Source organism: Streptomyces sp. NPDC056987 (assembly GCF_042673865.1).
Taxonomy (GTDB): domain Bacteria; phylum Actinomycetota; class Actinomycetes; order Streptomycetales; family Streptomycetaceae; genus Streptomyces.
Genome location: NZ_JBHURV010000020.1, coordinates 112,836 through 168,274 on the forward strand (window position 1 = coordinate 112,836; position 55,439 = coordinate 168,274).

The 55,439-nt window shown below is 70.9% G+C and carries 43 protein-coding genes (1 of these 43 only partly in view); 25 read left to right on the forward strand and 18 right to left on the reverse strand.

The features are described from left to right. Window positions 1-1,026: the 3' portion of an acyl-CoA dehydrogenase family protein gene (locus ACFTZC_RS23140; RefSeq protein ID WP_382892586.1), read on the forward strand. The gene continues 984 nt to the left of window position 1, outside the view; 1,026 of the gene's 2,010 nt are visible here — the last part of the coding sequence; its start codon lies beyond the left edge, outside the window; the stop codon is at window positions 1,024-1,026. Window positions 1,027-1,258: 232 nt separating this feature from the next. Here ACFTZC_RS23140 and ACFTZC_RS23145 read toward each other — a convergent pair whose 3' ends face one another. After that, window positions 1,259-2,491, reverse strand: coding sequence for a glycoside hydrolase family 64 protein (locus tag ACFTZC_RS23145; protein WP_382892588.1), 1,233 nt, complete (start codon window positions 2,489-2,491; stop codon window positions 1,259-1,261). Window positions 2,492-2,985: 494 nt separating this feature from the next. On the opposite strand from ACFTZC_RS23145, the gene dxr reads away from it, so the two are divergent. The 6 genes from dxr (at window position 2,986) to ACFTZC_RS23175 (ending at window position 10,679) form a co-directional block, all read left to right on the forward strand. Further along, on the forward strand, window positions 2,986-4,335 hold the full coding sequence (gene dxr, locus ACFTZC_RS23150) for a 1-deoxy-D-xylulose-5-phosphate reductoisomerase (RefSeq protein ID WP_382892591.1): 1,350 nt from the start codon (window positions 2,986-2,988) through the stop codon (window positions 4,333-4,335). Then, entirely contained in the window at window positions 4,332-5,633 is a 1,302-nt protein-coding gene (locus ACFTZC_RS23155; protein WP_382892593.1) for a M50 family metallopeptidase, read from the forward strand. The genes dxr and ACFTZC_RS23155 overlap by 4 nt, the downstream gene beginning before the upstream one ends. A 163-nt stretch (window positions 5,634-5,796) precedes the next feature. Then, window positions 5,797-6,951, forward strand: coding sequence for a flavodoxin-dependent (E)-4-hydroxy-3-methylbut-2-enyl-diphosphate synthase (ispG, locus tag ACFTZC_RS23160; protein ID WP_382892595.1), 1,155 nt, complete (start codon window positions 5,797-5,799; stop codon window positions 6,949-6,951). 523 nt (window positions 6,952-7,474) lie between these two features. After that, window positions 7,475-8,317: a GNAT family N-acetyltransferase gene (locus ACFTZC_RS23165; protein ID WP_365814160.1), complete on the forward strand. Its 843-nt coding sequence runs from the start codon at window positions 7,475-7,477 to the stop codon at window positions 8,315-8,317. Window positions 8,318-8,332: 15 nt separating this feature from the next. Continuing rightward, window positions 8,333-8,914, forward strand: coding sequence for a GNAT family N-acetyltransferase (locus tag ACFTZC_RS23170; protein WP_382892597.1), 582 nt, complete (start codon window positions 8,333-8,335; stop codon window positions 8,912-8,914). A 73-nt stretch (window positions 8,915-8,987) separates the two neighbouring features. Further along, the gene (locus ACFTZC_RS23175; RefSeq protein WP_382892599.1) at window positions 8,988-10,679 is read left to right on the forward strand and encodes a proline--tRNA ligase; all 1,692 of its coding nucleotides are present in this window, start codon (window positions 8,988-8,990) and stop codon (window positions 10,677-10,679) included. A gap of 193 nt (window positions 10,680-10,872) precedes the next feature. Here ACFTZC_RS23175 and ACFTZC_RS23180 read toward each other — a convergent pair whose 3' ends face one another. Genes ACFTZC_RS23180 through ACFTZC_RS23190 form a run of 3 tightly spaced genes read right to left on the reverse strand, consistent with a single transcriptional unit; the run spans window position 10,873 to window position 13,044 of the window. Then, a complete protein-coding gene (locus ACFTZC_RS23180; RefSeq protein ID WP_382892601.1) occupies window positions 10,873-11,775 on the reverse strand; it encodes an aminoglycoside phosphotransferase family protein in 903 nt (300 codons plus the stop codon). Window positions 11,776-11,818: 43 nt separating this feature from the next. Further along, window positions 11,819-12,241: a ferritin-like domain-containing protein gene (locus ACFTZC_RS23185; protein ID WP_382892603.1), complete on the reverse strand. Its 423-nt coding sequence runs from the start codon at window positions 12,239-12,241 to the stop codon at window positions 11,819-11,821. Beyond that, a complete protein-coding gene (locus ACFTZC_RS23190) occupies window positions 12,238-13,044 on the reverse strand; it encodes a hypothetical protein (protein WP_382892605.1) in 807 nt (268 codons plus the stop codon). The genes ACFTZC_RS23185 and ACFTZC_RS23190 overlap by 4 nt, the downstream gene beginning before the upstream one ends. Before the next feature lie 175 nt (window positions 13,045-13,219). Here ACFTZC_RS23190 and rimP point away from each other — a divergent pair, with 175 nt between their 5' ends. The 8 genes from rimP (at window position 13,220) to ACFTZC_RS23230 (ending at window position 21,864) form a co-directional block, all read left to right on the forward strand. After that, a complete protein-coding gene (gene rimP / locus ACFTZC_RS23195) occupies window positions 13,220-13,717 on the forward strand; it encodes a ribosome maturation factor RimP (RefSeq protein WP_382892607.1) in 498 nt (165 codons plus the stop codon). Window positions 13,718-13,719: 2 nt separating this feature from the next. Further along, window positions 13,720-14,901 carry a transcription termination factor NusA gene (gene nusA, locus ACFTZC_RS23200; RefSeq protein ID WP_382892609.1) on the forward strand — a complete coding sequence of 394 codons (1,182 nt, stop codon included), beginning with the start codon at window positions 13,720-13,722 and terminating at the stop codon, window positions 14,899-14,901. A 154-nt stretch (window positions 14,902-15,055) separates the two neighbouring features. Beyond that, window positions 15,056-15,334: a YlxR family protein gene (locus tag ACFTZC_RS23205; protein WP_382892611.1), complete on the forward strand. Its 279-nt coding sequence runs from the start codon at window positions 15,056-15,058 to the stop codon at window positions 15,332-15,334. A 149-nt stretch (window positions 15,335-15,483) separates the two neighbouring features. Continuing rightward, entirely contained in the window at window positions 15,484-18,594 is a 3,111-nt protein-coding gene (gene infB / locus ACFTZC_RS23210; RefSeq protein ID WP_382892613.1) for a translation initiation factor IF-2, read from the forward strand. A gap of 139 nt (window positions 18,595-18,733) precedes the next feature. Further along, complete coding sequence (locus ACFTZC_RS23215; RefSeq protein WP_382892616.1) at window positions 18,734-19,030, forward strand: DUF503 domain-containing protein; 297 nt, start codon at window positions 18,734-18,736, stop codon at window positions 19,028-19,030. A 256-nt stretch (window positions 19,031-19,286) separates the two neighbouring features. Beyond that, window positions 19,287-19,751, forward strand: coding sequence for a 30S ribosome-binding factor RbfA (gene rbfA / locus ACFTZC_RS23220; RefSeq protein WP_382892618.1), 465 nt, complete (start codon window positions 19,287-19,289; stop codon window positions 19,749-19,751). Then, window positions 19,748-20,647: a tRNA pseudouridine(55) synthase TruB gene (truB, locus tag ACFTZC_RS23225; RefSeq protein ID WP_382892620.1), complete on the forward strand. Its 900-nt coding sequence runs from the start codon at window positions 19,748-19,750 to the stop codon at window positions 20,645-20,647. Before rbfA ends, truB begins: the two co-directional genes overlap by 4 nt. 263 nt (window positions 20,648-20,910) lie before the next feature. Beyond that, window positions 20,911-21,864: a bifunctional riboflavin kinase/FAD synthetase gene (locus ACFTZC_RS23230; protein WP_382892622.1), complete on the forward strand. Its 954-nt coding sequence runs from the start codon at window positions 20,911-20,913 to the stop codon at window positions 21,862-21,864. A gap of 80 nt (window positions 21,865-21,944) precedes the next feature. Here the strand turns inward: ACFTZC_RS23230 and ACFTZC_RS23235 are convergent, their stop codons facing one another. The 8 genes from ACFTZC_RS23235 to eccE form a co-directional block, all read right to left on the reverse strand. Continuing rightward, on the reverse strand, window positions 21,945-22,964 hold the full coding sequence (locus tag ACFTZC_RS23235) for an ABC transporter ATP-binding protein (protein WP_382892623.1): 1,020 nt from the start codon (window positions 22,962-22,964) through the stop codon (window positions 21,945-21,947). A gap of 359 nt (window positions 22,965-23,323) precedes the next feature. Beyond that, window positions 23,324-24,364, reverse strand: coding sequence for an ABC transporter ATP-binding protein (locus tag ACFTZC_RS23240; RefSeq protein ID WP_382892625.1), 1,041 nt, complete (start codon window positions 24,362-24,364; stop codon window positions 23,324-23,326). Continuing rightward, window positions 24,361-25,356 (reverse strand): ABC transporter permease, encoded by a 996-nt coding sequence (locus tag ACFTZC_RS23245; protein ID WP_382892627.1) that lies wholly within the window; start codon window positions 25,354-25,356, stop codon window positions 24,361-24,363. The genes ACFTZC_RS23240 and ACFTZC_RS23245 overlap by 4 nt, the downstream gene beginning before the upstream one ends. Beyond that, the gene (locus ACFTZC_RS23250) at window positions 25,353-26,429 is read right to left on the reverse strand and encodes an ABC transporter permease (protein WP_382892629.1); all 1,077 of its coding nucleotides are present in this window, start codon (window positions 26,427-26,429) and stop codon (window positions 25,353-25,355) included. The genes ACFTZC_RS23245 and ACFTZC_RS23250 overlap by 4 nt, the downstream gene beginning before the upstream one ends. A 3-nt stretch (window positions 26,430-26,432) precedes the next feature. Continuing rightward, window positions 26,433-28,352: an ABC transporter substrate-binding protein gene (locus ACFTZC_RS23255; RefSeq protein ID WP_382892632.1), complete on the reverse strand. Its 1,920-nt coding sequence runs from the start codon at window positions 28,350-28,352 to the stop codon at window positions 26,433-26,435. 196 nt (window positions 28,353-28,548) lie between these two features. Continuing rightward, window positions 28,549-32,367, reverse strand: a complete 3,819-nt coding sequence (locus tag ACFTZC_RS23260; RefSeq protein ID WP_382892634.1) for an SCO5717 family growth-regulating ATPase — start codon at window positions 32,365-32,367, stop codon at window positions 28,549-28,551. A gap of 376 nt (window positions 32,368-32,743) precedes the next feature. Continuing rightward, window positions 32,744-33,484, reverse strand: a complete 741-nt coding sequence (locus tag ACFTZC_RS23265; RefSeq protein WP_382892636.1) for a hypothetical protein — start codon at window positions 33,482-33,484, stop codon at window positions 32,744-32,746. 116 nt (window positions 33,485-33,600) lie between these two features. Continuing rightward, window positions 33,601-34,881 (reverse strand): type VII secretion protein EccE, encoded by a 1,281-nt coding sequence (eccE, locus tag ACFTZC_RS23270; RefSeq protein ID WP_382892638.1) that lies wholly within the window; start codon window positions 34,879-34,881, stop codon window positions 33,601-33,603. A gap of 200 nt (window positions 34,882-35,081) precedes the next feature. Here eccE and eccB point away from each other — a divergent pair, with 200 nt between their 5' ends. From eccB to ACFTZC_RS23290, 4 genes are all read left to right on the forward strand, one after another. Then, a complete protein-coding gene (gene eccB / locus ACFTZC_RS23275; protein WP_382892640.1) occupies window positions 35,082-36,623 on the forward strand; it encodes a type VII secretion protein EccB in 1,542 nt (513 codons plus the stop codon). A gap of 26 nt (window positions 36,624-36,649) precedes the next feature. Continuing rightward, window positions 36,650-37,936: a type VII secretion-associated serine protease mycosin gene (gene mycP / locus ACFTZC_RS23280; RefSeq protein ID WP_382892680.1), complete on the forward strand. Its 1,287-nt coding sequence runs from the start codon at window positions 36,650-36,652 to the stop codon at window positions 37,934-37,936. 434 nt (window positions 37,937-38,370) lie between these two features. After that, window positions 38,371-38,718 carry a WXG100 family type VII secretion target gene (locus ACFTZC_RS23285; protein ID WP_382892642.1) on the forward strand — a complete coding sequence of 116 codons (348 nt, stop codon included), beginning with the start codon at window positions 38,371-38,373 and terminating at the stop codon, window positions 38,716-38,718. A gap of 64 nt (window positions 38,719-38,782) precedes the next feature. Further along, window positions 38,783-39,091, forward strand: a complete 309-nt coding sequence (locus ACFTZC_RS23290) for a WXG100 family type VII secretion target (protein WP_365819800.1) — start codon at window positions 38,783-38,785, stop codon at window positions 39,089-39,091. A gap of 107 nt (window positions 39,092-39,198) precedes the next feature. Here the strand turns inward: ACFTZC_RS23290 and ACFTZC_RS23295 are convergent, their stop codons facing one another. The 6 genes from ACFTZC_RS23295 to eccCa all read right to left on the reverse strand — a co-directional run bounded on the left by ACFTZC_RS23295 (window position 39,199) and on the right by eccCa (window position 48,024). Beyond that, a complete protein-coding gene (locus ACFTZC_RS23295; protein WP_329822963.1) occupies window positions 39,199-39,432 on the reverse strand; it encodes a DUF397 domain-containing protein in 234 nt (77 codons plus the stop codon). 115 nt (window positions 39,433-39,547) lie between these two features. Continuing rightward, the gene (locus ACFTZC_RS23300; protein WP_382892645.1) at window positions 39,548-39,877 is read right to left on the reverse strand and encodes a hypothetical protein; all 330 of its coding nucleotides are present in this window, start codon (window positions 39,875-39,877) and stop codon (window positions 39,548-39,550) included. A 295-nt stretch (window positions 39,878-40,172) separates the two neighbouring features. Next, complete coding sequence (locus ACFTZC_RS23305; RefSeq protein ID WP_382892648.1) at window positions 40,173-41,153, reverse strand: hypothetical protein; 981 nt, start codon at window positions 41,151-41,153, stop codon at window positions 40,173-40,175. Between the two features lie 6 nt (window positions 41,154-41,159). Beyond that, on the reverse strand, window positions 41,160-43,427 hold the full coding sequence (locus ACFTZC_RS23310) for a hypothetical protein (RefSeq protein ID WP_382892650.1): 2,268 nt from the start codon (window positions 43,425-43,427) through the stop codon (window positions 41,160-41,162). A 103-nt stretch (window positions 43,428-43,530) separates the two neighbouring features. Next, window positions 43,531-43,956 (reverse strand): hypothetical protein, encoded by a 426-nt coding sequence (locus ACFTZC_RS23315; protein WP_382892653.1) that lies wholly within the window; start codon window positions 43,954-43,956, stop codon window positions 43,531-43,533. Window positions 43,957-44,073: 117 nt separating this feature from the next. Further along, entirely contained in the window at window positions 44,074-48,024 is a 3,951-nt protein-coding gene (eccCa, locus tag ACFTZC_RS23320; protein ID WP_382892655.1) for a type VII secretion protein EccCa, read from the reverse strand. A gap of 163 nt (window positions 48,025-48,187) precedes the next feature. On the opposite strand from eccCa, the gene eccD reads away from it, so the two are divergent. From eccD to ACFTZC_RS23350, 6 genes are all read left to right on the forward strand, one after another. Then, window positions 48,188-49,684: a type VII secretion integral membrane protein EccD gene (gene eccD, locus ACFTZC_RS23325; protein WP_382892656.1), complete on the forward strand. Its 1,497-nt coding sequence runs from the start codon at window positions 48,188-48,190 to the stop codon at window positions 49,682-49,684. Between the two features lie 183 nt (window positions 49,685-49,867). Then, window positions 49,868-50,158, forward strand: a complete 291-nt coding sequence (rpsO, locus tag ACFTZC_RS23330; protein ID WP_319685150.1) for a 30S ribosomal protein S15 — start codon at window positions 49,868-49,870, stop codon at window positions 50,156-50,158. Between the two features lie 365 nt (window positions 50,159-50,523). Continuing rightward, on the forward strand, window positions 50,524-52,749 hold the full coding sequence (locus ACFTZC_RS23335; RefSeq protein WP_382892659.1) for a polyribonucleotide nucleotidyltransferase: 2,226 nt from the start codon (window positions 50,524-50,526) through the stop codon (window positions 52,747-52,749). After that, window positions 52,746-54,122 carry a M16 family metallopeptidase gene (locus ACFTZC_RS23340; protein ID WP_382892662.1) on the forward strand — a complete coding sequence of 459 codons (1,377 nt, stop codon included), beginning with the start codon at window positions 52,746-52,748 and terminating at the stop codon, window positions 54,120-54,122. The genes ACFTZC_RS23335 and ACFTZC_RS23340 overlap by 4 nt, the downstream gene beginning before the upstream one ends. A 49-nt stretch (window positions 54,123-54,171) precedes the next feature. After that, the gene (dapB, locus tag ACFTZC_RS23345; protein ID WP_382892664.1) at window positions 54,172-54,924 is read left to right on the forward strand and encodes a 4-hydroxy-tetrahydrodipicolinate reductase; all 753 of its coding nucleotides are present in this window, start codon (window positions 54,172-54,174) and stop codon (window positions 54,922-54,924) included. A 5-nt stretch (window positions 54,925-54,929) separates the two neighbouring features. After that, window positions 54,930-55,382 carry a hypothetical protein gene (locus ACFTZC_RS23350; RefSeq protein WP_382892666.1) on the forward strand — a complete coding sequence of 151 codons (453 nt, stop codon included), beginning with the start codon at window positions 54,930-54,932 and terminating at the stop codon, window positions 55,380-55,382. Window positions 55,383-55,439 lie beyond the last annotated feature (57 nt).

Below are 55,439 nucleotides of genomic sequence, written 5' to 3' on the forward strand. Positions count from 1 at the left end.
AAATGGTGTCTGAAAATCGCCCGCGAGTGGTCCTCCGCGCGCGAGCAGTGGGGAAAGCCGGTCGCCCGCCACGAGGCCGTGACAGCGAAGATCTCGTTCATCGCCGCCACCACGTTCGCGCTGGAGGCGGTCGTCGACCTCTCCTCCCAGATGGCCGACGAGGACCGCAACGACATCAGGATCGAGGCCGCCCTCGCCAAGCTGTACGGCTCCGAGATGGCCTGGCTGATGGCGGACGAACTGGTTCAGATCCGCGGCGGCCGGGGCTTCGAGACGGCGGACTCGCTGGCGGCCCGTGGCGAACGCGCCGTACCGGCCGAGCAGATGCTCCGCGATCTGCGCATCAACCGGATCTTCGAGGGTTCCACGGAGATCATGCACCTGCTGATCGCCCGTGAGGCCGTCGACGCCCACCTCGCGGTGGCCGGCGACATCATCGATCCCGACAAATCCCTCCAGGACAAGGCCAGGGCGGGGGCGCAGGCGGGGAAGTTCTACGCCCGCTGGCTGCCGAAACTGGTGGCTGGACCGGGGCAACTGCCCGGTTCGTACGCCGCGTTCCACCCGTCCGGGCACCCGGACCTGTCGTCGCACCTGCGCTACGTCGAGCGCACCGCCCGCAAACTCGCCCGTTCCACCTTCTACGCCATGTCGCGCTGGCAGGGGCGCATGGAGACCAAGCAGGGCTTCCTCGGCCGGATTGTGGACATCGGTGCGGAGCTGTTCGCGATGAGCGCCGCGTGTGTACGGGCCGAGATGCTGCGCGCGAACGGTGACCACGGCCGCGAGGCGTACCAACTGGCCGACGTCTTCTGCAAACAGGCCCGGATCCGCGTCGAGGAGCTTTTCACGCGGTTGTGGTCCAACACGGACGACCTGGACCACAGAGTCGTGGACGGCGTCCTGTCGGGTACGTACGCCTGGCTGGAGGAGGGCATCGTCGACCCGAGCGGCGAAGGCCCCTGGATCGCGGACGCGACACCGGGCCCGTCACCACGGGAGAACGTGCACCGCCCGATCCGGTGATCTGCATCGTGATGTCCTTCGCCGTCACGGCGAAGTGTGCCCTGGGGATGACGTACGACGGCCCCGGGCGTACGCAAGACCTTTCCGGCGTTCCACGAGGCGTTCGGCGCGTTCCGGCACGCGTGACGGCCGGGCCGAGCGCGTGTGTCGTGCTCCCTCTGCGGAACGACAGGCCCGCTGTCCCCCGGCCGACGGACCGGGGGACAGCGGGAGGCCGCCCGCGGGACGCCGCCTAGTTGAACGGATCCAGGGTGATGAACGCTTCCTGCGGGTTGCTGTCGGTCACCAGCGACTCGTGGTTGCCGACATCGTCGAAGGCGAAAGCGTACGCCTTTCCGTCCGCCATCTGTGCGTGGATCTTCCGGGCGTAGTGGTTGGTCACCGAGTCCTGATAGAAACCGGCCGCATTGGTGTCGGGCTGGTTGGGGTTGGTCAGAAGGGTGGAGCGGTTGTATCCCGCGCACAGTGTGCGCGAGATCGGTCCGCGTACGGCGTCGTTCGGCGCGTCCAGGAGCTTGTAGCAGCCGAAGACGCTGTCGGCGTCCGGCTTCTGGAAAGAGGTGACGACCGCGCCCGAAGCGTTGGTGAAGTTCATGACGTTCCCCGAGACCCGGCCGAAGTACTTGGTGTTCGGCTGGTCCGTGAACGGAGTCACCGTCAGGGTGGAGGACGCGTACTTGCTCCACACGCGGTTGATGTAGTTGTCCATGACGGATGCTGGCAGTGTGCCCGTGCCGATGCCGTGACCGGGTGCGAGAGCGCGCAGAACGGTGCCGTCGGAGCGCGTCTGGATGAGGTTGGCCCAGCCGCCCGACTGTTCCCTCAGAGAGCTGTAGAAGCCGTTGTAGCCACCCGCCTTCAGGTGGCCGGTGTTCTTCGTCGTACCGTTCGGGAGCTTGACGCCCACGGCGTACGGCGCAGAGAACATGTCCACCTGGGTGCTGTTGATCCAGAGGCCGCTGCCGTTGAGCGTGTACTCGGTCCAGTTGAAGAGGATGTTCCGGTTCGGGTCGGACGGGTTCTGCACGGCGGGCTGTACGAGGCCGCCCGTGGTCAGCTTGAAGACGAGCTTCTGGCCGTACGAGAAGTAGACGCGGCCGGAGAACTGCGGCATCCGGATCGTCAACGACTGCCCGTTGGCCGGCCCGGCGATCGACGCGTCCGGGGCCGGGGTGGGCGGGTTGCCCCCGGCGGGCCAGGGGTGGAACGTACCGTTCGCGTCGGCCCAGCCCTGCCGGCCCGTCGAGAGCTGCGTTCCGATGTTGTAGATGTAGACCTGATCGCCGCGTGCGGAACTGTTCTTGATGGTGAGCGGGATGGTCGCGGGAACCGCGGCTTCGGCCGACGGCGCCTGGTTGTCAGCCGGGGCGGCCGTGGCGGCGGGCGCGGGGCCGGCGGCCGTGAACCCCGTCGCGAAGACCACGGCCGCGGCCAGGCAGGTCAGTACCTTCCGTAGGGCAGGCACGCTCTTCCTCCTAGGAGGTGGATTCCAGTGGGGGGGAACAGAGAGTCTGAGAGCGCTCTCAGGATCGGGCCGCGCGGCAGGCGTGTCAATAAAAGTGGCTCAACGGCCAGGGTCGGACACGGGGTTGACGTGCCGTGGCGCTTCCCCTGCTCGGCGCCGTCGTTCGGCCTCGGTCGGGACGCGCTGTCCGCCCGTACGGCGCCCCACGGGGCGCGGTGGCCCTGTCTCCCAGCCGTACCGCGCGCCGGACGCGCCGTACGCCGCGGCCACGGGGCGGATCGGGAGCTGACGGCACAGACGCGCAGCGACTACGGGGCGGACGCGCAGCGACTACGGCACAGACGCGCAGCGACTACGGGGCGGATATACGGAGACCACGGGGCGTACCCGGACCCTCATGCGGAACGGTCGCGGTGCGCGCGGGACCGGCGCACGGAGACACCCGCGGGGGCGCGCTGTCCTCCCCGCTCTCGGATGAGGCAAGAATGGGGGGCATGAGCGACAGCCCAGCCCCTCTCGCCGATCCGCATATCGTCTTCGATCCGATCGAAGGCCGCCGTGACATCGTCGTCCTCGGCTCCACCGGATCCATCGGCACGCAGGCCATCGACCTGGTCCTGCGCAACCCCGACCGCTTCCGTGTCACCGCCCTCTCCGCCGCGGGCGGCCGCGTGGAGCTCCTCGCCGAGCAGGCGCGGCGGCTGCGGGTCCGTACCGTCGCCGTCGCGCGCGAGAGTGCCGTACCCGCCCTCCGGGAGGCCCTCGGCGCGCGGTACGGGGCGGGCGAACCGCTCCCCGAGATCCTCGCCGGCCCCGACGCCGCGACCGAGCTGGCCGCCTCGGAGTGCCACACCGTACTGAACGGCATCACCGGTTCCATCGGGCTCGCCCCCACGCTCGCCGCGCTGACGGCGGGCCGTACGCTCGCGCTCGCCAACAAGGAGTCGCTGATCGTCGGCGGCCCTCTGGTGAAGGCCGTGGCCAAGCCCGGCCAGATCATCCCCGTCGACTCCGAGCACGCCGCGCTCTTCCAGGCGCTGGCGGCCGGGACCCGCGCCGATGTACGCAAGCTCGTCGTGACGGCCTCCGGCGGGCCGTTCCGGGGCCGTACGAAGTCCGATCTGGCCCGCGTCACCCCCAAGGACGCTCTCGCGCACCCCACCTGGGCCATGGGCCCGGTGATCACGGTCAACTCCGCGACCCTCGTGAACAAGGGCCTCGAAGTGATCGAGGCGCATCTCCTCTACGACATTCCCTTCGAACGCATTGAGGTGGTTGTCCATCCTCAGTCGTATGTTCACTCGATGGTGGAATTCAAGGACGGTTCGACCCTGGCCCAGGCGACCCCGCCCGACATGCGCGGGCCGATCGCCCTCGGTCTCGGCTGGCCGGAGCGGGTGCCCGACGCCGCGCCCGCGTTCGACTGGGCCAAGGCTTCGACCTGGGAGTTCTTCCCGCTCGACGGTGAGGCGTTCCCGTCCGTGGGACTCGCCCGGCACGTCGGAACCCTGGGCGGCACGGCCCCCGCGGTGTTCAATGCCGCGAACGAGGAGTGTGTGGACGCGTTCCTGGCGGGGCGGCTGCCGTTCAACGGCATCATGGAGACGGTCACCGCCGTTGTCGCGGAGGCGGAGCACCACGGGCCCCGTACCCGCGCGGACGGAGCCTCGGGTACCCGCGCGGGCGGATCCTCAGGACCGGGCGGCACGGCGGGAACCTCGCTCACCGTGGCCGACGTCCTCGAAGCCGAGACCTGGGCGCGCGCCCGGGCGCGTGAGACAGCAGCGAAATTCAGTGACGTACGTCAGCCAAGCGAAGAACAGCCAGCGGAGGCTCGCGCATGACGATTCTGTTGACGGTCCTCGGCATCCTTGTGTTTGTCGCGGGGCTGCTCTTCTCCATCGCCCTGCACGAACTCGGCCATCTCTCCACGGCCAAGATCTTCGGTATCCGGGTGCCCCAGTACATGGTCGGGTTCGGTCCGACCATCTGGTCACGGGTGAAGGGCGATACGGAGTACGGGCTCAAGGCCATCCCCATGGGCGGCTACATCCGCATGATCGGGATGTTCCCGCCGGGACCCGACGGGCGCCTGGAGGCGCGCTCCACGTCGCCCTGGCGCGGGATGATAGAGGACGCGCGCTCGGCCGCCTTCGAGGAACTCCAGCCCGGTGACGAGAAGCGGCTCTTCTACACACGCAAGCCGTGGAAGCGCGTCATCGTGATGTTCGCCGGTCCCTTCATGAACCTGGTACTCGCCGCCGTGATCTTCATCAGCGTCGCGATGGGCTTCGGTTTCCAGACACAGACGACGACGGTCGCCGGCGTGCAGAAGTGTGTGATCTCGCAGAGCGACAAGCGGGACGCGTGCGAGAAGGGCGACCCCGTCTCGCCCGCTCAGGCGGCCGGGCTCAAGGAGGGCGACAAGATCGTCGCCTTCAACGACAAGCGCGTCGACGACTGGTCCACGCTCTCCAACCTGATCCGCGGCACCATCGGCCCCGCCACCATCACCGTCCAGCGCGACGGTACGGAGCAGGTCCTGCACGCCACACTCGCCAAGAACATGGTGGCGGCGAAGGATTCGAAGGGCGAGGCGATCCCCGACAAGTACGTGCCCGCGGGCTATCTCGGATTCGCCGCGTCCACCGAGATCATCCCGCTCTCCTTCCCCCAGTCGGTGGACCGGATGGGCGACATGATCGTGAACGGCGTCGACTCGATCATCGCGCTGCCTTCCAAGATCCCCGATCTGTGGAGCGCGGCCTTCGGGGACGGCCCGCGCAAGGACGACTCGCCGGTCGGCGTGGTCGGTGCGGCGCGCATCGGCGGCGAGGTGATGACGCTCGACATTCCGGCGCAGAACCAGATCGCGATGCTGCTCTTCCTGCTCGCCGGGTTCAACCTCTCGCTCTTCCTCTTCAACATGCTGCCCCTGCTGCCCCTCGACGGCGGCCATATCGCGGGTGCGCTCTGGGAGTCCCTGCGGCGCAGGCTGGCGCGGCTGTTCAAGCGCCCCGACCCCGGCCCCTTCGACGTGGCGAAGCTGATGCCGGTCGCCTACGTCGTGGCCGGGATCTTCATCTGCTTCACCCTGCTCGTCCTTGTCGCCGACGTCTTCAACCCCGTTAAAATCAGCTGATATCACCCGTTTCGCGGCGGCCGGACACTGTTTGTGTCCGGCCGCTTATCTTTGGGTGGACTTTTCGTCAGGATGTGCTCGCGCAGTGCACGGTGGCGTAATCTCGGGTGCTGGAGCCCGCCGATCTCGGGACCTTGATCCACACCTTGGGGTTGCTTAGCAGATGACCGCAATTTCTCTCGGAATGCCGTCCGTTCCGACGAAGCTCGCCGATCGAAGGGTCAGCCGTCAGATCCAGGTCGGGTCGGTGGCGGTCGGTGGGGATGCGCCGGTGTCGGTGCAGTCGATGACGACGACGCGTACGTCGGATGTGGGTGCGACGCTGCAGCAGATTGCCGAGTTGACGGCGTCGGGGTGTCAGATCGTGCGGGTGGCGTGTCCGACGCAGGACGATGCGGACGCGTTGGCGGTGATTGCGCGGAAGTCGCAGATTCCGGTGATCGCGGATATTCATTTCCAGCCGAAGTATGTGTTCGCGGCGATTGACGCCGGGTGTGCCGCGGTGCGGGTGAATCCGGGGAACATCAAGCAGTTCGACGACAAGGTGCGGGAGATCGCGCAGGCGGCGAGCGCGGCGGGGACGCCGATCCGTATCGGGGTGAACGCGGGCTCGCTGGATGCGCGGCTGCTGGCGAAGTACGGAAAGGCGACGCCGGAGGCTCTGGTGGAGTCGGCGTTGTGGGAGGCGTCGCTGTTCGAGGAGCACGGGTTCCAGGACATCAAGATCTCGGTGAAGCACAACGACCCGGTGGTCATGGTGAACGCCTACCGGCTGCTCGCGGAGCGGTGTGACTATCCGCTGCATCTCGGGGTGACGGAGGCGGGCCCGGCGTTCCAGGGGACGATCAAGTCGGCCGTCGCGTTCGGTGCGCTGTTGGCTGAAGGCATCGGGGACACGATCCGGGTGTCGTTGTCGGCGCCTCCGGCGGAGGAGGTGAAGGTCGGTATCCAGATCCTGGAGTCGCTGAACCTGCGGCAGCGGCGTCTGGAGATCGTGTCGTGTCCTTCGTGCGGGCGGGCGCAGGTGGATGTGTACAAGCTGGCCGATGAGGTGACGGCGGGGCTGGAGGGCATGGAGGTTCCGCTGCGCGTGGCGGTGATGGGGTGTGTGGTGAACGGTCCGGGCGAGGCGCGTGAGGCCGATCTCGGGGTGGCGTCGGGCAACGGCAAGGGGCAGATCTTCGTGAAGGGCGAGGTCATCAAGACCGTCCCCGAGTCGAAGATCGTGGAGACCCTCATCGACGAAGCCATGAAGATCGCCGAACAGATGGAGAAGGACGGCATCGCCTCGGGCGAGCCCCAGATCTCCGTGAGCTGACCTCCTGAGGTCTTTTGGCTCCTGCGCTTCCAGGATCCTGCTTCTCCCGCCTCCCGCGCCTCGCGCGAGGTCTTCGTACGCGGCCCCGCGGCCACCGCCCCTCCGGGCGCCGGGCGCGGGGCTGCGGCTGTCGCGGGCGACCGTGGTGCGGGGCCGACCATCAGCGGAAAACGCCCCGTACGGCCCGTCCGCGTCCGCCCCGTACGCCGCGGTCACGCCTCTACGGCGCCGTCGCCCCGTACGCCGCGGTCACGTCCCCACCGCGTCGCGCGCCCCGTACGCCGCCAACCGGTCCCGTACACAGCGCCCGCCCGCCCCGTACGGTGCCCGGCTCACGCGGCCTCGTACGGGTGCCGGCGCCGTCGGCCGGCGAACAGGTCCCGCACGGCGCGTTACGGCGTACGGTGCCACCACTGCGGCGGCCGTAGCGGGCCGCTCGGGCCCCGCATCCTCTCGCGGGCGGCGTATCACAGGGCCGCCGGGTACAGTGCGGAGATCGGCATACGTATGGTGAGGCCCCCTCGTGTTGACGCAGACCACCACCCGGGTCCTCGAACCCAGTGAACTCGGCGCCGCGCTCGCCATTCTGGAGAGCGAGCCCGTCGCCAACGCATTCGTCACGGCCCGCGTCCAGGTTGCCGGACTCGACCCCTGGCGCCTCGGCGGCGAGATGTGGGGCTGGTACGCGGACGGCCGGCTCCGTTCGCTCTGCTACGCGGGAGCCAATCTCGTCCCGATCTGCGCCACCCCCGAGGCCGTCCGCGCCTTCGCCGACCGCGCCCGCAGGACCGGCCGCCGCTGCTCCTCCATCGTCGGTCCGGCCGGGCCCACCGCGGCGCTGTGGCGCCTTCTGGAGCCGAACTGGGGACCCGCCCGGGAGGTCCGCGCCCACCAGCCGCTGATGGCCACCGAAGAGCTCCCCGCCGTCGCGCCCGACCCCTTCGTACGCCGCATCCGCAAGGACGAACTCGACGTGATCATGCCCGCCTGCGTGGCCATGTTCACCGAGGAGGTCGGCGTCTCCCCGCTCGCGGGCGACGGCGGACTGCTCTACCAGGCACGCGTCGCCGAACTCGTTGGCTCGGGGCGCTCGTTCGCCCGCATAGAGGACGGCAGAGTCCTCTTCAAGGCCGAGATCGGCGCGGCCACCCCGCAGGCCTGCCAGATCCAGGGAGTCTGGGTCGATCCCGAGTTCCGGGGCCGCGGCCTCTCCGAGTCCGGCATGGCGGCGGTCGTACGGTATGCGCTCGCCGATGTCGCGCCCATAGTGAGCCTCTACGTGAACGACTACAACACCCCCGCAAGAGCCGCCTACCGGCGCGTCGGATTCCACGAAGTGGGTGCCTTCATGAGCGTGCTCTTCTGAAAGTAGGGTTCGGCCATGCCGAGCATCCCCGGGGGCGCCCCCCGTACCCCCGACGTACAGGTAGGACCGGTCGATCTCGCCGCGCGCGTCGACGAGGCGCTCGCCGTGCAGGCCCTCGCCTTCGGTCTCAGCGACGACGAGGTCGGCGTACGGCGCCACATCGTGCTCCGTCACGTGCTGCACCGCGGCTGCCGCGCGCTCGGCGCCACCACCGCCACGGGGCGGCTCGTAGGCTTCGTGTACGGCATGCCCAACGACCGTGCCCACTGGTGGTCCACGATCGTCGAACCATATCTGCGCGCCAACGGCTCCGACGGCTGGCTCGACGACTCCTTCGTGATCACCGAGCTCCATGTGCACCCCGAGTTCCAGGCCCGCGGTATCGGCCGCACCCTGATCACCGCGATCACGGACGACGCCGCTCAGCCGCGGTCCATCCTGTCCGCCATCGACATCGAGAGCCCCGCCCGCAGGCTGTACCGCGCCCTCGGGTACGAGGACCTCGCCCGCCAGGTGCACTTCCCGAGCGCGCCCCGGCCGTACGCCGTGATGGGCGCCCCGCTCCCACTGCGCCGTACGGCGCGGCGCGGATACTGATTTCCGCCTGCTGGCGGACCCCGGCTAACCTCCTGGCAACACCCGAGAGAAGCAGAACGCAGGAGTGCTCCCCATGTCCCAGGTCCAGCGCATGTCCCGGTTGATGGTCAAGACATTGCGCGACGACCCGGCGGACGCCGAGACCCTCAGCCACAAGCTGCTCGTCCGCGCCGGTTACGTCCGCCGTACGTCCGCCGGTATCTGGAGCTGGCTGCCGCTCGGCAAGAAGGTCCTCGACAACATCTCGCGCGTCGTCCGCGAGGAGATGGACGCCATCGGCGCGCAGGAGGTGCTGCTGCCCGCGCTGCTGCCCAAGGAGCCGTACGAGGCGAGCGGGCGGTGGGAGGAGTACGGGGACCTCCTGTTCCGTCTCAAGGACCGCAAGGGCGCGGACTACCTGCTGGGCCCTACGCACGAGGAGATCTTCACCCAGGTCGTCAAGGACCAGTGCACGTCCTACAAGGACCTGCCGGTGATGCTCTACCAGATCCAGACGAAGTACCGGGACGAGGCGCGTCCGCGCTCCGGCGTACTGCGCGGGCGTGAGTTCCAGATGAAGGACTCGTACTCCTTCGACACCACGGACGAGGGACTGGCCGAGTCGTACGCGCTGCACCGCGCCGCGTACCAGAAGATCTTCGCCAGGATCGGCCTCGACTACCGCATCGTCTCTGCGGTCTCCGGCGCGATGGGCGGCTCGGCGTCCGAGGAGTTCCTGGCCCCCGCCGCGGCGGGCGAGGACACCTTCGTCGACTGCCCCGCCTGCGACTACGCCGCCAACACGGAAGCCGTCACCTTCAGCGCCCCGGCGCTGGAGCCCGTCGAGCACGGCCCCGTCGAGGAACTGGACACCCCCGACACCCCGACCATCGAGACGCTTGCCGCGCACCTCGGCGTACCGGCCTCCGCGACCCTGAAGAACCTGCTGGTCAAGATCGACGGCGAGATCACCCTGGTCGGCGTACCCGGCGACCGCGAGGTGGATCTCGGCAAGCTCGGCGAGCACCTCGCGCCCGCCGTCGTCGAGCTGGTGACGGCCGAGGACTTCGTGGACCGGCCGGAGCTGGTACGCGGCTACGTCGGCCCCCAGGGCCTCAAGATCCGCTACATCGCCGACCCGCGCGTCGCGGCCGGCACGGCGTGGGTCACCGGCGCCAACAAGTCCGACACCCACGCGCGCAACGTCGTCGCGGGCCGCGACTTCGAGGTCGACCAGTACCTCGACGTGGTCGTCGTCGAGGAGGGCGACCCCTGCCCCGCCTGCGGTTCGGGCCTCAAGCTGGACCGCGCGATCGAAATCGGCCACATCTTCCAGCTCGGCCGCAAGTACGCCGACACCTTCCAGCTCGACGTGCTGGGGCAGCAGGGCAAGCCGGTGCGCGTGACCATGGGCTCGTACGGCGTCGGTGTCTCGCGCGCCGTGGCGGCCCTGGCCGAGCAGAGCGCCGACGAGCAGGGCCTGTGCTGGCCGAAGGAGATCGCCCCGGCCGACGTCCACGTCGTCGCGGCGGGTAAGGCGCTCCAGACGGAGCTGGCGTTGGACGTCTCCGAGCAGCTTGCGGCGGCCGGGCTGCGCGTGCTGGTGGACGAGCGCCCCGGGGTCTCCCCGGGGGTGAAGTTCACCGACGCCGAGCTGATCGGTGTTCCGCACATCCTGGTGGCGGGCCGCCGCTCCGCGGAGGGCGTCGTGGAGCTGAAGGACCGCCGTACGGGGGAGCGCGAGGAACTGACGGTCGCGGAGGCGATCACCCGCCTGACGGCCTGATGGCCCTACCGCTCGGTGGCCGATCGCTGACTGCCGGGCCGCAGCACTGCGCGCCGTACGGGGCGCGTCTCCGCCCCGTACGGCGCGCAGTGCGGTACGTACGGGGCGGAAACGCGAGTGCAGCGCCTACGGAGCAGCAGCGCCGCGCCGTACGGTGCGCCCCGCCCGCGCGGCGTACGGGGCGCCGTGGGCCTCAGAGCCAGCCCGCGAACTCCAGCAGCGATTCGGCGCTCTGGCGGTGGCCCGACTCCAGCGCGCGCGTGCCCGACTCCACCGCGCGGAAGAGCGTCCAGCCGCGCAGCCGCTCCCGGTCGAGGTCCAGGGAGTCGGCCAGCCGGTTGACGCGGCGGCGCGCCGAGGAGGCACCGGACGAGGCCGCCACGAGATCCTCCACCCGGTCACGTACCAGCCGCGCCAGATCGTAGGCGCGCTCACCGACGACGGGCTCGGGACCCACCGCCAGCCAGGGCACACGGTCGCCCGCCAGCACCTTGCCCTGACGGAACGCCCCGTGCAGCAGCACCTCCTCGGGGGACGTGGCGCACAGTGCGTCGCGTGCCGTCAGCGCGGCGGAGACGAGCGGCGCGAGGCTCTCGTCCGACGAGGCGTCCAGTCGCACCGCCTCGGAGGCGGTCCGTTCGGCCACCGTGCCGAAGCCGTGGTCGGCAGGCGGCTCGACCCACAGCCGGCGCACCGTGCCCGCCGCTTCGAGCAGAGCCTTGGCTTCCGGCAGGGAACGGAGCGACATCTCCGGGTGCAGACGCTCCAGGAGCAGCGTGCCGTCCTCCGTGTCCGTGGCGTCGAGGACCCTGACCGATCCCCAGCCCTGCCAGTGCGCCAGCGCCGCCCGTTCCAGCTCCGGTGCAACGAACGGTGGCGCGATCTTGAGCGTGGCGGGCGCGCCGTCGGGCCGCCGTACAAGCAGCACCAGACCGCTCCGGCCACCCGGCGCGATCACGCGTTCGACCTCCAGGCCGCGTCGTGCGACGGCCTCCGCGGCGAGCGCGGGCAGTCGGCGGAGCCAATCGGCGGCAGCGGCGTCCCCGGTCAGCTCGCCGAGCGTGCGCGTCAGACGCTGCGGCGGTTCGAAACCCATACGCGCGTAGATCCCTTTCGGAGCCATGGGGACGTGTCGGGGCTCACGCTCTCTCGGCGAGCCCAGGAAAGGCTACGCCGCTCCCGCGCCAGCGCACGGCCCGTACCGCCGCCTCGCGCAGCGCCCCCGCCGCCTCACGCCGCAGGGGCCCGTCCGAGGCGCGTACGAGATCCGAGTAGACCCCGGCGACCCGGTCCTCCAACTCGGCGGCGAGCCGTACGGCCGCCGCGCCGTCCGGCACCTCGAAGGGCAGCGCGTAGGCCGCGGCCGCGACGCTGGGTCTGCCGCCCATGTCGCGCACGGTGCGCGCCAGAGCGTCGCGCCGCGCACGGTGCGCGGTGTACGCGGCGGTGGCCTCGGGACGGCGCGCGAGGCCGATGCGCCCGCCGACGACTCCGTACCCGTAGACGGCGGCGTGCTCCGCGGCGAGTGCGGCCTGAGCGGCCTCCAGCGCACGGGTGGTCACGAGCGGGGTCCTTCCGTCAGCAGGTAGGCGTGGGCGGCGCTCGCCGCGGCGAGGGAAGCGAGTAGCCGGGCGAGTTCCGGTGGCGCTTCCATGAGCGTGGCGGTGTGCGTGTCGCAGGTACGGCGCTCGGCCGCGGCCAGTTCCTTGAGCGCCGTGGCGGGATCCGCGGCCACGGTGGCGGCGGCCGTGTCAGTGGCGGAAGGGGCGTCAGCGGGGGCGGACGTGGCAGACCTGACGGCTGCCCCCGGAGCTCCATGGGCTGCCTGCGCTGCCCGTGCTGCATGTGAACCCCGGGTTCCGGACGACCCCGGAGCGTCCGCCCGCCCCGGCGCGCCAGGGGAGGCGGAAGGTTTTTCCGGCGCCCGCGACGCCCCGTCGAGCGCGCCGTCCGCAGCCCCGCGCTCCGCCCCGTACGCCGCGTGGGATGCTCTCGCCCCATCCTCCTTGCGAGCCTCGTCCCCACGAGCCTCGTCCCCATGGGCGTCGTCCTTCTCGTCGCCCTCGGACGTCAACACCGCGATGTGCCGCGCCACCGCGTCGCGCAACGGCGCCAGCCGCGCGTCGTGTCCTGGATGGCGCTCCCGTACCGCGTCGTACCGCGCGAGCAGCGCCCGGCTCGTGTCCGCGGACCGCCGTCGCAACGCCTTCTCCACGCGCGCGACCCGCGCCGCCGCCTCCTCAGCCGCGGTGGAGGTCCCTCCGTCCGCCGAGTCCGACGAGGAGCACGCCGCGGTCAGCAGACCGGCCGTCGCGGCGCCCGCGGCCAAGAGGGCATGTCTGCGTGTCGTCCCCGTGCGCCCCACGCGTCTCTCCTCGGGCTCGTGAAGATCTCCATGATCATCGCGTGCGAGCGTACCCGCGGGTCACCCGTTCGTGGACGGCAACACCCCTGGAGACCGGATACCCTTTGATCCGACACACGACTGATCTGACACGCGACGATCCCACAACAGCACACGCGGCCGAGGAGTCACCCGGATGAGCACCACCCAGAGCGAAAGGCTGCGCGGACTGCTGGAACCGCTCGTCAGCGCCAAGGACCTGGATCTGGAAGAGATCGAGGTGTCCCGGGCCGGCCGGCGTCGTGTGCTGAGGATCGTGGTCGACTCCGACGAGGGTGTGGACCTCGATGAGTGCGCCGAGCTGAGCCGCTCCATCTCGGTGAAGCTCGATGAGACGGACGCGATGGGCGAGGACGAGTACCAACTCGAAGTCACCTCCCCCGGGGCGGAACGCCCGCTCACCGAACACCGCCACTATCTGCGCGCCGTCGGCCGGTTGGCCCGGATCCAGCTGCACGAGGGCGGCGAAGTGGTGGCGCGCATCCTCACCGTGGACGACGGCGGGCTCGATCTCGAAGTGCCGGGTGTGAAGGGGCGCAAGCCCACCGCCCGCCGGGTCGAGTTCGCGCAGATCGCCAAGGCGCGCGTCGAGATCGAGTTCAACCGCAAGGACAAGAAGGAAGAGGAGGCGTAGCCGTGGACATCGATGTGAAGCTCCTGAAGGGCTTGGCACAAGAGAAGGAGATCCCCTTCGATCTGCTGGTCGAGGCGATCGAATCCGCCCTCCTCATCGCCTACCACCGCACCGACGGCAGCCACCGGCGCGCCCGCGTCGTCCTCAGCCGCGAGAACGGCCATGTCACGGTCTGGGCCAAGGAGGACCCGGCCGATCTGGAAGAGGGCCAGGAGCCCAAGGAGTTCGACGACACGCCGTCGGACTTCGGCCGGATCGCCGCGACCACCGCCCGCCAGGTCATCCAGCAGCGGCTGCGCGACGCCGAGAACGACGTCACCTTCGGCGAGTACGCGCGCCGTGAGGGCGATGTCGTCGCCGGTATGGTGCAGCAGGGCAAGGACCCCAAGAACGTCCTCGTCAAGCTGGACGACAAGCTCGAAGCCATCCTCCCCGTGCAGGAGCAGGTGCCGGGCGAGGAGTACACGCACGGGCTGCGGCTGCGTACGTACGTGGTCCGCGTGGCCCGCGGCGTACGGGGCCCCTCGGTGACGCTCTCCCGTACGCACCCCAATCTGGTCAAGAAGCTCTTCGCGCTGGAGGTCCCGGAGATCGCGGACGGCTCCGTGGAGATCACGGCGATCGCCCGCGAGGCCGGTCACCGCACCAAGATCGCCGTGCGCTCGACACGTTCCGGTCTCAATGCCAAGGGCGCCTGTATCGGCCCGATGGGCGCGCGTGTGCGCAATGTCATGGCCGAGCTGCTCGGCGAGAAGATCGACATCGTGGACTGGTCGGACGACCCGGCCGAGATGGTGGCGAACGCGCTGTCGCCGGCCCGGGTCAGCAAGGTCGAGGTCGTCGATCTGGGCGCCAGGTCCGCGCGGGTGACCGTGCCGGACTACCAGCTCTCCCTGGCCATCGGCAAGGAAGGGCAGAACGCCCGGCTCGCCGCGCGGCTCACCGGCTGGCGTATCGACATCCGACCCGACACGGAGCAGTCGGACGACGGCGCCGACCGTGACCGCGGGGGTGACCGCGACCGCGGCGGCGACCGTGACCGGGGCGGGGATCGCGACCGAGGCGGCGACCGCGACCGTGGGGGAGCCGACCGGTCCAGGAGCGACGACCGGTTCCGGGGCGACGACCGGCCCCGTACGGGGCCCCGGGGCGGCGACCGGAGCGGGAACGGCGAGCGCGGCTGATACCGGCTGGTAACGATCCGGGAGTGATCTTCCAGGGATCTTCCGCGTGCCCGACGGCGGGATCCCGCCGAACACAGTCGCGCCCTTTTGTGTACGTGAGCGTTCGAACGTTGCCCCAAAGGGGTGAGGTCGGCGCGGGGAGGTAGACTTGAAGGTGTCTGGCCGGACGAGCGACCGACGCTGCCCTGAGCGAACATGCGTGGGCTGCCGGAAGCGAGCGGCCAAGAACGATCTGCTGCGCATCGTGGCGATGGGTGAACACTGTGTTCCCGATCAACGCGGTACGCTGCCCGGCCGGGGTGCGTACACGCATCCCGCCTTGATCTGTCTCGACCTGGCGATCCGCCGCCGGGCGTTCTCCAGGGCCTTCAAGGTCCAGGGACCGCTCGACAGCACGGAACTGCGCCGGTACGTCGAGCAGTCGGCACTGTAAGAAGAAGTACGGCACGGGACCCCGTGCGGTTCAGGTACCTCGCGAGTTGGAAGTAGGTCGAGATTGCGATGAGCACTCGATGAGTACGCGATGAGTACGCCCATGAAGTAGCGACGGTCCGGCGGTAACCCGGACCTAAAAGGAGCGAAGTGGCTAAGGTCCGGGTATACGAACTCGCCAAGGAGTTCGGTGTGGAGAGCAAGGTCGTCATGGCCAAGCTCCAGGAACTCGGTGAATTCGTCCGTTCGGCGTCCTCGACGATCGAGGCGCCGGTCGTGCGCAAATTGACTGACGCTTTGCAGGGGCCCGGCGGCAACGCCGGCCGGCCCGCTGCCAAGCCCGGGGCGCCCCGTAAGGCGACCCCCGCAAGGCCCGCCCCCCCGTCTCCGGCCTCCGCGGCCCAGGCGGCACGTCCCGCTGCGCCGAAGCCCGGTGTCCCGGCCCCCAAGCCGGCCGCCGCCGAGGCCCCCAGGAGCAGCACCCCCTCTCCGGCGCCGAGCCCCGGCCCGCGTCCGGCACCGGCCGCCCCGCGGCCCGCCGCCAGGCCCGGTCCCGCCGCCCCGGCGGCCCCGGAGTTCACCGCGCCTCCGTCGGCCCCGGCCGCCGGTCCCCGGCCCGGTGCCACCCCCGGCCCGCGTCCCTCCAACCGCCCCGCGGGCGGTCAGGGAGACCAGCGCCAGGGCGACCGCCAGGGTGACCAGCGCGGCGACCAGCGCCAGGGCGGCCGTCCCGGCGGCGCGCGCCCCGGCCAGGCCCCGCGTCCCGGTGCCCGCCCCGCGGGCCCGCGCCCGGGCAACAACCCCTTCACGTCCGGCGGTTCCACCGGCATGGCGCGCCCGCAGGCGCCCCGTCCCGGCGGCGCCCCGCGTCCCGGCGGCCCCGGTGCCCCCGGCCCGCGCCCGCAGGGTGCCGGCCAGGGCGGTCCCCGTCCGCAGGCGGGCCCCGGCGGTCAGGGCGGCGGCCGTCCGACCCCGGGCGGCATGCCGCGTCCGCAGGCCCCGCGCGCCGCGGGTCCCGGCGGTGGCCCCGGTGGTAACCGTCCGAACCCGGGCATGATGCCGCAGCGTCCCGCTGCCGGCCCGCGTCCCGGTGGTGGCCCCGGCGGTGGCCGTGGTCCCGGCGGCCCCGGTCGCCCGGGTGGCGGCGGTGGCGGCGGTCGTCCCGGTGGCGGCGGCTTCGCCGGTCGTCCGGGTGGCGGCGGCGGTGGCGGCTTCGCCGGTCGCCCCGGTGGCGGCGGCGGTGCCCCGGGTCGTCCCGGTGGCGGCGGCTTCGGTGGCGGCGGTGGCCGTCCCGGCTTCGGCGGACGTCCGGGTGGTCCCGGCGGCCGTGGTGGCACACAGGGCGCGTTCGGCCGTCCGGGCGGGCCCGCCCGCCGTGGCCGCAAGTCGAAGCGGCAGAGGCGCCAGGAGTACGAGGCCATGCAGGCCCCGTCGGTCGGCGGCGTGATGCTGCCGCGCGGCCAGGGCCAGACGGTCCGGCTGTCGCGCGGTGCGTCGCTCACGGACTTCGCGGAGAAGATCAACGCCAACCCGGCGTCGCTCGTCGCCGTGATGATGAACCTCGGCGAGATGGTCACGGCCACGCAGTCCGTGTCCGACGAGACGCTGCAGCTCCTCGCCAGCGAGATGAACTACGTCGTCGAGATCGTCAGCCCCGAGGAGGAGGACCGCGAGCTGCTCGAGTCCTTCGACATCGAGTTCGGCGAGGACGAGGGCGGCGAGGAAGCGCTCGTGTCCCGTCCGCCGGTCGTCACCGTCATGGGTCACGTCGACCACGGTAAGACCCGGCTGCTGGACGCGATCCGCAAGACGAACGTCGTCGCGGGCGAGGCCGGCGGGATCACGCAGCACATCGGTGCGTACCAGGTCGCCACGGACGTCAACGGTGAAGAGCGCAAGATCACCTTCATCGACACCCCGGGTCACGAGGCGTTCACCGCCATGCGTGCCCGTGGTGCGAAGTCCACCGACATCGCGATCCTCGTGGTCGCGGCCAACGACGGTGTGATGCCCCAGACGATCGAGGCGCTGAACCACGCCAAGGCGGCCGACGTGCCGATCGTGGTCGCGGTCAACAAGATCGACGTCGAGGGCGCCGACCCGACCAAGGTGCGCGGTCAGCTCACCGAGTTCGGTCTGGTGGCCGAGGAGTACGGCGGCGACACCATGTTCGTCGACATCTCCGCCAAGCAGGGCCTGCACATCGACAGCCTGCTGGAGGCCGTGGTCCTCACCGCGGACGCCTCGCTCGACCTGCGGGCCAACCCGGAGCAGGACGCGCAGGGTATCGCCATCGAGGCCCACCTCGACCGCGGTCGCGGCGCCGTCGCCACCGTGCTCGTCCAGCGCGGAACGCTGCGCGTCGGTGACACGATGGTCGCCGGTGACGCGTACGGCCGAGTCCGGGCGATGCTCGACGACAACGGCAACAACGTCGACGTGGCGACGCCTTCGACGCCCGTCCTGGTCCTCGGTCTCACCAACGTCCCCGGCGCCGGCGACAACTTCCTCGTCGTCGACGAGGACCGTACCGCCCGGCAGATCGCGGAGAAGCGCGCCGCTCGCGAGCGGAACGCGGCCTTCGCCCGCAGGGGCGTCAGGTTCTCCCTGGAGAACCTGGACGAGGCCCTCAAGGCCGGTCTGGTGCAGGAACTCAACCTCATCATCAAGGGCGACGCGTCCGGTTCGGTGGAGGCCCTCGAGTCCTCGCTGCTCCAGCTCGACGTCGGCGAAGAGGTCGACATCCGCGTCCTGCACCGCGGCGTGGGTGCGGTCACGGAGTCGGACATCGACCTGGCCATGGGCTCCGACGCCATCGTGATCGGCTTCAACGTGCGCGCCGCAGGGCGTGCCGCGCAGATGGCCGACCGCGAAGGCGTGGACGTCCGCTACTACTCGGTCATCTACCAGGCGATCGAGGAGATCGAAGCGGCCCTCAAGGGCATGCTCAAGCCGGAGTACGAAGAGGTCGAGCTGGGCACGGCGGAGATCCGCGAGATCTTCCGCTCGTCCAAGCTGGGCAACATCGCGGGTGTTCTCATCCGCTCCGGCGAGGTCAAGCGCAACACCAAGGCCCGGCTCATCCGCGACGGCAAGGTCATCGCGGAGGACCTCAACATCCAGGGTCTGCGCCGCTTCAAGGACGATGTCACCGAGATCCGCGAAGGCTTCGAGGGCGGTATCAACCTCGGAAACTTCAACGACATCAAGATCGACGACGTCATCGCGACGTACGAGATGCGGGAGAAGCCGCGCGGCTGACGCGTGGCAGCCGGTCCGGGGCCGGTCGACGGGACGTATTTCCGTCGATCGGCCCCGGCCGTTCCGTGTACGGTTCTTGTGCCCCTGCCAAGCGTCGGCAGGGCCTTCGAACCCGTACCGGCGGGACATCCGGACATACATGTATGTGGGGACACTGTCCTTCGATCTGCTTCTCGGCGACGTACGGTCATTGAAGGAGAAACGCTCCGTCGTCCGGCCGATCGTCGCCGAGCTGCAGCGGAAATTCGCGGTGAGCGCGGCGGAGACCGGCGACCAGGACCTGCATCGCAGGGCCGAGATCGGCCTCGCGGTGGTGTCCGGGGACTGGGGGCACCTCACCGACGTGCTGGACCGGTGCGAGCGTATGGTCGCCGGCCGGCCGGAGGTGGAGCTGCTGTCGGTACGGCGCCGGCTCCACGGCGACGACGAGGAGTGACCCGCCCGGAGGGGCCCCGTACACCCGGCACGCCCTGTACCGCCCGGTGCGGCGCCGTACGGGGCGATACGGGGCGGGGCACGGGGCGCGTCAGGGCTGTACGGCCCGGGCGTAGAGCCCTGGGCTGTGCGGCCCGGACTGTACGACACAGAGGCTCGGTACGAGACTCAGGTGGAGAACGAGTAAGCAAGCCAGCTGGAGAAGCAGGAAGCAGCTGGAGACCAGCAAGAACCCCAGAAGGAAGAGTGACGGACCGGTGACCGACAACGCGCGGGCCCGCAAGCTGGCCGATCGCATCCAGGTCGTGGTCGCGGAGACCCTGGACCGGCGAATCAAGGACCCGCGACTCGGCTTCGTGACCATCACGGACGCCCGCGTCACCGGCGACCTGCGGGAGGCCACGGTCTTCTACACGGTCTACGGCGACGACGAGGAGCGCGCGGCCTCCGCGGCGGCACTGGAGAGCGCCAAGGGCGTCCTCCGCTCCGAGGTGGGACGCCAGACCGGTGTCCGCTTCACCCCGACGCTGGCGTTCGTACCCGACGCCCTCCCGGACAACGCGCGCACCATCGAGGACCTCCTCGACAAGGCGCGCGCCAAGGACGCAGAGGTGCGGAACGTGTCGACCGGCAAGACCTACGCGGCCGGGGCCGACCCGTACCGCAAGCCCGAGGCCGACGACGGGGCCGACGGCAGCACGGACGGCGCCGCCGCGGAATGACTCAGCAGACCAAGACGCCCGACGGCCTGATCATCGTGGACAAACCGTCGGGCTTCACCTCGCACGACGTCGTCGCCAAGATGCGCGGCATCGCCAGAACCCGGCGCGTCGGACACGCGGGCACCCTCGACCCGATGGCGACCGGTGTCCTCGTCCTGGGTGTGGAGCGCGCCACGAAGCTCCTCGGCCACCTCGCGCTGACGGAGAAGGAGTACCTCGGCACGATCCGGCTCGGCCAGGACACCGTCACGGACGACGCGGAGGGGGAGATCACCTCCGCCACCGACGCCTCCGCGGTACGGCGCGAGGCCATCGACGCCGGGATCGCCGCCCTCACCGGCGCGATCATGCAGGTGCCCTCCAAGGTCAGCGCCATCAAGATCGACGGCAAGCGGTCGTACGCGCGGGTGCGTGGCGGCGAGGAGTTCGAGATCCCGGCCCGGCCGGTGACCGTCTCGTCCTTCCGGCTCTACGACGTCCGCGAGGCCGTGGCGGAGGACGGCACCCCGGTCCTCGACCTGGTTGTCTCCGTCGTCTGCTCCTCCGGTACGTACATCCGCGCCCTCGCCCGCGACCTCGGCGCGGGGCTCGGGGTGGGCGGACATCTCACCGCGCTGCGCAGGACCAGGGTGGGCCCGTACGCGCTGGACGGCGCGCGGACCCTCGATCAGCTCCAGGAGGAGCTGACGGTCATGCCGGTCGCCGACGCCGCGGCCGCGGCGTTCGCGCGCTGGGACGTGGACGAGAAGCGCGCCGGGCTCCTGCTCAACGGCGTACGGCTCGACATGCCCGCGTTCGGTACGGGGCCGGTCGCCGTCTTCGACCCGCAGGGCCGTTTCCTGGCGCTCGTGGAGGAGCAGCACGGCAAGGCGAAGAGCCTCGCTGTTTTCGGCTGACGCGGCGGCCGGCTTCCCGGCTCGTATCGCCGGCCCGGCTTCCCGGCCCGGATTCCCACCGTGGGGCGGACAGGCTCACCTGTCCGCCCCACGGTCCCCCTCCGAGAAGGATCTCTGTCCACCCGGGACCTCCCGGTCACCCCTTCAGCGGGGCGTGCGGAGTGCACTACGGGGGCATTGGGGGGCGCGAGCGCGGGGCATGGCAGTCTTAGCATTGCGTGACTGGAATAGACGTACACGGGTTCGGGCGAGGAGCGGTCTCAGTGCAGCGCTGGCGTGGCTTGGCGGACATCCCCCAGGACTGGGGGCGCAGCGTCGTCACCATCGGCTCCTACGACGGGGTGCACCGCGGGCACCAGCTCATCATCGGGCGCGCCGTCGAGAAGGCGCGGGAGCTGGGCGTACCGTCGGTCGTGGTGACCTTCGACCCGCACCCCAGCGAGGTCGTACGTCCCGGCAGCCATCCGCCGCTGCTCGCCCCGCACCACCGGCGCGCGGAACTGATGGCGGGACTGGGCGTGGACGCGCTGCTGATCCTGCCCTTCACGCTGGAGTTCTCCAAGTTGTCGCCCGCGGACTTCATCGTGAAGGTGCTGGTCGACAAGTTGCACGCGTGCGCCGTCATCGAGGGCCCGAACTTCCGCTTCGGCCATAAGGCGGCGGGCAATGTCGCCGTCCTCTCCGACGTGGGCGCGACGTACGACTACGAGGTCGAGGTCGTCGACCTGTACGTGAGCGGTTCGGCGGGCGGCGGCGAGCCCTTCTCCTCCACCTTGACGCGCCGCCTCGTCGCCGAGGGCGACGTCGAGGGCGCGGCGGAGATCCTGGGTCGGCCGCACCGGGTCGAGGGCGTGGTGGTGCGCGGTGCGCAGCGCGGACGTGAACTCGGCTTCCCGACCGCCAACGTGGAGACCCTGCCGCACACCGCGGTCCCGGCCGACGGCGTCTATGCGGGGTGGCTCACGGCCGACGGCGAACGGATGCCCGCCGCGATCTCCGTGGGCACGAACCCGCAGTTCGAAGGCGTCGACCGGACGGTCGAGGCGTACGCGATCGACCGGGTGGGGCTGGACCTGTACGGGCTCCACGTCACGGTGGACTTCTTGTCGTACGTACGCGGCATGCGCAAGTTCGAGTCCATCGACGCGCTGCTCGAAGCCATGGCGGACGACGTGAAGCGGGCCCGAGCCCTCACGGAGTCGTACGACGCGTCGTAGCGCCGTGCGTACGGGGCCTCCGTACGGGGCGGTGACGCGGCCCGTACGGGGTGGCGCGGCGCCCCGCCCCGCCCCGTACGTCACCCCGTGGCGCGCGCCGCCTGGGCGGCGTGGCAGGCGACCTGCGCCCCGGAACCGCCTGTCAGTACCGGCAGTGGCGCCGTACGGCAGCGGTCCGCGACACCCGCCCGCTCCGCGGCGCCGGATGCGAGCACCTGGCACCGCGCGTGGAAGCGGCAGCCCTGCGGGATACGGGACGGATCCGGCGGCTCGCCTGTGAGGACGACCGGGACGCCGTCCGACTCCGGCAGCACGGAGAGCAGCGCCTGCGTGTACGGGTGCTGAGGCGCCGTCAGGACGTCCTCGACGGGGCCGGTCTCCACGATCCGGCCGAGGTACATCACGGCCACCCGGTCGGCGATGTTCCACGCGAGTCCCAGATCGTGCGTCACCACCAGCGCGGAGAGCCCCAGTTCGTCGCGCAGTGAGAGCAGCAGCGCCAGGATCTCGCCCCGTACGGAGGCATCCAGGGATGCCACCGGCTCGTCCGCGACGATCAGTTCGGGCTTCAGGACCAGGGCGCCCGCGATGACGACGCGCTGGCGCTGTCCGCCGGACAGCTCGTGCGGGTAGCGCAGGAGGAAGCGTTCGGGAGGCCGCAGCCCCGCGCGGGACAGCGCCTCCGCCACGGCCGCGCGCTCGTCGCCCTGGTGGCCGTGGATCCGCAGGCCCTCGGCCACCGCGTCGTACACGGTGTGGCGCGGGTTGAGCGAGCCGCTCGGGTCCTGGAGCACGAGCTGGACCCGCCGGCGGTAGGCCTTGAGGGCGCGCGAGCCGTATTCCAGTGGCTCCCCGGCGAAGGCGACCGCGCCCGCCGTGGGGGACACCAGACCGAGCAGCGAGCGGGCCAGTGTGGTCTTGCCGCAGCCGGACTCGCCGACCAGGGCGACGATCTCCCCGGGAGCGATGTCGAGGTCGACCCCGTCGACGGCGCGTGCGGGCGCCGCGCCGCGCCGCCCCGGGAAGGTCACGCTCAGCCCGGTGGCCGAGAGCAGCGGCGTCCGCGGCAGGGGTGCCGACGGCGCGGGGGTGGTGGTCATGGCTGGCTCCTCGGGGGATGGCCGTCCGGCGGCGTTACGGGCCACCGTGGTGCGTCGCCCGCCCGTACGGTCCGTATGGCCCGTACGGAGCGTGCGAAGGGACGGCGCCGGGCGGATCGGTGCGGATGCGTTGTGTCGCGCGCCGTGCGCCGCCCCGTATCCGCGCCGTACGGGGCGCGGATACGGGGCAGCGCACAGCGGGCAGCGCACGGTGCGCCGTACGGGGCGCCCCACGGGGCGGCGCACGGCGCGAAGCGCGCGGCAGGTCTGCCGAGCTGTCGCGGGCACGGGCACGGGCATGGACACGGCTGCGGCTACGTGGACCATGGCCGTAGCGCCGCGGCGTACGGTGCCCGATGTCACGGCGGGGACTCCGCGGCGCCCGCGGCGATCGGTGCGCCCGCCCGTACGCACGCCGCGCGCCGCCCGGGGCCCGCGTCGCGCAGTGTCTGGTCGTCGTGGGCGCAGGAGTCCAGCGCGACGGGACAGCGCGGATGGAACGTACAGCCGGAGGGCAGCGCCGCCGGGTCGGGCGGGTCGCCGGGCAGCCCGCGCGGCGCACGGCGCGACGCGAGGTCCCCGATCCGTGGGAATGCGGCGGAGAGCGCGCGGCCGTACGGGTGTTCAGCCGCGTCGTACACGCCCCGTGCGGGGCCCTCCTCGACGATCCGGCCCGCGTACATCACGGCGAGCCGGTCGCAGGTGTCCGCCAGCACGGCCAGGTCGTGACTGATCATCAGCAGGCTGATGTTCTGGTCGGCGACGAGCTGTTCGATCAGCCGCAGGATCTGCGCCTGGATCATCACGTCGAGCGCCGTGGTCGGCTCGTCCGCGACGATCAGGCGCGGGTCGCAGGCGAGCGCCATCGCGATCATGACGCGCTGGCGCTGGCCACCGGACAGCTCGTGCGGATACGCGTCGGCGCGGGCGGCCGAGAGCCCGACCTGCTCCAGCAGTTCCGCGGCGCGCGCCCGCGCGGCGCCAGGGGTGGCCCGCCGGTGCAGCAGCACCGGTTCGGCGATCTGGTCCCCGATCCGGTGCACTGCGTTGAGCGAGTGCATGGCGCCCTGGAAGACGATCGACGCGCCCACCCACCGTACGGCGCGCAGCCGGCCCCACTTCATGGTGAGGACGTCCTCTCCGTCGAGCAGGATCTCCCCGGAGAGCTTCGCCGCGGGCGGCAGCAGCCGGAGCAGCGCCAGGGCGAGCGTGGACTTGCCGCACCCCGACTCGCCCGCGATGCCCAGCTTGCTGCCGGAGGCGACGGTCAGGTCGACGCCCCGTACGGCGGGCACGGCGGTGGGCCCCGTACCGTACGTCACCCGCAGGTTCCTGACCTCCAGCAGGCTGACGGCGCCGCCCGCTGCCGCCTCCGATGTCACGCCGGTCGTGGTGGTCAACGGGAAACCCCCAGCTTCGGGTTGAGCACGGCCTCGATGGCACGGCCGCAGAGCGTGAAGGCGAGCGCGACGAACGCGATCGCGATACCGGGCGGCGCCAGGTACCACCAGTGCCCGGACGAGACGGCTCCCGCCTCGCGCGCGTCCTGGAGCATCCCGCCCCACGAGATGATGACCGGATCGCCGAGACCGAGGAAGGCGAGCGTGGCCTCGGTCAGGATGGCGCTGGAGATGCCCAGCGTCGTCTGGGCAAGGACGAGCGGCATCACATTGGGCAGCACATGACGCGTCATGATGTGCCGGTGCCCGCCGCCGAGCGCACGGGCGCGCTCGATGTACGGGCGGGACTCGACGGCGATCGTCTGCGCCCGGACCAGCCGCGCCGTCGTCGGCCAGCTCGTGACGCCGATCGCCAGGATCACCGTCCAGATGGACCGGGACATGACTGTGGCCAGCACGATGGCCAGCACCAGGGTCGGCATCACCAGGAACCAGTCCGTGATCCGCATGACCACGGTGGCGAACCAGCCCCCGTAGTGACCCGCGACGACGCCGACCAGCGTGCCGATGGCCACGGAGAGCGCGGCGGCCAGCAGACCGACGGTGAGCGAGACCCGTGAGCCCCAGATCAACAGCCCCAGCAGTGACCGGCCGAACTGGTCGGTACCGAGCGGGAACTCACCGCTGGGTTTCTCCAGGGCCGTGCCCGGGGCGTCCGTCACGCTCGCCACGTCGCCGCCGACGAGCAGTGGCGCGAGCAGTGCGAGCAGCGCGATGAGGGCGAGCCCCGCGAGGCCGAACAGCCCCGCACGGTGCGCGCGGTACTGCGCCCAGAACCGGGCCACCGAGCCGCGCCGCCGGGCCCAGGTGAGGGAGGCGGCCGACGGCCCCGCGACTGGCGGTTCCGCCGCAGCGGACGCCGCCTCAGCAGTCGCGGCCGCCTTCCCTGCGGCGGACGGATCGGGCGACGGCGGGGTCTTCTCCAGAGTCATCGGCCCACCCGGGGATCGAGCAGCGGATACAACAGGTCGGCGAGGAGGTTCATCACGATCATCGCGCCGGCGAAGACGACGAACAGCCCCTGGACGAGCGGCAGGTCCGGCACGCTCAGCGCCGCGTAGAACAGCCCGCCGAGCCCCGGCCAGGAGAACACCGTTTCGACGAGGATCGAACCGGCCGCCACATGGCCCAGATTGATGAACACCATCGTGACAGTGGGCAGCATCGCGTTGGGCACCGCGTGGCGGCGGCGTACCAGATCGTCCCGCAGCCCCTTCGCGCGCGCCGTCGTCAGATAGTCGCTGCCCATCTCGTCCAGCAGCGAGGACCGCATGACGAGCAGCGTCTGCGCGTAGCCGACCGCGACCAGTGTGGTCACCGGCAGCACCATGTGGTGCGCCACGTCCACGACGTACGCGAAGCCGGTCGTGTCGCCCGACTCCATCCCGCCGGTCGGGAACATCCCGGGCACCGGCCCGATGCCCACCGAGAAGAGGATGATCAGCAGCAGCCCGAGCCAGAAGGCGGGCACGGACCACAGCGTCAGCGCCACGCCGGTGTTGAGCCGGTCACCGAGGCTGCCGTTGCGCCACGCGGAGCGCGTACCGAGCCAGAGCCCGAGCGCCGAGTAGATCACCACCGCGACGCCCGTGAGCAGCAGCGTCGCGGGCAGCTTCTGGACGATCAGCTCGCCCACCGGGGCGTGGAATTGGTACGAGGTGCCCAGGTCGCCGCTGAGCGCCCTGGCGCAGTAGTCGGTGAACTGCTGCCACAGCGGCAGATCCAGACCGAACTGCCGGCGCAGCGTCGCCAACTGCTCGGCGGACGTCGGCACGCCGTGGGTCATCGCCTTGACCGGGTCACCGGGGATGATCCGGAAGAGGAAGAAGCTGGTGACGAGGACGGCGAAGAGCGACACGAGCGCCCCTCCCAGCTTCCCCGCCACATAGAGCGGGTACGCGGTCCAGGTGCCCGAGGCGGCGCGCGGGGCGGGGCCGGACGGCCCGGTCTCCACCGGGCCGTCCGCCGCGTCCCGCACCGTACGGGGCGTGCTCGCGGTGCTCACGGCTTATTCACGGTCTTCCGCGGTGGAGCGGCGCCGCAGCATGAGGAAGCCCCCGAGCGCCGCGCCGGCCATGACGACGGCGCCGACCCCGATCAGTACACCGGTCGACGAGGATCCGCCGGAGTCGGAGCCTCCCCCGCCGCCGTCGGCGGGCACCGCGGACCACCAGCTCCAGTAGCCGTCCTGGCCCCAGATGTTCCCGGCGGCCTCCGGCATCGTCGTGATCGACTTGATCTGGTCGGTGCGGTACGCCTCGACCGCGTTCGGATACGCCATGACATTCATGTACCCGGTGTCGTACAGCCGTGACTCCATCTGCTTGACCAGTTCCGCCCGCTTGGCGGTGTCGTACTCCGCCGACTGCTGCGCGTACAGCTCGTCCAACCGCTTGTCGCAGATGAAGTTGTCGGTCGCGCCGGTGTCCTTCGGCGTGGCGGGGAGCGCCCCGCAGGTGTGGATGGAGAGGACGAAGTCGGGATCCGGGTTGACGGACCAGCCGTCGAAGGCGAGGTCGTAGTCACCGGCCATCCAGGGGTCGGAGACGTTGTCGAGGCATTCGACCTTCAGCCCGATGCCCAGCGTGCCCCACCACTCCTGGAGGTACTTGCCGATCGACTTGTCGTTCGGGTCCGTGGCATGGCAGAGGATCCGGAAGTTCAGCGGTTTGCCGTCCTTGCCCAGACGGTTGCCGTCGCCGTCCTTCCGATAGCCCGCGGTGTCGAGGGTCTTCGCCGCCGCGGCCGGGTCGTACGCGATCTTCTGACGGTCCGAGGGCTGCCAGAAGTACGGGGCGAAGCGGGGCGGGATGTAGCCCTGGCCCTCGACGGCGTATCCCTGGAACACCTTGTCGACGATCGTCCCGCGGTCGACGGCCTGGAAGAGCGCCTTGCGTACGGCGGGGTCGAGCAGCGCTGGGTTTCCGTTGCCGAACTTCTTCCCGTCCTTCGACCGGGCGCCGGGGTTGGTGGCGAGTGCGTAGAAGCGCCGCCCCGGGGCGTTGTTCACCGTGATGTCCTTGGTGCTCTTCAGCGCCGTGGCCTGGGCCGGGGTCAGGTTGGAGGCGAAGGACACCTCACCCTTCTGGAGCGCCGCGACGGCCGCGTCCCCGTCTTTGTAGTACTTGAATACCAGCTCGTCGAATTTGGGCGCGCCGCGCCAGAAGTCCTTGTTGGGCTTGAGCTTGACGTACTGGTCGACCTTGTAGTCCGTGATGACGAACGGACCATTGCCGACGATCGGGAACGTCTTGTCGTTGTTGAACGTGGAGAAGTCGCCGACCTTCTCCCAGATGTGCTTCGGCAGGATCGGCACGTCGAGCGCGGTCATGGTGGCCTGAGGCTTCTTCAGCTCGACGACCAGCGTGGCCGGATCGGGCGCTGTGACCTTGGAGAAGTTGGCGGTGAAGCTGCCGTTGGCGGTGGCGGCGTTCGGGTCCGTCATCATCTTGTTGAACGTCCAGGCGGCGTCCTCGGACGTCGCCTTCCGGCCGTCGGACCACTTCGAGTCCCCACGGATGGTGAACGTCCACGTCAACTTGTCGGCCGACGACTGCCACGCGGTGGCGAAGCCGGGGATCGGGTGGGCGTCCTTCGGGTCGTAGTTGACGAGGTACTCGTACGCCAACCGGTGGATGCTGGTACTGGTCAGCCGCTGTGCCAGGAACGGGCTGAGCGAGTCGATGCTCTGGCTCACCGCGACGGTGAGGACGTTCTTGCCGTCGGCTGCCCGGGCCTCCTGCGGCGCCGGGAGCAGAGGTCCGAGCGGGACCACCGATCCGGCCACCAACGCGACGGAGGCGGCGACGGAGGCCGGCAGATGACGGAGGCGGGAACGGCGGCGCTGCCGTACGGGGCGGGGTTCGGGCCGGTGTTCGGGCCGGGGCGCGGCCCGTCGCGGCGTACGCGGCGGAACTCTTTCGACCATGGGACGGTGACCTCGCGTTATCACTCGCACGGAGAAGCCGGGTTGATGCTGGTTCGCCAACTGGTGAAGCGAAGGTTTATCAGCGCTCGTCGGCCGCGTCAACGGTCGCCCAAACCCCGTGTGGTCTGCGGGAATGCGCTGAGGGGCCGCACCGTGAAGACGGTGCGGCCCCTCATTGGTCTCTACCTCTGACGCCCTACTGCTGAGGCGCTGGCGGTGCTGCCGGCGGCTGCTGCTGAGGCCATCCGCCCGGCGGGACAGGGTGCTGCGCGTCGGGCCTTTCGGCGGGGTCCGGCGCCGGGGCCTGCGGCGGCTGCAGACCGTACGAGGCGGGCTGCTGTCCTGGTGGGACGGCCTGACCGGGCGGGGGCCCCGGGGGCCCCGCCGGGCTCGCGGGGGACTGCGCCTGGGAGGGCGGCGACTGCTGCCAGCCCTGCTGGATGCCGGGCCCCGGCTGCGGTCCGCCGTACGGCTGCTGCGGGTACGGCTGCGGGTAGGGGGCGGCCGGAGGCTGCTGCCGGCCGTGGTGCGGCTGCTGGGGCACCGGCGGCTGCGGGTACTGCTGAGGCGGGTACGGCTGTCCATGGCCGGGCTGCCCCTGGTGCGGCTGCCCCGGTTGCGCCGGCTGCTGTCCGTGCTGTCCTGGCTGTCCGTGCTGCGCGAGGTGCGGCGCCCCGTACGGGGGCTGACCGTGCATCGGCTGCCCGTACGGCGGGCCCTGCGGCGGCAGCCCCTGAGCGGGCGCCCCGTACGGCGCCTGCCCCTGTACCGGCATACCCGGGTGGCCCGGCATCGGCGGCGCGAGGTGCGGCGGCGGCTGGCCGTCCGCGGTCCACAGCCCCTGAGCCTGCTGGGCCCGTACGAAGTCCTCCGCGACCAGCGCCGAGAGATGGAAGTACGCCTCGCGTGTCTTGGGACGCATCATGTCGAGGTCCACCTCGGCGCCCGCCGAGAGGTGCTCGTCGAAGGGCACCACGACGACGCCGCGGCAGCGGGTCTCGAAGTGCTGCACGATATCGTCCACCTTGATCATCTTGCCGGTCTCGCGGACCCCGGAGATGACCGTCAGCGACCGCTGTACCAGGTCCGCGTAGCCGTGCGCGGAGAGCCAGTCGAGCGTCGTCGACGCGCTGCTCGCACCGTCCACGGAGGGCGTCGAGATGATGATGAGCTGATCGGCGAGGTCCAGCACGCCGCGCATCGCGCTGTAGAGGAGACCGGTGCCCGAGTCCGTGAGGATGATCGGGTACTGCTTGCCGAGGACGTCGATCGCGCGCCGGTAGTCCTCGTCGTTGAACGTCGTCGAGACGGCCGGGTCCACGTCGTTGGCGATGATCTCCAGCCCGGACGACGCCTGCGAGGTGAACCGGCGGATGTCCATGTAGCTGTGGAGGTGCGGGATCGCCTGCACCAGGTCGCGGATGGTCGCCCCGGTCTCGCGCCGTACGCGGCGGCCGAGCGTACCGGCGTCGGGGTTGGCGTCGATCGCCAGGATCTTGTCCTGCCGCTCGGAGGCCAGGGTCGAGCCGAGCGCGGTCGTCGTCGTGGTCTTGCCGACGCCGCCCTTGAGGCTGATGACCGCGATCCGGTAGCAGGAGAGCACCGGCGTACGGATCAGTTCGAGCTTGCGCTGCCGCTCCGCCTCGGCGGCCTTCCCGCCGATCTTGAAGCGCGAACCACCGGAGGCATTGCGGCTGCTCTTGGGCTTCTGCTTGTTGTTGCGCAGCAGACGGTCCGAGGACAGTTCAACAGCCGCCGTGTAACCGAGCGGAGCGCCCGGTACGGAGCGTTCGCGGTGGTCGTGCGCGACGGCGGAGGGCCACGCCGCGCCGGTACGGGGGTCGACGGGCGGCGCACCGGGCGCGGCCTGCGGCAGCGCCTGGTGGAGCTGCGGCGGCTCGTCGGCCCGGGGCGGTGGCGTCTGGCCCGGGTGCGGCTGCGGGGGCTGCTGGGCGGGCAGGTGCGGCGCGGCGGGCACCGGCAGATGGGGCGCCGGCGGAGCCGGCGGTACGGGGGCAGGGGCATCCGCGCCCGGCCGGCCCTGCTGCTGCGGGAACCCGTAACCCGCCTGCGGGGGCTGCTGCGCCCCGGGAGCGCCCGGAAAGCCGGGAACGTGCGGGGCGCCCGGAGCCCCCGGAGCTCCCGGCGGGGGGAATCCGTAACCGCCCTGCTGCGGGAAGCCGTAGCCGCTCTGCGGCGCGGGCGGCTGCGGCGCGGGCGCGGGAACAGGGAGGCCCGGCTGCCCCTGTTGGGGGAAGCCGTAACCGGTGGGTGGTACGGGGGCGTTCGGGGCCGGAGGGATGGGCCCGGTGCCCGGAGCCGGAACGGAGGCCGCGGGCGGCAGAGCGGCCGGCGGCTGCGCCGCGGGCGGCACCGGTGGCACGGGGGCGGGCGGGACGGGAGCGGGAGGCACCGGCACGGCGGCGGCCGGGCCCTGGTCGGCCGGCCCCGTCTGCTGCGGGAAGCCGTAGCCGCCCTGCGTCTGCGGGGCGGCGGGCAGCGCGGGCCACGCGCTCGCACCCTGGGGCGATCCCTGAGGCGCGGCCGGCGGCCGGTCCTGGGGCTGTGCCTGCGCGGGGACCGCCGGCGTCTGGCTCTGCGGCGTGGCCGACTGCTCGGCCGACTGCGCCGATACGGGCCACTGCGGCGCGGGCCCCGGCGCGGCCGGCTGGAACGCGGGCGGCAACGGAGGCAGTCCGGCGCCCGGCACGGCGCCGGGCCGCGGCGCCCAGGGCTGCGCCGGTGCGGGGACCGGAGGAGCGTCCTGGGGCTCGTCGGCGGGCACCGCGTCCTGCGGAACGGCGTCGGCGACGACCACGGGCGGCACCGCGTCCGCCGGTTCGGCCACGGGAACCGCGTCGGACGGCTCGTCGTCGGCGGCCTCGGCCCTCGGGGACACCGGGATGGCGTCCGCAATACCGTCGTCGGGGGTCTCGGACGCGGCTTCGGACGGCGCCTCAGGCTTCGGGGACGGCTCGGCCGCCGCGACGGGAGCGGGTGCGTCGCCTGCGGCACCGTCCCGCGCCACAGGCGCGTCCGGTGCGTCCGGTGCGTTCGTTGAACCCGGCGCGGCAGATGCACCGGGTTCACCGGGTTCACCGGACTCCACACGGCCCGGCGCGGCGTCCGTCGCCGCGATTCCGTCGGCCGCACCGTCAGGCGCCCCGTTCTTGGCCGCCGTGTCCGCGCCGTACGCCGCCCCGTCCGCCCCGTACGGCGCGGCGGACGTCTCCTGGGACGCCGGCGGTACGGGCGGAACGCTCGTGCTCTCCGCCGCTCCGTCGTCCGCCCCGGCACCGGCCGCGGCGTCCGCGCCGCTCGGCCGCACAGCGGACACGTCCGCCGCGTCCGCCGCCGCGACGCCCGCACCAGCCTCCGGGGCAGTACCGGTCTCCGGAGCAGCGCCTGTGCCAGCGCCTGTCTCCGCGTCCTGGCCGGCGACCGTGTCCTTGCCCGCGGCGCCGGTCGGACCGTCCTCGGCCGCCGGGCCCGTCCGGGCCTCGGCCGTCTCCGGCGCGCCGTTCTTCGCCGCCTCGTGCTTCTCCATCTCGCGCTTCAGCGCCTTCGGGGAGAACCGCATCGTCGCGCCGCTCTCCACGTCGCCGCCGCCGAACGGTTCCGGCGCTCCGGGCGCGGACGCCGGAGCCGCCGGTTCCGCGGCGCGAGCGGGCTCGGCACCGTCCTGTGACCGCTGCGCGGGCTGAGCCGGAGGCGCCTGGGACGCGGGCTGCGGCGCTGACGGGGGCTGCGGCGCCCAGTTGGGCTCGAAGCCGCTCCCCGCGGGCAGCCCCGGCACCGCGACGGGCGCGCCGCCGGGCGGCGGGGGAGAGTTGGTGAAGGCCGGTGCGCTCGTGGCGCCACCACCGGTCGTGTCCCCCGGCGCGTTCTGCGTGTACCAGGCGGGCGGGGTGTAGTCGATGGTGAACTCACCCGTCATCTCGGGCTCCGCGTCGGACTGATCGTCCGCGGCCGGCCGGTTCCAGCCGCCACGGATCTCGTCCCGATCGCCGTTCACTTTGCCTCCTGGTGTGGTCGAGCACCCTTGTGCCGTGGTGGGTGGGGGCGGCCGAATCCGTCACTCCGGTCCGCCCGGCTCTTCCCCTGGCGACGCGGCCGGGCTGCCCGCAGGTTCTCTGCTCCCGCGCCTGTACCCACCCTAATCGCCAACGCCGCCGATACGGCAGGGTGGACCGCCCGTCAACGCCCGTCCCGTACGCCCCGTACCGCCCCCACGGGGCCTCGGCCGCGCGGAGCGTGCGCCTCCGGCACCGTACGGGGCGGCACACGGGGCCATGAGAACGGTGCAAGAGTGGCCAAATCCCTACATCCGCCCGCGTGATGGCAGGCGGAAACGCACCAGGCGCACTACACCCGGTGCGTACCGCGCGCCCTCAGTCCATCCGGCGTGCGCTGCCCAACAATCCGGTCTCGGCGTCCGTCGCCTGCGTCATCACGAACTGCCGGTCCCGCGGGGTGCACCAGAGCGTCACCCCGTCGGAGAGCGTCGACAGCGCCTCCGTCTCGACGCGCGGCAGGCTCATGATCCGGCCGATCTGCGCCGCCTCGTCCGGCGACACCCGCTGAAGGCCGACGAGTGCCGACTTCTCCATCAGACGCGGTGCCACCGGGCTGAGGTAGGGCAGGAGCGTCAGCACCGACTGCCACGGCGCCGACACCACACGCCCGCGTGGCGGCCGCATCCCGCAGTCCCGCACCACGATCACCGGGCTGCCGGCGGAGGCGCCCTGGGGCGGCACCCGTCCCACGTCGTGCAGCGTGACGCAGGGAGTGCCCCCGCCCGCCGCTTGCGCGAGCCCGGTCCAGGCATGCGCCCGGCCCGTCTCCACGGCGATACGCGCACCGGTCGCGGCGGCCCGCAGCACCAGCACCTGCGCCGTCCACAGGCCACCGATCAGCGTGATGTCGTACGGAGTGGGCCGGTTGACGCCGAGAACGGCGGGCCGGTTCCCCGCGTCCACGCCGATCACCACGCCGTCGTCCCCGACCGGCAGGGCCAGCGCCTCCAACTGGTCCACGGAGAGCGCGTGGCGCTCACGGCGGGGCCCGATCAGCCCGAAACCGATCCGTGGCCTGCCCCGGCCCCTGACCGGCTCCCGCATCATCGCGGGCATCGAAGCCGGAGCGAGGCCCCCTGCCGGAGCCGGAGCCGGCCCGGAAGCCGCTCCCGGAGCCGCCGGCACCGGAGCGGGCCCACGCACCGGCGCGGGCCCGGTGGTCGGTACGGACATCAGCGAGTACCCCCGAGCGGAAGAGTGGCGAGCATCGCGGGCACCTGCTCGCGGTCCAGACGCACCAGCCCGGTCTTCACCCCGCGGGCCGCGCGCTCCAGTTCATGACGGGCGGTCACCAGCTCCTCGTCGCTGCGCCCCGTGATCCGTACGTGTCCGCTGACCGTCACCCCCTGCCGCTCACCGCGCCCCAGCGTGAGGCTGAAGGTCGTCGCGAGCGCCGGGATCGAGGTCAGCAGCGCGACGAGCTGCGGCATCGGCGCCCCGCCACCGAGCTCCGGCCAGCGGGCCACCCAGTACGAGGTGTGCCTGCGGTCGTCGCAGCGCCACGTACGCGACGTCTCCAACGTCCGCCGCACCGGTGTCTCCGTACGCCCCGCCTGCGCGATGGCCAGCGGGTTGGCGCACGAAGAGACGGCTATCGCCGCGGTCAGCTCCTGCTCGGTCAGCACCGAAGCCCGGAATCCCGCGCCCGCCAGCCGGCTGGAGAGCTGGTCCGCGGCGCGCACCACACACTTCTGTGCGCCCCGCAGACCGCCGCCCCGTGCCGCCACCGCTTCCGGGCAGAGCTCGGGGTCGAGCTTGAGCGCTATCCACGTGATCCGTACGGCGGGGGAGCCGGTCAGGGCCTGCAACGGCGCGTAGTTGCGGGCCGCCACCGACTGCTCCGGCAGGTGCGGGGCGGGCGCGGGCTGCGTGTGCTGCACGATCTGGGCGGACTCCAGCCGTACGTCGTCCACGTCGAGAGCGTCCCGTACGAGACGGACGGGGAGCGGCCTGGCGGCGCGGTCGGGCCGCAGCGCCGTGGCGTCCGACTCGACCTGTAGCACCACCGTCAGGAACGTGCCGTCACCGATCAGCCCGATCGGGCGCCGGTCACGGTCGCTGTACACGTACGTGCGCAGCGCGGGGTCGCACTCCACGGCGGGCGCCAGCCCCGGCTCCGTACCGGCGGGAATCACCAGGGAGGCGGCCCTGCGCGTGCGGGCGCGCAGTGCGAGAACCGTCGCGAGCCAGTCGGGCAGCGCACGCCGGTGCCTGCGGACCAGGGCCAGCAGCACCAGCAGCGTGGCGAGCACACCGCCCGGGACCAGCAACAGGGGGCTGATGACCCACGCCACCAGCAGCACGGCCGCGGCCAGCTCGATCAGTACCAGTTGTTGCATTCGGAACGGTCCGAAATGCCCTGGCCGCGCCTTCCGTCCGGGCGTCGCCTGGCCTGGGGAGGCGGCGGCGGACGGCGCGGTCGCGGCAGGCCGCGTCTGCGTCGCTGAAGCCATGATGGAGAAACCCCCCAATTCGTCCCGATCACCCTGGCCGACCAGGGTGTTGGCAGCTGGATCACCCTACCCGCCCCACCATCACGCCCGGCCTACAGGCATAGTAGGGGGCCGGTCCGACACTCAGGCAGGGCCCGGGGGCCATGCCGACGTGCCCTGTCCCCGGGAGGAGACCGAGCCTTTTTCATCGATGGGGACTCATGGCATCACGGCGGGATGAGCTCAACGCGTACACCTTCGCGAAGAAGCGCACGGTGGCCGCATTTCTCCAACCCTCGGCCACCAGCACGGAGGAAGGCGCGCCCAGACCGTTGCGCGCCGTCGTCCCCGGACTGATCGCCGGCGCGCTCATCCTGGCGGGGTTCGGGGCCTGGGGGATGTTCAAGCCCACCGCGCCCAAGGACTGGGCGGAGCCGAATACCAAGGTGATCGTCGGAAAGGACTCCACCACCCGCTACGTGGTATTGAGCACCGGTGAGGGGAAGCAGAAGGAGACGCTCCTCCACCCCGTGCTGAACCTCGCGTCGGCCCGGCTCCTGCTCACTCCGAAGCAGTTCGCGGTCATCCAGGTGCCCGACAAGATCCTGGACGCGGGCAAGCCCCCGCGCGGCCCCGTACTGGGCATTCCGTACGCGCCCGACCGGCTGCCGGGCGAGAAGGACGCGGGCGAGCCCAAGCGCTGGGCCGTCTGTGAGCAGCCGGGCGCCGGCAAGGGCGGCAGTGTCCAGAAGGCCGCGTTCCTCTTCGCCGAACGCGATCTCGGGAGGACGGAGGGCGGACAGCGGCTGACGGGCGCGCAGGTGCTGTACGTCAAGGGCCAGAAGGGCGACCGCTATCTCGTCGACGCCGACGGTACGAAGTACCTGGTGCGCGACAAGCCGAGCGACAACCTCACCCGGGCGCTCGTCGGCGACCGGGAGCCGCAGTCCGTCACCGACGACTGGCTGGACACCCTGCACACCGGCAGCCCCGTCGACTTCCCCGAGGTCCCCGGCGAGGTCGCCTCCGGCGCGGGGGTCGGAGGCGGACTCACCGCGGAGCAGGACCGGGTGGGGAAGGTGCTGCTCGCCCAGACCGGCGCGGGGCCGCAGCACTACGTCGTCCTCCAGGGCAAGGTCCAGCCGGTGTCGGAGTTCACCGCCTGGCTGCTGATCAACTCCCCGCAGACCGGCGACCTGGAGATGGGCGGCGAGGCCGACACCGTGGACGCCCAGTCCCTCACGCCGGACACGGAGACCTTCGGCGCGGAGAACCGCTGGCCCGAACGGCGCACCACCCAGGTCAACACGGAGGGCGGCGAAGGCGCCCGCGACACGGTGTGCAGCGTGCTGCGCTCCGTCGACGACAAGGGCCGCGCGACGCTCTCCACCTGGGCCGGCGCGGCGTACCCCGCGGACATCACCGCCGGAGGAACGAGCACCTACGTCACCCCCGGCAGCGGGCTGCTCTACACGCAGGTGCGGGGACGGCAGACCAACCCCGACGGTTCGCTCTTCCTGGTGACGGACACCGGGCTGCGGTACGCGGTCCAGGCGAACGGCGACAGCGACGCGGCGCGGTCGGACATCGGCGCGGGGGAGCGGCAGGAGCAGCAGGACGGCCGCCCCGAGCCCAGCGAGGCCCAGATAAGGCTCGGCTACGAGAAGGTCACTCCGGCCCTGGTCCCGATCGCCTGGTCGGAGTTCCTGTCGAAGGGGCCGCGCCTCGACACCAACAGCGCGCGTCAGCCGCAGGGCTCGTGAGGGGGGACCGGGAGCTGATGGCTGCGATGCCTCACGTACGCGCGAAAACCGTCCTGGCCGCCGCCGGGGCGGCCCTGACGGCGCTCACGGCGCTGACCGGGTTCCGGCCCGCCCCCGCCGCGGAAGGGCCCGGTACGGGGCGCGGGGAAGCCTCCTGGAACTTCGGGATAAACGGCAGCGGCGAATGCTCCTTCCCCATGAAGCAGCAGATCGCGGGCACCCCCTGGCCGCTCCAGCGCGTGATACTCGACGAACTGTGGGCGGACACCAAGGGCGAGGGGGTGAGCGTCGCGGTCATCGACACCGGGGTCGACAACACCAACCGGCAGCTGAGGAAGGCCGTCGACACCTCCGCGGGAACCGAGTTCCTGGCCAAGGAGATGGAGAAGGGCAAGGACGGCGACGGTACGGACGACAAGGTCGGCCACGGCACCAAGGTCGCCGGGATCATCGCCGCGCGCCCTCGTAAGGGCACCGGATTCGTCGGACTGGCTCCCGAGGCCACCATCATCCCGATCCGCCAGAACGACGAGAAGAACAGCGGCCAGGACACCACCATGGCCAAGGCGATCGACCACGCCATCGCCCAGAAGGCCGACGTCATCAACATCTCCCAGGACACCACGAAGCCGCTGACGGAGAACTCCGACCTGGGCCGCGCCGTACGCCGCGCCCTCGACAACGACATAGTCGTCGTCGCCTCGGCGGGCAACGACGGTGTCGACGGACGGCGCAAGAACACCTACCCCGCCGCTTTCGACGGCGTTCTCGCCGTCGCCGCCTCCGACCGCAACAACGAGCGCGCGCCGTTCTCCCAGTCCGGGACCTTCGTGGGGGTGGCGGCGCCCGGCGTGGACATCGTCTCCACCGTCCCCGGCAACGGCCAGTGCGTCGACAACGGGACGAGCTTCTCCGCCCCGTACGTCGCGGGCGTCGCAGCGCTGCTGCGCGCCAAGCACCCGAAGTGGAAGGCGCACCAGATCGTCGCGCAGATCGAGCAGACCGCCGAACGCAGCGTCAACGGCCATGACGACTTCGTCGGTTGGGGTGTCGTCGACCCGGTCCGTGCGCTCACCGAGGACGACCGCGCGCCCGAGTCCCCGCGCCCCGACCCGGGCCCGCCCAAGCCGCCCGCACCGGAACCCGCGCATCTCGCCCTCTCCGAGACACCCCAGGAACGCTCGGAGCGGTACGCCACGTACGCCCTGGGGATCGGTGGCGTGCTGGTCGCGGTCGTCGCGGGCTCGGCCACCGTGCTGCGGGACCTGCGGCGCCGCGACGCACGGCGCGGGGCCTCGCGCCGGCGTGCATGAGCGCACCGCGGAGGGCAGTCGAGACCGCCGTGCGCTGTGCAATGAGCTCCGGCGAATTCCGGTGAGTGAAGTCGATCTCTCTCCCGAAACCGGTGTTGGGGCCGGGAGGGGATATGGCTAGAGTGACCATGGCTTCACGAGTGCGATGAGGTCCATGGGGTCGACGGGGGTCATGGGGGACCTGACATGGCGGGGGACATGCGGGACGGCGGAGAGGATTCCCGCCGCCCGGACAGTGACGCGTACCGTCCCGTCCCACCGGAAAGCCATCCCCACCCATTGCTTCCCCCTCTTCTGAGACACGGGGGCAAGCGCGACGTACGTACGGGGCCGTCCGGGGAACACACACGGCCGGTTCCGGCGGCGCGCGCGAAGAGAAGAAGCCCGGCGGCGACCGCGTGTGCCGGGCTGGGAACCGATAGATAGGACTCCGGATGAGCAGCCCCACAGGTGGGTTCGGACTTTCTGACGACCCGGTCGTCCAGGCGAAGAACAAGATCACGGAGACCAAGGAGCAGGTCTCCAAGCAGGCCCGGGAACTGGCCGACATCATCGCGACGGTCAGTGCCGGGTGGACGGGTGTCGGTGCCTCCGGCTTCGTCTCGGCCCAGGTGATGATCAACGAGGACCACGACTCGATCCTCCGTCTGCTCACCGTCCTGGAGAACGCGGTCGGTCAGACGAAGAACCTGAGCAACGAGCAGGACGACGACGTGCGCGCCCAGTTCGCCGCCGCCAGGACCGAGGCCAACCAGAACACCTCGGGCCTCAACAACATCTGACACGACCGACCCGTTCGCGGCCCCAGGGCCCACCGATCACACTTCGAGCTTCGAGGAGAACAGCATGGCCGGCACAGATCCGGGGACCCGGGTTCGGTACGAGAGCGTCCAGGAGATGGCCAACCGCATCCGGACGGTGTCGAAGAACATCGTCCAGGACCTCCAGGAGATGGACCAGGCGCTCAAGGTCGTCACCGACACGTGGGACGGTGAGGCGCACCGGGAGTACGAGGCCCTCCAGCGCAAGTACAAGGGCAACGCCACGCACATGAAGGACCAGCTGGAGAAGGTCGCCAAGCTCATCGAGGGCGGCAAGGACGGCTACCGCGCCACGGACAAGAAGGCGTCGCAGTACTTCACCGAGGCGTACTGACCCGGCACCACCGACCGGCCCGCGCCGGGGAACACGGGAGGGGCACGCACCGTACGTACCGGGCGTGCCCCTCAGCCGTGTCCTCCGGCGCTACCGCGGATCCCCGCTCACTTCAGGTCGAACTCGCCGTCCCTGGCCCCGAGTACGAACGCCCGCCACTCGGCCTCGGTGTACCGCAGCACGGTGTCGTGATCCATGGACGACCGCATCGCGACGGCCCCGCCCGGGAGATACGCGATCTCCACCCGCTCCTCGTCCGGACTCGTGCCGGGAGCGCCCTGCCACTCCACGCCACTGATGTCCAGCGCGTACAGCTCGTCCTTCTCCTGCTGAGTACCCATCAGGGGCCTCCCCTTCTTCATCACGGTACGGAGTTGCAGACCAAAGTATCCGTAGTCGACGCCGTCCCTCGCCCCGGATCGCGCGGCTCGTCCCTCCCGCCACGGACGCGGAACGTCAGGAGGCGAGATCCAGAAGCCTGGCCACCGTGGATCTGATGGCCCCTCCCAGGGTGAGGTTGGCTCTGTTGACGCCGGTGAAGACAACGGCGATGGAGATGTCGGCGGGCTCGGCCGGTCCGCTCACCTCGAAGACCTGACGCCTTCCGCTCCCGCGCCCCTTTCGGGAGACCGCGACGCGCACTCCCTCCCGAGCCAGGACGTAGCTTCTCCCGCCCCTGCCGGCCGTGCAGGTGTACGCGTGTCCGCCATGGGCGAGCCGCAGCGAACGCCCCTTCTTCGTCAGGGCCCACCGCCTCCTGCTCAGCGGGACGGGCGTGGTGCCCACGCGCAATTCCATGAGGGACAGGGACGGGCGGCTCCCGTCCGCGAATCCCTCGAACGAAGACCCGGGTATACGTTCACCGTCCACCCCGACGCAGGCCCGGGTGTTCTGGCGTCTCATGGGGTAGGTCACCGTCACGGTGCCGAAAACCTCCGACGTGCCGCGCCAGCCGTACTGACGGGTGCTGCGATGGCCTTGCTGCGTCTCCCACGATTCAAGGGTGAACGACATGCTGTCTGTTGTTCTCATGAACCTTCCGATACGGAGCGGGAGCCCCTCTGCGCGGGCCGGAACGTCGTCATGAGCAGTCGAGGGCCTCGCGTGCGGCCCTGCCGAAGAGGTCGCTCAGTTCCTTCTCGGACGGGAATCCCGTCGCCGCGCGCTCCTTCGGGTCCCAGGGGTAATCGGCGTTGTCCAGAAGGAAATATGTCTCCTTGCCCCCGCAGACGGCTTTTTCGACCCGCCTGTCCTTGAGCGAAACGGACAGTTCCGGATCTTTGACTACGGCCAGTCTGGTGAACGGGCCGTTCCGTTCGTCTCCCGTGAACGAGAGGTCGCAGAACCACGCACTGTCGAAGGAGCCGGAAGTCCGCTCCTGTACGGACTGGCCCTTCGGCCCGGTGACCTTGGCGAGCCGGAATCCGGGCAGCGAGCACACATCGGCGGTGTCCGTCGCGGAGACGGCGGAGGCGGGGAGCACATCGCCCGGCGCCTCCCCGGGGTTCGAGCGGCAGTCCGCCCCGGCGGTCAGTGACGCCGCGGCCGACGCGAGGAGCCGCGCCAGGCCGGCCGGCTCCGCCGTCCCGTTCCACACGCGGGCCCGCAGCACCGGCCTGCTCGCCGGGGCTGCCGAGTCGGCGAGGGCCGCGCAGGACGAGGGCAGCAGGAGCCAGCCGCCGCGCTCGCCCGTCGTCCCGGACGAGGCGCCGGAGATGATGTCTCCGCTCCCGGACATCGCCCAGGTGCCCCGCTCGAAGGGGAACGCGCTGCTCTCCGGCTCGACGTCCAGAGAGAACTGCACATCGCTGGTGCCCGGTCCCACGGCCGTCCGCTCGACCGTGCAACTCCGGTCCTGTTCCGCATCCTTGTCACTCAGCCGCCCCGCTCCTGGGAAGGCGCGGCGGACGTCGTCGGCCGACAGCCGGCCGCGGCAGAGTTCCCCCGGGCCGAAGGTATTGGTGTTGAACGTGAGGAACAGTCCACCGACAAGGGCGAGAACAGCCAGAACGGCGGCTGCCGACCACTTCGCGCGTCGGGAGCGCGGCACACGTACGGGCACGGAACGTCATTCCCATCCGAGGTTGACCGCGGCATCGCCACGGGAGCTGGAATAGGACTGCTTGGCTTCTCGTCGCATGGCCTGCCATGCCTCCCAGTTCGGATCCTTTTTGCTGTTGTTCTCGTCCATGACGTCCACACCGCGCTCGCGGGCAAAGCTGTCGATCATGCTGTACGTGCCGCCGACCCCGGCCGTGTAGTGCTCGGAATTCTTCTCCTGAGCCACCGAAGAGGCTGCTGAGCTGACATCCTTCGACCACTCGTACGTCGCCGCATCGACAAGCCGCTGTGCGGTATCGCCGAATACGGGAAGTCCCGTCACGGGTGCGCCGATGGCGTGATAGGAGTACCGTGCCTGGTCGTTCACCGCGGCTATCTTGTCGTCCCGCTCGTCCAGGATCACATCGGAGCCGATCGAGTTCATCGCGCCCAGTACGGATCCCATGTCGCTCGCCGGGTTCTTCCAGGCCTCATGGCCTTCCCCACCGGCCTGCGGTGCTTGGGAAAGCTGTTCCATCGCATACGTACGCTGCGTGTCGTACAGGAGCGCGTAGGTCTGGTCGTCCGAAGACACCCCGCGCATGACGCGCATGAGACTGTCTTTCCCAACGGTGATACCGGCCTCGCCGTCGCCGGATTTCCAGATGCTGTCCATCCCTTCGGGGCTGCCGTACTTCGTACCCTTCTCCGCCAGAATATTGTGATTGTCCTGCGCGTAGTCGGCGAGTGCCCGTCCAAGATTCTTCTGCAGATTCTGGTGGACGGATTCGCCGCCGGCCTTGTCGTCGAGAGTGTTGATCGTTTCCTGCATCACCCTGGCCTGGGCGGCGGTGTGCGGCCCCGGTTCGCCACCCGACTGACCCTCCCGGAGCGGAGGGTGGCCGGTGGTGGCCGCTTCCAGCGCGGCGCCCAGCCCCATCCGGCTCGTCGGGTCGTCGAGTGTCGTCACCGAATAGCCCGTGATCACATTCTTCGGCCACTCGCGGGCATCGTCCCCGCTGCCCGCCAGGTATTTCAGGTGATTGTTGGCGACGTGGTTCTCGCCGGTGCCGTTGCCATCGGGATCGAAGAAGGCGGTGGCGGCATCCGGGTTCTTGCTCATGACCTTGAGCAGCCCGTCGACGGCGTCGGTGTTCACTCCGTCGTGACCCCGGCCCCACTTGGTGAATATGCCCGAGTTGTCCTTCTCGGCCGCAATGAGGTCATCGCCCAGTGCGTACAGGAACTGGTCGTCGTACGGGGTGTCCGCGTGATCCATCATGTCCACGAACAACTGGTATCCGTAGAGCGGTTCCGTGTTCGAACCGAAGTTCTTCGTCCCTGATTTGTCGAGACCTTCCGTGAACTCCCGGTAGAACTTTCCGTCGGGACTCGCCACCCAGTCCTGATATTTCTTCGAGCCGGGCGGGGAATCCGCCACGCTTCCCGGCACCCGGGTCGCCCCGGCCACCGTATTGGCCAGGCCCTTCTGGATGTCCTGGAACCGGTCGCGGTCGAACTTCTTGTCCTTGTCGTGCGCGAAATCGTTCAGCCGGTCGTTGAGCTTGATGACACCTTCGGGGCCCAGGCCGTTGAGGAAGTTCTGGTTGAACGCCTTGTTGTCGGCGTTGTCGCGGAACGACCTCTGGAATTCGGCCCACTCCGCCGCGGAGACCTTCTCGCCGTTGTTGATCCGCGTGGCGATCTCTTTCTGGCTCTCCGCCTCGTACAGTTCGATGTCGCCCTTGGCGTGCGCGTTGAATCCGGTGCCGAGCGTTTCGTCGTTCTTGTCGCCGATGGTGTCCAGGACCACCGCTTCCAGAGCCAGCCTGACGCCCTTGTCCGCGTCGTCGACCGCCTTGACACAGTCGTCGATGCGCCTCGCCCAGGACTGTTCGACCGAACGGGCGTCCGGGTCGTGCTGGACGGCGCTGCGCTCCGAGTCGGTCAGCTTCGCGTAGTCGTACGAGACCGCCCCGTACTCGGAGACCTTCATGCCGGCCTTGACGGCGTCGTCCCGGGCCGACTGGACCCGCTTCTTGAGCTCCACGAATTGTTCATGGGCGTCGCGGAGCAGGCTCGCTATCGCCTTGGCCTGCGTCTGGGCCGCCGCGTACTCGTAGCGGGTCGCCGCGAAGTTGGTGTGGGCCGTGGTCGCGCTGACGCCGAGCCAGTTCGGGCCCATGGTGACCGACTGGACGCTGTCCTCGTACCGTCCCTCGACCTTCTTGAACTCGCCGGCCATGTCGTCCCACTTGCCCGCGGCAGTGGTCAGCAGTGCGAAGTCGGTGGTCATGACGTCTTCGTACGTGAGCATGCTCTCTTGCGCTCTCCTCGTGAGGAACCGGGGTGCCGATCTGCATACCGGTCGTGCCTGTGTCGGTGTGCGAACCGGCGTCCTACAGCCCGTTGAGCCCGGATTTGGACTGCTGGAAGGTTCCGTGCGTGTCGAGGTCGTTGCGGGCGAAGAGCCCGCCCGCGCCCCGGAGCGCGCCCTTCTCCACGGACAGCCGCCCCATCAGGGTCTTCACCTGGCCCTCCCACGTCTTCTGCACCGTCTTCAGGCCCTTTGCCGTGTCCCAGCCGGCGAAGCCCTTGACCGCGTCTCCCGACGCTTCGTCCGCCCAGTCACCCGCCTTCTTGGTGCTGGGTTCCAGGTCCCTCTCGATGTCGTTCGCCGCGGTCTTCTTCTGCGCGGGTGTCGAGGCGACGTCTCCCTGACTCGACGCCGCCCCGCCGGCGTCGGCACTGTTCAGCCGCATGTCCGTCGAGCGGCTCTTCGCGGCGTCGGAGCGCAGTCGGCCCCATTCCTCGTCAAATCCCATGGTGTCTCTCCCCGTTGTGACTTCGGTTCAGGCGCGCGCCCGGCGCGCGCCCAGCTCATGCGCCGCACACACGCTCACGCGCCTCACACACTCATGCGCCGCACACGCTCACGCGCCTCACACGCCCGGCAGCCGGCCCGTCTGCACCAGCGGATTGCCGCGCCGCCGCGACGCGAAGTAGCCGCGGCCCGGCGGCATCGGGGTGGCCCGTACGCGGCCGATCAGGTCGCCCTCCGACGGATCGCCCGACAGGACCACGCCCTGGGCGCCCAGTTCCAGCACGCGCTGCATGAACGGCTCGTACAGGGCGCGGGAGGCGCCCGCGGCGTTCCGCGCGATGATGAAGCGGACCCCGGTGTCGCGGGCGAAGGGCAGATATTCGGCCAGGGGGGCCAGCGGGTTCCCCGAGTTGGTCGCCACCAGGTCGTAGTCGTCGATGATGATGAAGATCTGCGGCCCGGTCCACCAGCTCCTGTCCCTGAGCTGCTGCGGCGTGACGTCCGTCGGGGGCTGGCGGCGCGAGAAGACGCCGCCCAGCGCCTCCATGTGCATCTGCAGGGATGAGGCCATCGGCGCGTACTCCAGCAGATGCTGCTCCGACAGCGCCCCCAGCAGCGTCCGCCGGTAGTCGCCGACCACGAACTTCGCCTGGTCGGGCGTGTACCTCTCGGCGAGCTGCTTCGCGATCAGCCGCAGCAGGTTGGTCTTGCCGGACTCGCTCTCGCCGAAGACCAGGAAGAACGGGTCGGTCTCGAAATCGACGAACACCGGCTCCAGATTGGTCTCGTCGATCGCGACCGCGATGCCGGACTGCGGGAACTCGAACCCCTTCGGCAACCGGTCGGCGGGGAGCTTGCGCGGCAGCAGCCGCACCGTCGGGGCCGCCGGGCCCGCCCAGTGCGTCCGCGCCGCCCGTACGAACGACGCCGTACCCTCCGAGAGGTCCGCCGCGTCGCTCACCCCGTCGACCCGCGGCAGCCCGCTCATGAAGTGCAGCTTCTGCGGCACCTGCCCGCGGCCCGGCACCCCCTGCGGGACGTTCGCCGCGACCTTGCGGTCGAACTCGGAGTCCATGACATCGCCGAGCCGCAGCTCCAGCCGGCCGAGCATCTGGTCCTTGAGCGCCGCCCGCACCTCCATGTAGCGCGCGGCGGTGGCCACCACGTGGACGCCGTAGCCGAGACCGCGCGCGGCGATGTCGGAGATGATCGGCTCCAGCATGTCGTAGTCGTTCCTGAAGCCGCCCCAGCCGTCGATGACCAGGAAGACATCGCCCCACGCCTCGCCGGGCAGCTCGCCCGCCGCCCGCTTGCGCCGGAACGTGGCGATCGAGTCGATACCGTTCGCGCGGAAGAACTCCTCGCGCCGGTTGAGCACGCCCAGCACCTCCGCGACGGTGCGCCGCACCCGCTCCGGATCCAGCCGCGAGGCGACCCCGCCCACATGCGGCAGATCCGCCAGCGCGGAGAGCCCGCCACCGCCGAAGTCCAGCGCGTAGAACTGCACCTCCCGCGGCGTGTGGGTGAGCGCGAACGACGAGATCAGCGTGCGCATCAGCGTCGACTTGCCGGACTGCGGACCGCCCACCACCAGCATGTGACCGGCCGCCCCGGAGAAGTCCCGGTAGAGCACCTCACGGCGCTGCTCGAAAGGCTTGTCGATCAGACCGAGCGGCACGGTCAGCCCGCCGGGACGCGAGTACTCCGTCGCGTTCAGCCCGCGCGCCTCCGTCACCGCGATCCCCGGCAGCAACTGGTCCAGCGTCGGCGCCTCGTCCAGCGGCGGCAGCCACACCTGGTGCGCCGGCACCCCCTGACCGTCCAGCCGGCGCACGATGACGTCGAGCACCGTGTCCGCCAGCGCGTCGTCCTCCGACGCCGGTACGAACACCGCCGCCGGGTCCGGCGCCGCGTAGACCACCGGCACCGGCGCCGCCGTGAACAGCACGGGCCGCCGCTCGACGGGAAGCTGCCCCACCGACAGGTCCGGCCCGCCCGTGCGGTACGTACCCGAGACGTACGCCGCCTTGAACCGCGTCATCTCGTCCGTACCGAACTTCAGATACCCCGAGCCCGGCACCGACGGCAGGTGGTACGCGTCCGGCACCCCCAGTGCGGTACGGGACTCCGCGGCCGAGAAGGTGCGCAGACCGATGCGGTACGAGAGATACGTGTCGAGACCGCGCAGCTTGCCCTCCTCCAGGCGCTGCGAGGCCAGCAGCAGATGCACGCCCAGCGAACGGCCGATCCGGCCGATCTGGATGAACATGTCGATGAAGTCGGGCTTCGCCGTCAACAGCTCGGAGAACTCGTCGATGACGAGGACCAGCGAGGCCAGCGGCTCCAGCGCGGCGCCCGCCGCCCGCGCCTTCTCGTAGTCATGGATGTTGGCGTAGTTGCCGGCCGAACGCAGCAGCTCCTGACGGCGCTGCAGCTCACCGCGGATCGCGTCCCCCATGCGGTCCACCAGCGTCAAGTCGTCCGCCAGGTTGGTGATGACCGCCGCCACGTGCGGCATCTGCGACATCCCCGCGAACGTGGCACCTCCTTTGAAGTCGGCGAGAACGAAGTTCAGCGTCTCCGAGGAGTGCGTGACCGCCAGCCCCAGCACCAGCGTGCGCAGCAGCTCCGACTTCCCCGACCCCGTCGCGCCGACACACAGCCCGTGCGGCCCCATGCCCTCCTGCGCGGCCTCCTTCAGGTCCAGCATCACCGGACCGCCGTCCTCACCGACCCCGATCGGCACCCGCAGCCGCTCCGCTGTCGAACGGGGCCGCCACGTACGGGCCACGTCCACGGCGCCCGCGTCGCCCAGGCCGAGCAGATCGGTGAAGTCCAGGTTGGCCAGCAGCGGTTCGTCGTCGTCGCCCCCGCCCGTGCGCAACGGGGCGAGCTGGCGGGCCAGCGCCTCCGCCGCGGGCAGCGAGATCCCGTCGGGCATCCCCTCGTACGCCACGCCCCCGCCGGACTCCAGCCGCAGCCGCCCGGGCCGTACGACCACCGAGAGGCCGCCCCGCGGCTCGTCCAGCTCCCCGGGCACCACCTCGACGATCGTCACGCCCTGGACGCCCTCGGCGGCCGCGAAGAGCGAGTCCGGCGGCACCATCCCGCCGTCGAGCACGACGACCACATGCGGCTGGTCGAGCACCGGCGACGCGTCCCTGCCGAACCGCCCCCGCCCCTCCAGCCGGCTCCGCAGCAGCTCTTCGAGCTCCCCGAGGTCATCGCCGAACAGCCGCTTCGTACCGGCCCCGTCGATCTGCCCGGGCACCTGCGTGTGGGGCAGCCACTTCGTCCACTCCCAGCGCCCCGCCGCGCCCGGCGACACCACCACCGCGACCATCAGGTCCTCGCAGGAGTGCAGCGTCACCAGCTGGGCGACCAGCGCCCGCGCCGCGGCCTGCGCCGACTCCTGCTCACCGGAGACCGTCACGTGGTAGAAGGCGCGCATCGACACCGCCATGGGCAGCCCGTCCAACGAGCCGTGCACCGCGAGGAACCGCTGCATCGCCCCCGCGGACAGCGGCTCCAGCTCGTCCACCGGCGCCGTGTCCGGCGCCACCAGCGGCGTCGCGAGCTGCTGCGCCCCCAAGCCGATCCGCGCCTGCCCGAAATCCTTGTCGCCGACGCGCCGTTCCCACACCCGCGACCCCTCGGCCACCACCGACCACAGCTGCTCGGGGGCGGGGTGCAGATAGAGCTGCGCGTCGCGCTGCGCGCGCGCCGTCCTGCGCACCGTACGCCGCGTCTGCGCCAGATACTTGAGATAGTCGCGCCGTACGTCGGCAATTTGCCCCTGCGTACCCCGGCGGTATCTGACGATCTGCGCGCCGATCATCGCGACCGTGGAGAACAGCATCAGAACGCCCATGATCCGCATGAACGGCGGCGCTTGGGGCGAGAAGAAGAAGACCACCGACGAGCCCATGCCGAGCACCGGCAGGATCTGCATCAGCATGCCCTCCTGCTGACCACGCGGCAGTTCGGGCGGCGCTTCCAAGGTCAGCGCATCCGAGGGCACTTCCGGAGGAAGGGAACGTGGCGGGCGTTTGACAATGATCTGGCTCACCGGCGTATCAATCCCTCAAGACGGACGGGCGATTCCGTACCGGCGCCCCCGTGGCGACGGCGTCGCTCCGCGCGACCGTGATCCTACGTGCAGCCGTACCGCACCCCTCCCGGTAGGGTGACGCGCGCACCGTGCGCAACCGCGAATCAGGGGGAACAGACACGTGAGTACGACCGCAGCGACCGGCTTCTGCCGCGTCACTGTCGTGGCGCCGGACAGCAGGATCGATGTCGCGCTCCCGGAGGACATCGCCGTCGCCGACGTCCATCCGGAGATCCTGCGGCTCACCGGCCAGACCCAGACGGCGGGCACGCCCACCGGCTACCACCTCGTACGGCGCGACGGCACCGTCCTCGACGGCGCCCGCACCCTCGCCGCGCAGCAGGTGCTCGACGGCGAGATCCTCAGCCTGCGCCCCTTCGCCGAGTCCCTGCCGCCCGCCGTCTTCGACGACGTCTCCGACGCCGTCGCCTCCGCCGTACGCCGCGACCGCCACCTCTGGAGCGACGACCTGCTGCGCGGCGCCGGCCTCGTCGGCGGAGTCCTGCTCCTCGTGCTCATGGGCTTCGTCCTGTGGTTCGCCGACCCGGTACGCCACGACATGCACGGCCTGCCCGGCATCATCGCGGGCGTCGCGGGCGTCCTGCTGACCGCCTTCGCCGGCGTACGCGGCCGGGTGTACGCGGACCGCGCCTCCGCCGTCGCCCTCGGCCTCGGCGCGCTGCCCCTGCTGCTCATCGCCGGCTCCGGCATCCTCGCCCCCGACCCGGGGCAGGGGCCCGGTCGGCTCCAGTTCCTGCTCGGGTGCGTCACCGTCCTCGTCGCGTCCGTCATCCTCGTCGCGCTCACCCCGAGCGGCGACGCGCCCTTCGTCGCCGCCACGTTCCTGGCGACCACCGGCACCCTCGCCACGTTCGTCATGATCCTCACCGAGGCCTCGGCCACCGACACCGCGGCCGTGTGCGTCCCCGTCGCCGTCGGCCTCGTCGCCTTCCTGCCCGGCCTCTCCGCGCGCTTCGCCCGCCTCCCCATCGGCTACGCCTCGCCGCGCGCCGCCGGGGACGGCGCCTCCGACGGCATGTCCGACGCGTACGACCCGGCCGGCGACCCGGACACCGCCCCCGACGCCGAGCCCGTCGACGCCGCGCGCATCGCCGCACAGGCCCGCCGCGGCCACGAGATGCTCCTCGGCCTGGTCGGCGGCTGCGCGGCGGTCGTCGTCGGCGCCGCCGCGGTCCTCGGCTTCTCGGACAGCGTCTGGGCCCAGCTCCTCGCCCTCACGGCGGGCCTGGCGACCCTGCTGCGCGCCCGCCTGTTCCGCTACACCTCCCAGGTCGTCTGCGCGCTCACCGCGGGCATCGCCGCGATCGCCCTGCTGGTCCTCGGGCTCTCCCTGAACCCGCCCGCCGACCACGTCAGGGAACTGCTGATGTACGGCGACCGCGGCGCCCTCGACATCCGTACGATCTGGCTCACCGCGAGCGTCGCCGCCGGCGCCGCCCTGATCACCGCCGTCGGCCTGATCATCCCGCGCAAGGGGCTCTCGCCGTTCTGGGGACGCCTCCTCGACCTCGCCGAGGGCGCGGTGCTGCTCTCGCTGGTCCCGCTCTGCCTCGCCGTCCTCGACGTCTTCAGCGCGGCCCGCGCGCTCACCGGCTGACCGCCGCGAACGTCCCACCCCGGGGCTGATACCCTGGGCGACGGCCGTTTGTGTATGTGACCGCTGAAGCCCCCTGGCCCGGCGGTCGGCGCGCAACGGATCTCCCGCCTCCCGAGTAACGGAAGCTCCCCAGAGTATTCGACCTGGGGCACTCGGTGGCCAAGAAACTCACGAGGAGTACGCGTGTCGCTCGACGCCGCTACGAAGAAGCAGATCATGACCGAGTTCGGCACCAAGGAAGGTGACACCGGCTCCCCCGAGGTCCAGGTCGCCATGCTGTCGCGCCGGATCTCGGACCTGACCGAGCACCTCAAGCTCCACAAGCACGACCACCACTCGCGTCGTGGCCTGCTCATCCTGGTCGGGCAGCGCCGCCGCCTGCTCCAGTACCTGGCCAAGAAGGACATCCAGCGCTTCCGCGCGCTGGTCGACCGCCTGGGCATCCGCCGCGGTGCGGCCGGCGGCGCCAAGTAGTACGCCGTGAAAGGGAGCGGTTCCCCCGTCCAGGGAACCGCTCCCTTCGCCGTATGTACGGGGTGGTACGTACCGGCCCCGGAGGCGGAGCGGGCGCCTCGCCCGGGGCGGCCGGAATGCCGTCCCGCGGCCGGGCTCAGTAACCTGGACGCACGAGCACAACCGAAGAGCACGAGCGCATGAGCGCAAACTGAAGAGGGGGAGCGACCTCCACCGCCGCCGGTCCTCGGTAGTGGCGCCCGGAAAGGCGCGGCCCATGCCGCCGCCCCGGGAGCTTCGATCGAAGACCGGCCCGCACCAAGGAGCGCTCCTCCGCCACGTCCCCTGCCACACGGGCACCGGACGAAGACGAGGAGAAATCACTAGTGGAGAACGAGACCCACTACGCCGAGGCCGTCATCGACAACGGAACCTTCGGCACCCGCACCATCCGCTTCGAGACGGGCCGGCTGGCCAAGCAGGCCGCCGGTTCCGCCGTCGCGTACCTGGACGACGACACCATGGTGCTGTCGGCCACCACCGCCTCCAAGAAGCCCAAGGACCAGCTCGACTTCTTCCCCCTCACGGTGGACGTCGAGGAGCGGCAGTACGCGGCCGGCAAGATCCCCGGCTCCTTCTTCCGCCGTGAGGGCCGGCCCTCCGAGGACGCGATCCTCACCTGCCGCCTCATCGACCGCCCGCTGCGCCCCTCCTTCAAGAAGGGCCTGCGCAACGAGATCCAGATCGTCGAGACGATCATGGCGCTCAACCCCGACCACCTGTACGACGTGGTCGCGATCAATGCCGCCTCCTGCTCCACGCAGCTCGCGGGCCTGCCCTTCTCCGGCCCGATCGGCGGCACCCGTGTCGCCCTGATCAAGGGCCAGTGGGTCGCCTTCCCGACCCACACCGAGCTGGAGGACGCCGTCTTCGACATGGTCGTCGCCGGCCGGGTCCTGGAGGACGGCGACGTCGCGATCATGATGGTCGAGGCCGAGGCCACCACGAAGACCATCCAGCTCGTCAAGGACGGCGCCGACGCGCCCACCGAAGAGGTCGTCGCCGCCGGTCTGGAAGCCGCGAAGCCCTTCATCAAGGCGCTCTGCAAGGCCCAGGCCGACCTCGCCGCCAAGGCCGCCAAGCCCACCGGCGAGTTCCCGGTCTTCCTCGACTACCAGGACGACGTCCTGGAGGCCCTCACCGCGGCCGTCCGCTCCGAGCTGGCCCAGGCGCTCACCATCGCGGGCAAGCAGGACCGCGAGGCCGAGCTGGACCGCGTCAAGGAACTGGCCGCGGAGAAGCTGCTCCCGCAGTTCGAGGGGCGCGAGAAGGAGATCTCCGGCGCCTACCGCGCGCTGACGAAGTCCCTGGTCCGCGAGCGCGTCATCAAGGACAAGGTCCGCATCGACGGCCGCGGCGTCACGGACATCCGTACGCTCGCCGCCGAGGTCGAGGCCATCCCGCGGGTGCACGGCTCCGCGCTGTTCGAGCGTGGCGAGACGCAGATCCTGGGCGTCACCACCCTCAACATGCTCCGCATGGAGCAGCAGCTCGACACCCTCTCCCCGGTGACGCGCAAGCGCTACATGCACAACTACAACTTCCCGCCGTACTCCGTCGGCGAGACCGGCCGCGTCGGCTCCCCGAAGCGCCGCGAGATCGGCCACGGCGCGCTCGCCGAGCGCGCCATCGTGCCGGTGCTGCCGACGCGCGAGGAGTTCCCGTACGCGATCCGCCAGGTCTCCGAGGCGCTGGGCTCCAACGGCTCGACGTCCATGGGCTCGGTCTGCGCCTCCACCATGTCGCTGCTGAACGCCGGTGTGCCGCTCAAGGCCCCCGTCGCCGGTATCGCCATGGGCCTGATCTCCCAGGAGATCGACGGCAAGACCCACTACGTCGCCCTCACCGACATCCTCGGTGCGGAGGACGCCTACGGCGACATGGACTTCAAGGTCGCCGGTACGAAGACGTTCGTCACCGCGCTCCAGCTCGACACCAAGCTCGACGGCATCCCCGCCTCGGTCCTGGCCGCCGCGCTGAAGCAGGCCCGCGACGCCCGCCTCCACATCCTCGACGTGATGAACGAGGCCATCGACGTCCCGGACGAGATGTCCCCGAACGCCCCGCGGATCATCACCGTCAAGATCCCCGTGGACAAGATCGGCGAGGTCATCGGCCCCAAGGGCAAGATGATCAACCAGATCCAGGAGGACACCGGCGCCGACATCACGATCGAGGACGACGGCACGATCTACATCGGTGCCGCCGACGGACCGGCCGCCGAGGCCGCCCGCGCCACGATCAACGGCATCGCCAACCCGACCATGCCGGAGGTCGGCGAGCGCTACCTGGGCACGGTCGTCAAGACGACCACCTTCGGTGCGTTCGTGTCGCTGCTCCCGGGCAAGGACGGACTGCTGCACATCTCGCAGATCCGCAAGCTCGCGGGCGGCAAGCGCGTCGAGAACGTCGAGGACGTCCTCGGAGTGGGCCAGAAGGTCCAGGTCGAGATCGCCGAGATCGACCAGCGCGGCAAGCTCTCCCTCATCCCCGTGATCGAGGGCGAGGAGTCCACCGAGTCCGAGGACGCGAAGGACGACGCTTCCCAGTGACATCCAGCTCCAGGACGACGGCCCGCACCTCCTCCGAGGCGCGGGCCGTCGCCCGTACCCAAACCCTGCTCAAGGGCGAGAACGGGATCGGCACGGTCCGCCGTACGACCCTCCCCGGCGGCCTGCGCGTGGTCACCGAAACCCTGCCGTCGGTGCGCTCCGCGACCTTCGGTATCTGGGTACAGGTCGGCTCCCGCGACGAGACGCCCGCCCTCAACGGCGCCACGCACTATCTGGAGCACCTGCTCTTCAAGGGCACGGAGCGGCGCAGCGCCCTCGACATCTCCTCCGCGATCGACGCGGTCGGCGGCGAGATGAACGCGTTCACCGCCAAGGAGTACACCTGCTACTACGCGCGGGTGCTCGACACCGACCTGCCCCTCGCCATCGACGTCGTGTGCGACATGCTCACCGGCTCGCTCATCGAGGCGGCGGACGTCGACGCCGAGCGCGGTGTCATCCTCGAAGAGATCGCGATGACCGAGGACGACCCGGGCGACTGCGTGCACGACCTGTTCGCGCAGACCATGTTCGGCGACACCCCCCTCGGGCGCCCCGTCCTCGGCACGGTGGACACCGTCAACGCCCTGGACCGCGACCGGATCACCCGCTTCTACCGGAAGCACTACGACCCGACGCGCCTCGTCGTCGCGGCGGCGGGCAACGTCGACCACGCCACGGTGGTACGCCAGGTCCGCAAGGCGTTCGACCGGGCCGGCGCGCTCTCCCGTACGGACGCCGTCCCCGTCGCGCCGCGCGACGGCAGCCGCGCCGTACGGGCCGCGGGCCGGGTCGACGTGCTGAACCGCAGGACGGAACAGGCCCATGTCGTCCTCGGCATGCCGGGCCTCTCCCGTACCGACGAGCGCCGCTGGGCCCTCGGCGTACTGAACACGGCGCTCGGCGGCGGCATGAGTTCGCGCCTCTTCCAGGAGGTACGGGAGAAGCGCGGGCTCGCCTACAGCGTCTATTCGTACACCTCGGGCTTCGCCGACTGCGGCCTCTTCGGGGTCTACGCGGGCTGCCGCCCGAGCCAGGTCCACGATGTCCTGAAGATCTGCCGCGACGAGCTGGACCGTGTCGCGGCGGACGGCCTCGCCGACGACGAGATCGGGCGCGCCGTCGGTCAGCTCTCCGGCGCCACCGTCCTCGGCCTGGAGGACACCGGCGCGCTGATGAACCGCATCGGCAAGAGCGAGCTGTGCTGGGGCGCCCAGATGTCCGTCGACGAGATGCTGACCCGGATAGCGGCGGTCACCCCCGACGAGATACGCGCGGTCGCCCGCGATGTACTGGGACAGCGTCCCTCGCTGTCCGTCATCGGACCGCTGAAGGACAAGCAGGCCGCCCGCCTCGACGAAGCGGTCTCCTGACCGGGCCGCCCGGCCGGGCCGTACCCCCGAAGGTGAAGGAAACAGAGCAATGAGCAAGCTGCGCGTGGCCGTTCTGGGCGCGAAGGGCCGTATCGGTGCCGAGGCCGTACGGGCCGTCGAAGCCGCCGAGGACCTCGAACTGGTCGCGGCCCTCGGCCGGGGCGACCGGCTGGAGAGCCTGGTGGAGGCCGGCGCCGAGGTCGTGGTGGAGCTGACCACCCCGGCCTCGGTGATGGGCAACCTCGACTTCTGCGTACGCCACGGCATCCACGCGGTCGTCGGCACCACCGGCTGGACCGACGAACGGCTCGCGCAGCTGCACACCTCGCTCGACGCCTCCCCGCGGACGGGTGTGCTGATCGCGGCGAACTTCTCCATCGGCGCGGTCCTCACCATGAAGTTCTCCGAGACGGCCGCCCGCTACTTCGAGTCCGTCGAGGTCATCGAGCTGCACCACCCGAACAAGGCCGACGCGCCGTCCGGCACGGCCACCCGTACCGCGCAGCTCATCGCCGCCGCGCGCGCCCAGGCGGGCAGCGCCCCGCAGCCCGACGCGACGGTCACCGCGCTGGACGGGGCGCGCGGCGCCGACGTCGACGGCGTGCCGGTGCACTCCGTACGGCTGCGCGGCCTGCTCGCGCACCAGGAGACCATCCTGGGCGGCGAGGGCGAGACCCTCACCATCCGCCACGACTCGCTGCACCACAGCAGCTTCATGCCGGGCATCCTGCTCGGCGTACGGCGCGTGGGGAGCACCCCGGGGCTCACCGTCGGGCTCGAACACTTCCTCGACCTGGGCTGACCGTCATGCGCGCGAAGATCACCTACTGTGTCACGGCCGCCGTCCTGGTCGTCTATTTCGTCCTGGTCGGCAGCCGCGGCGTGCTGCTCATCGAGCACGGCACGCTGCTCACCGTCACCTTCGGGGGCGCGGTGCTGATCCTGCCCGTCATCGGCGTCTGGTTCCTCTGGATGAACACCCGGTTCGTCCACCGCGCGAACCGGCTCGCGGCGGAGCTGGAGGCCGAGGGCGGGCTGCCGGTCGACGAACTGGTCCGTACGGCGGGCGGTCGCATCGACCGGGACTCGGCAGACGCCGTCTTCGCGGCGCGCCGCGCCGAGACGGAGGACGCGCCGGACGACTGGCGCTGCTGGTTCCGGCTGGCGGTCGCCTACCACGACGCCCGGGACACCCCGCGCGCCCGCAAGGCGATGCAGCGGGCCATCGCGCTCCACGACGGCAGGCCCGTCCAGGCCTGACCGCCCGCGCCCCGTACGCCGCGTATACGACGGAGCGGGGCCCGGCCACCAGTGGCC

Bases quoted from the DNA above. Each gene is read 5' to 3' on its own strand.
- dxr (WP_382892591.1), top strand. From the start codon at position 2,986: ATGAGCGACAGCCCAGCCCCTCTCGCCGATCCGCATATCGTCTTCGAT.
- ACFTZC_RS23155 (WP_382892593.1), top strand. From the start codon at position 4,332: ATGACGATTCTGTTGACGGTCCTCGGCATCCTTGTGTTTGTCGCGGGG.
- ispG (WP_382892595.1), top strand. From the start codon at position 5,797: ATGACCGCAATTTCTCTCGGAATGCCGTCCGTTCCGACGAAGCTCGCC.
- ACFTZC_RS23170 (WP_382892597.1), top strand. From the start codon at position 8,333: ATGCCGAGCATCCCCGGGGGCGCCCCCCGTACCCCCGACGTACAGGTA.
- ACFTZC_RS23175 (WP_382892599.1), top strand. From the start codon at position 8,988: ATGTCCCAGGTCCAGCGCATGTCCCGGTTGATGGTCAAGACATTGCGC.
- ACFTZC_RS23180 (WP_382892601.1), bottom strand. From the start codon at position 11,775: ATGGGTTTCGAACCGCCGCAGCGTCTGACGCGCACGCTCGGCGAGCTG.
- rimP (WP_382892607.1), top strand. From the start codon at position 13,220: ATGAGCACCACCCAGAGCGAAAGGCTGCGCGGACTGCTGGAACCGCTC.
- ACFTZC_RS23215 (WP_382892616.1), top strand. From the start codon at position 18,734: ATGTATGTGGGGACACTGTCCTTCGATCTGCTTCTCGGCGACGTACGG.
- truB (WP_382892620.1), top strand. From the start codon at position 19,748: ATGACTCAGCAGACCAAGACGCCCGACGGCCTGATCATCGTGGACAAA.
- ACFTZC_RS23235 (WP_382892623.1), bottom strand. From the start codon at position 22,964: ATGACCACCACCCCCGCGCCGTCGGCACCCCTGCCGCGGACGCCGCTG.
- ACFTZC_RS23245 (WP_382892627.1), bottom strand. From the start codon at position 25,356: ATGACTCTGGAGAAGACCCCGCCGTCGCCCGATCCGTCCGCCGCAGGG.
- ACFTZC_RS23255 (WP_382892632.1), bottom strand. From the start codon at position 28,352: ATGGTCGAAAGAGTTCCGCCGCGTACGCCGCGACGGGCCGCGCCCCGG.
- ACFTZC_RS23265 (WP_382892636.1), bottom strand. From the start codon at position 33,484: ATGCCCGCGATGATGCGGGAGCCGGTCAGGGGCCGGGGCAGGCCACGG.
- eccE (WP_382892638.1), bottom strand. From the start codon at position 34,881: ATGGCTTCAGCGACGCAGACGCGGCCTGCCGCGACCGCGCCGTCCGCC.
- eccB (WP_382892640.1), top strand. From the start codon at position 35,082: ATGGCATCACGGCGGGATGAGCTCAACGCGTACACCTTCGCGAAGAAG.
- mycP (WP_382892680.1), top strand. From the start codon at position 36,650: ATGCCTCACGTACGCGCGAAAACCGTCCTGGCCGCCGCCGGGGCGGCC.
- ACFTZC_RS23285 (WP_382892642.1), top strand. From the start codon at position 38,371: ATGAGCAGCCCCACAGGTGGGTTCGGACTTTCTGACGACCCGGTCGTC.
- ACFTZC_RS23290 (WP_365819800.1), top strand. From the start codon at position 38,783: ATGGCCGGCACAGATCCGGGGACCCGGGTTCGGTACGAGAGCGTCCAG.
- ACFTZC_RS23295 (WP_329822963.1), bottom strand. From the start codon at position 39,432: ATGGGTACTCAGCAGGAGAAGGACGAGCTGTACGCGCTGGACATCAGT.
- ACFTZC_RS23310 (WP_382892650.1), bottom strand. From the start codon at position 43,427: ATGACCACCGACTTCGCACTGCTGACCACTGCCGCGGGCAAGTGGGAC.
- ACFTZC_RS23315 (WP_382892653.1), bottom strand. From the start codon at position 43,956: ATGGGATTTGACGAGGAATGGGGCCGACTGCGCTCCGACGCCGCGAAG.
- dapB (WP_382892664.1), top strand. From the start codon at position 54,172: ATGAGCAAGCTGCGCGTGGCCGTTCTGGGCGCGAAGGGCCGTATCGGT.
- ACFTZC_RS23350 (WP_382892666.1), top strand. From the start codon at position 54,930: ATGCGCGCGAAGATCACCTACTGTGTCACGGCCGCCGTCCTGGTCGTC.